Source organism: Inquilinus sp. YAF38, assembly GCF_052113205.1.
Classification (GTDB): Bacteria; Pseudomonadota; Alphaproteobacteria; order DSM-16000; family Inquilinaceae; genus Inquilinus.
The window spans coordinates 1-41868 of the sequence record NZ_JBFRCU010000070.1 but is presented as its reverse complement, the minus strand read 5'-3'; the positions used below and the strand labels follow the sequence as shown (position 1 = coordinate 41868).

The following is a 41868-nucleotide window of genomic DNA, read 5'->3' as shown; positions in this document are numbered from 1 at the left end:
TCCCCAAACCGACCCAAGACCGTTTCCATGCCGCACTCCCGTCGTCGAGCGTGCGAATATAGGAATCATGAGCGCCAGTCCCGGCGCCACCCCGTCCGTGCGCCTGAGTCAACGCGACGCACCGCAAACAGACATGGCACTTATGTACATCCCCTAGCGCGAAAGCGGGGATCTCGTCACGTCATGACCGGAAAGGGATTCCCGCTTTCGCGGGAATGACGTTTGAAGAAAAAGGGACGGTTCCGAAAGCCGTCGCTTGCGGAATGGCCGATCAGATCTTGGACGAGGGCCATCCCATCGAGCAGATTTCCTCGATCGACAGCCTTGGCGTCCCGGGCTCGGCGAGGCAGCCGAAGAAATCCCCGATGGTGCCGGTCGGCTTCGTCGGCCGTGCCTCCGCGTTGCCGTCAGCCGATCGGCCGGCCTTGGTCTCGTCATTGTCGAATTCCGGCCAGACGAGGGCATCGTCGCCGGCTTCGGCGAGCCGCCGGGCGTCATCTGCCCAGCCGGCTCGTGGATTCTCCCGGCTCGGCGCGATGATCAGGCGGCCCGTCTCGACGACCATGTCCACGTCGTCGCCGGCCCTCGCCCCGATCTCCGCCAGCAGGGGCTCGGGAATGATCACCCCTGCAGCGTTTCCCATTTTCCGGACGGTGCCGCGCATTGCTGTCGACTTCATTGGCCACCTAGGGCCGCCACGATAGCATCGGCGCTCGTTTGCCACGACGGGTTCCGGCCAGAGGTGCCGGCCGGGACCGAAACGCGGATCCTCTATATTGGGCCACAATGGCAGGGTTGTCTGATGAAGATCTGCGTCTCCGGTTCGCCCTCGCGAACCGGACCAGGGGCTCGTCGGGGGAGGGGCTGTCATGGTGATGAGGGGCTGTGTCGCTGTTGCTCTCTTGAGCTTTGCGCTCAATGCCTGCACGGCAAAACCCGTCGTGCAGGGTCCTGGGCAGGAGATCCGGGCAGTTTCGTCAGGACCCGCTGTGCAGTGGCAGGGCCATGAGCTGCGGGAGGTCACGTCGCTTGCGGCGCTTCCGACCTCGATTCGTCAGGCGCTAGGAGCAGATAACCCAGGATTGGGCGGTATCGCCGAGAAGGGCAAGCCGTTCAATGCCGGAGATGCCGTGGTCGAACCGCTGCCGATGCGGAGATTCATCACCGCCGGTCATGATGGCGACACGTGGCTCGTGGCCTTCGAAGAAGGCGGGATCGCCCTCACCGTCACAGCCGTCGAGATCTCCGGCGGCGATGCGCGACGAGGATGGTGGCTGAGTTGCTGCATGACCACCCTGGCGGAGGTGGTGCAGCAGGTTTCGACGGCGCCTTCCGACGCCACTTTCGTACCCAAGCCGTAGAATCGGGCACTGCGAGGATTCGATCGGTCGGCCATCATGCCGCCGCGCTGGGACCTCACGCCCTCATCTTGACGCGCCCGGCCGAAAGGCGGAAAACCGCGGCATGAACTGGCTGACCAACTACATCCGCCCGAAGATCCGGGCCCTCGTCTCCTCGTCCCGGCCGGAGACGCCGGACAATCTGTGGACGAAGTGCCCGAACTGCGAGGCGATGCTGTTCCATCGCGATCTGGAGGCGAATCTCTACGTCTGCCAGCATTGCGGCCATCATATGCGGCTCGATCCGGTCAAACGGCTCGGCATGTTGTTCGATGACGGCAGGTACGAGACGATCGAGCTGCCGAAGCCGGCGGTCGATCCGCTCAAGTTCCGCGACACCAAGCGCTACACCGACCGTCTGAAGGAAGCCCAGGCCAAGTCCGGCCGAAGCGACGCCATCGTCGTTGCTCATGGCAAGATGGGCGGCCGCGACACCGTGATCGCCGTTTTCGACTTCAGCTTCATGGCCGGCTCGATGGGCACCGCGGTCGGCGAAGGCCTGGTCGCCGCCGCCAAGCTGGCGGTGATGCAGCATGCGCCGCTGGTGGTGGTGCCGGCTTCCGGCGGCGCCCGGATGCAGGAAGGCATCCTGTCGCTGATGCAGATGCCGCGCTCGGTCATCGCGGTCGAGCAGGTCAAGGATGCCGGCCTGCCCTATATCGTGGTGCTGACCGACCCGACCACGGGCGGCGTCACCGCCTCCTTCGCCATGCTCGGCGACATCCACATCGCCGAGCGCGGCGCGCAGATCGGCTTCGCCGGCGCCCGGGTGATCGAGGAGACCATCCGCGAGACCCTGCCGGAGGGCTTCCAGCGCGCCGAATACCTGCTCGACCACGGCATGGTCGACGTGGTGGTGGTGCGCAAGGAGCTGCGCGAGACGCTGATCCGCACCCTCGGCCATCTGACCGGCGGGCTTCATCCGGCCACGGCCGACATCGTGGTCGACCCGGCCGACATTGCCGCCGCGGCCGCGATCGAGGGCGAGCCGGCCTATCGTGCCTGACGCGGGTGCGGCCGAGGTCGAGGCCGCGCTCGACCGGTTGACCCATCTGCATCCGAAGCGGATCGACCTTTCGCTCGGCCGCACCGAAAGGCTGCTGGCGGCGCTCGGCAGCCCGCATCTGCGCCTGCCGCCGGTCGTGCATGTCGGCGGCACCAACGGCAAGGGGTCGACCACCGCCTTCCTGCGCGCCTTCCTGGAGCAGGCGGGCTATCGCGTCCATGTCTACACCTCGCCGCATCTGGTGCGGTTCCATGAGCGCATCCGCCTCGCCGGGTCGCTGATCGGCAGCGCCGCGCTGGTCGAGCTGCTGGAGCGGGTTGAGACCGCCAATGCCGGCCAGCCGGTGACCTTCTTCGAGGCGACGACCGCCGCCGCCTTCCTGGCCTTCGCCGAGGTGCCGGCCGATGCCGTGCTGCTCGAGGTCGGCCTGGGCGGCCGCTACGACAGCACCAATGTCGTGCCGCGCCCGGCCGCGACCGCGGTCACCCGCATCTCCATGGACCACATGCAGTTCCTGGGCGACACGATCGAGGCGATCGCGGCGGAGAAGGCGGCCATCGCYAAGCCCGGCGTGCCGATGGTGGTGGCGCCGCAGCAGAGCGCCGCCGCCGTGTCCGTGCTGACCCGCGACATCGAATCGGCCGGGGCGCGGCTGCACCTCGCCGGCCGCGACTGGTCGGTGGCTCCCACCGCGGACGGTTTCGTCCTGCGCACGGCCGAAGGCGAGCGGCACTATCCCCGCCCGGCGCTGCCCGGCGACCACCAGTTCGCCAACGCCGCCACCGCGATCCGGCTGCGCGACCTGCTCACCGGCTTCGACATCCCGGAGAAGGCGGTGCGAAGCGGGCTGGCCACGGTCGAATGGCCGGCGCGGCTGCAGCGCCTGACCCGCGGCCCGCTGGCGGCCCTGCTGCCGCCGGATTGGGAACTGTGGCTCGACGGCGGCCACAACGACAGCGCCGGCGAGGTGCTGGGGCACTGGCTCGGCGGGCTCGACCCGCGGCCGCTGCACCTGGTCTGCGGCATGCTGGAGAGCAAGCAGCCGCAGGAGTTCCTGCGGCCGCTGGCGCCCTTCGTCCGCTCCATCCGCACCGTGCGGATCCCGGGCGAGGACGCCAGCCTGCCGGCCGAGGCTGTGGCCGACCACGCCCGCGCCGTCGGCCTGACCGATGTCGCCGCGGCCGGCGGCTTCGAAGCCGCGGTCGCCGCTGCGGCGCGGCCCGGCGACCCGCCCGGCCGGGTGCTGATCTGCGGCTCGCTCTACCTCGCCGGCCGGGTGCTGGCCGGCAACGGCTGAGCCCCCGTTGCCTCTTGCCGCGACCGCGCTTATTGTCGCCGCCCGAATATGAACGGACAGCCCATGGCCGATCGACCCATCCCTGCCGACATCGCGGGCCTGAGCTTCGAGGATGCCCTCGCCGAGCTGGAGACCATCGTGCGCCAGCTCGAGGCGGGGCAGGGCAAGCTCGACGACAACATATCGGCCTATGAACGCGGTGCCTTGCTTCGCGCCCATTGCGAGGCGAAGCTGCGCGAGGCGCAGGCGCGGGTCGAGATGATCTCGCGCGCCGCCGACGGCACCGTCACCGCCAAATCCGCGACCTTTGATTGAGGCCCAGTCTTGCCGATTGATCTGAGCAAAGCCATGGCCGAGACGGGCGCGCAGGTCGAGCGCGTCCTGGACCGTGTCCTGCCCAAGCCCCAGCGCGGCGAGCCGCCGCTGGCCGAGGCCATCCGCTACGCCTCGCTGGGCGGCGGCAAGCGGCTGCGGCCGTTCCTGGCGGTGTCGTCCGCGCGGCTGTTCGGCGTCGCCGAAAGCTGCGCGCTGCGCGTCGGCGCGGCGGTCGAGATGATCCATTGCTATTCGCTGGTCCATGACGACCTGCCGGCGATGGACAATGACGACCTGCGCCGCGGCAAGCCGACCACGCACAAGGCCTATGACGAAGCCACCGCGATCCTGGCCGGCGACGCGCTGCTGACCCAGGCCTTCGAGGTGCTGGCCGACAGCGAGACCCATGCCGACCCGAAGGTCCGCATCGCGCTCGTCGCCGCCCTGGCCCGCGCCGCCGGCGCCGCCGGCATGGTCGGCGGCCAGGCGCTCGACATGCAGGCCGAGCAGACGCCGCTGACCGAGATCGGCGCCATCACCCGGCTGCAGCGGCTGAAGACCGGCGCCCTGTTCGAGTTCTCCTGCGAGGCCGGGGCGATCCTCGGCAAGGTCGAGGATTCGCGGCGCGGCGCGCTGCAGGCCTATGCCCATGACATGGGCCTGGCCTTCCAGATCGCCGACGACCTGCTCGACGTCCGCGGCCGGGCCGAGGAGATCGGCAAGACCCCGGGCAAGGACCAGGCGGCCGGCAAGGCGACCTTCGTCTCGATCCTCGGCCTCGAACGGGCGGAGTCCCAGGCGCGCATGCTGGTCGACCAGGCCTGCCGCCACCTCGACGTGTTCGGCGACCGGGCCGAGGCGCTGCGCGCCGTCGCCCATTTCGTGGTCGAGCGCAGGGCCTGACGTCGGGTTAGGACCGCTTTTCCCAAGTCCCCCCTCCCCTTGCGGGAGGGGGGTGGGGAGGGGTCTGCGCGCGTCCGCGCGCGAATGGGCAGTCGATCCGGCTCTGCCGTTCAGGTTGTCGCAAGTCTGGTCCAAGCCGCGAGACCCCTCCGCCTAACCCCCTCCCGCGAGGGGAGGGGGGACTCATTTTGTATTCGGCTGCCGCTTCGTGGCAGGACCGCACGCCCTTGCATGCCCGGCCCGTGGCCTTTCCGCTTCTGTCCGACAAATTCCTCGGGCAGAGAAGGGGGAACGGAACGGGGGAAGCGTGGGAATGGCGGCGATCGGCGCCCAAAAGGTCAGTGGGGCGGAGGGCGGGCATGGCACCGGCATCCTGCTGTTCTTCCTCGGCATGTCGCTGTTCACCTTCAACGACGCGCTGGGCAAGTGGCTGGTTGCCGACTACACCGTCGGCCAGGTGCTGCTGATCCGCAGCATCGGTGCCTTCATCCTGCTGCTGCCCTGGGTGATCCGCGGCTTCCGCGGCCTGCTGACGCCGGACCAGCCCTGGATGAACCTGCTGCGCGTCGCCCTGATGGCGGGCGAGGTCGCGATCTTCTATTTCGCCGTGCGCGGCCTGCCGCTGGCCGACGTCATGACCTTCTACATGGCGGCGCCGCTGATCGTGACCGCGCTGTCGGTGCCGCTGCTGGGCGAGAAGGTCGGGCCGCGGCGCTGGGCGGCGGTGCTGATCGGCTTCGTCGGCGTTCTGATCGTGCTGCGCCCGACCGGCGCCGCGCTCTCGTCCTCGGCCCTGATCGCGCTGGCCGGCGCCACCCTGTTCAGCCTGATCCTGATCGTCACCCGCCGCGTCCGCCACACCGGCGGGCTGGGCCTGATCACCTATCAGATCCTCGGCACCGGCCTGGCCGGCGCCGCCACCGTGCCCTTCGCCTGGGTGCCGCCGACCCCGTTCGACTGGGCGCTGCTGCTGGGCCTCGGCGTGGTGGCGATGGGCGCGCATCTGTGCATGAACAAGGCGCTGTCGCTGGCCCCGGCCGCGGTGGTGGCGCCCTACCAGTACTCCACCATCGTCATCGCCGCGGCGCTCGGCTGGGCAGTCTGGGGCGACGTGCCGACATCGCAGATCATCATCGGCAACCTGGTGATCATCGCGTCCGGCCTGTTCATCTACTACCGCGAGCGGCAGCTGAAGGGGGAATAGGGCGGGTCGCCGAGCAGGCGCGGCCATACCCTCACCGTCATCGCGAGCCCCGCAGGGGCGTGGCGATCCAGGCTGGCACCGGTTCGCACCGGCCCCTGGATTGCTTCGTCGGCTTCGCCTCCTCGCAATGACGGCGAGGAGTGGCCAGTCTCACAGGTTCCCCGGATTTCCCGGCTTAAGCTCCCCGACCGCGACCAGCGACCCGTCATCGGCGAACAGCTGCACCTTGGTGCCGTCCAGCTGGACCTTGTCGCATTCCTTGGTCTCGCCCAGGTCGAAGCACATGTGGTCGTTCTCGATCGACCACTGCCCGGCATAGGGGCCGTCGTCGCCCAGCCCATGGATGGTGCCGTCGGCGGCGTAGAACTCGGTGTATTCGACGTCGCCGGCCGTCCCGTCGACCGTGTTGCCGACGATCTGGGCCTGGATCTGCGCGCCGGTCAGCGCATCGGCAGCCAGGGCGGCGGCGGCCATGGCGGGGGACAGCAGCAGCGGCAGGACGATCGCCAGGGGTCGAATCATGGGCAGGCTCTCCGCGAAGGACGCGGGGATCATAGTCGCGTCGCCCCGGCAGGGGGAGGGCCGTTCCGCCGTCGCAGCTGCGTCATGGTTTCGACGCGATCTCGCGTATAGTTTGTCGCAGGGGCCCCGGCGATCCGGGGTGCCGTGATTGGGGGGATCCATGGCCTTGAAGCTGCGTTTTGCCACTTTTGCCGCGGCGGCGGCGCTCCTGACCGCGACCTTGGCCTTTTCCCCGACCGCGTCCGCCTACCAGGCGCCGGGCCTCGCGGCCGGCGCGGCCGTCTACGCCAAGAAGCTGGAGCAGAAGGCCAGTGCCGCCCCCGCCGACCAGCGTGACCTCAAGGCGCTGCGCTCCCGCGCCGCCGACGCCGCCCAGGGCGAGCGCTGGGACGACGCGGTCTCGGCCTGGCAGCTGATTCTCGGCCAGCGCCCCACCGACGCCGGGGCCTGGTTCGGGCTGGCCCAGGCGCTGCAGCAGTCCTCCCCCTATTCGCAGGACGGCCTGAACGCCGCCTTCGCCGCCTACAGCAACGCCGGCACCGACAAGCTGCGCGGCGCCGCCCTGATTCTGCTGGCCCGCGGGCTGGAGCAGCAGGACAAGGGCCGCGAGGCGATCAAGGTCGCGGCCGAGGGCGCCCAGCTGGCGCCGAGCGACGACAACACCGAATACGCCAACACCCTGCGTGACCAGTACGGCTTCCGCGTCACCTCGACCTACGCCCAGAACGACCGCGACGCGCCGCAGCTCTGCGCCGACTTCTCCGATTCGATCGTCGACGGCCGCACCGTCCGCTATTCCGATTACGTCAAGATCGAGCCGGCGGTGCCGGTCGAGGTGATCCCGTCGGACAAGCAGATCTGCCTCGAGGGCGTGTCCTTCGGCCAGACCTACACCGTCACCCTGCTGGCCGGCATCAAGTCGGTCGACGGCGACACGCTGACCGCCGATGACAGCTTCGACCTGACGGTCGACGACCGCCCGGCCAGCGTGGTGTTCCGCGGCAGCGCCTATGTTTTGCCCAAGGGCGGCGAGGGCACGGTGCCGGTGACCACGGTCAACGTCTCCGAGGTCAAGCTGCGCCTGCTGCGCATCAACGACCGCAACCTGATCGATCAGGTGGCCCAGGGCCGCATCGGCCAGATGCTGGAAAGCTACGACGTCGACAGCCTGGCCCAGGATGCGGGCGAGGAGGTGTGGTCCGGCACCATGCCGGTCGAGAGCGAGACCAACAAGGCGGTGGTCACCGGTGTGCCGATGGACACGCTGCTGCCGCAGCCGAAGCCCGGCGTCTACCTGCTCTCGGCGGTCGACGCCAAGGCCGATGAGGACAGTTACCCGACCCCGGGCACGCAGTGGATCGTGGTCACCGATCTCGGCCTCGCCTCGTTCTCGGGCCAGCAGGGGCTGACCGTGGCGGCACGCGCGCTGTCGTCGGCCAAGGCCCAGCCGGGCGTGAAGCTGGCGCTGCTCGCCCGCAACAATTCGGTGCTGGGCGAGGCCCAGACCGATGCCGGCGGCCTCGCCACCTTCCCGGCCGGGGTGATGGCCGGGCAGGGCGGCAACCGGCCGGCCGCAGTCTATGCCTACGGCTCCGGCGACTTCACCTTCCTCGAGCTGACCGGCCCGGCCTTCGACCTGTCCGACCGCGGCGTCAGCGGCCGGGCCGAGCCCGGCCCGCTCGACGCCTTCCTCTACCCCGAGCGCGGCGTCTACCGCCCGGGCGAGACGGTGCATTTGACCACGCTGCTGCGCAACGAGCGTGCCGCGGCGATCGACGGCGTGCCGCTGACGGTCAAGATCAGCCGGCCGGACGGGGTCGAGGCCCAGGTCCAGCAGGCAACGGACCAGGGCGGCGGCTCCTACAGCATCGACGTGCCGCTGGCCGACAGCGCCTATACCGGCACCTGGACCGCCGAGGCCTATGTCGACCCGAAGGGCCAGGCCATCGGCAGCACCCCCTTCCAGGTCGAGGATTTCGTGCCGGCGCGGATCCGCGTCGACCTGAAGACCGACGCCAAGGACCTGCGCGTCGCCAAGCCGTCGGTCGTCGCCATCGACGCCCAGTTCCTGTACGGCGCCCCGGCAGCCGAACTGGCCACCGAGGCCAGCCTGACCCTGCAGCAGGCGGCCCGGCCCTTCCCGGACTACTCCGACTACAAGTTCGGCCTGGTGCAGGACGCGTTCTCGCCGCGCACCCGCCCGATCACCACCCCGGCCACCGACGCCGCGGGCCAGAGCCGGGTCGACATCCTCCTGGATGGCCTGCCCGACACCACCGTGCCGCTCGAGGCCGAGATCCGCACCGCGGTGTTCGATTCCAGCGGCCGCACCGCCAACGAGACCATGACCCTGCCGGTGCGGCAGGAGCATCCCTGGATCGGCCTGAAGCCGCTGTTCTCCGGCTCGTTGGCCGAAGGCGCCGATGCCCGTTTCGAGGTCATCGGCCTCGACGCCGGCGGCCGCCCCGCCGCGATCAAGGGGCTGCGCTGGGACCTGGTGGAGGAGATCCACGACTACCAGTGGTTCTCGACCGACGGGCATTGGGACTACAAGGTCGTCACCCGCGACCGCAAGGTGGCGGACGGCACGGTCGACGTCGCCCCGAACGCGCCGGCGGCGATCCGCCAGGCGGTCGGCTGGGGCAATTTCCGGCTCGACGTCTATGACCCCAAGGGCGGCGGCGCCACCTCGGCCCGCTTCTATGCCGGCTGGTGGGTGTCGGACGACCCGAACCCGACCCCGGACAAGCTGACCGTCGCCCTCGACCGCACCAGCTACAAGGCCGGCGACACCGCCCGGGTGCGGATCGAGCCGCCCTTCGCCGGCGACGTGCTGCTGTTCATCGCCAATGACCGGGTGCTGGAGACGCGCGACGTCGCCGTCCCGGCCGACGGCGCCACGGTCGAGATCCCGGTCTCGTCCGACTGGGGCGCCGGCGCCTATGTCCTGGCCACCGCCTTCCGCCCCTCGGGCGAGGGTGGGGAACGCCGCCACGGCCCCGGCCGTGCGGTCGGCGTCGCCTGGTTCGGCATCGACGTCACCGAGCGGGTGCTGGGCGTCTCGATCGACGCGCCGGCCGAGATCAAGCCGAACCAGCATCTCGATCTGCCGCTCACCGTCACCGGCGTGCCGCAGGGGCAGAGCGCCTGGGTCACCCTGGCCGCGGTCGATGAGGGCATCCTGCTGCTCACCGACTTCCAGTCGCCGGACCCGACCGACCATTACTTCGGCCGCCGTGCCCTGGGCGTGGAGATGCGCGATGCCTATGGCCGGCTGATCATCAGCGACGGCCGCCGCGGCCAGGTCCGCACCGGCGGCGACGCCGCGGCCCAGCAGATGTCCGGCCTGCCGAAGCGCTCCACTCGCACCGTCGCGCTGTACAGCGGCATCTTGCCGGTCGGCGCCGACGGCCGCGTCACCGTGCCGCTCGACCTGCCGGATTTCGACGGCGAGCTGCGGCTGATGGCCGTGGCCTGGACGCCGACAGCGCTCGGCGCCGCCTCCACGTCGATGAAAGTGCGCGACCCGGTGATCGCCGAGATCGGCGTGCCGCGCTTCCTGGCGCCGGGCGACAAGGCGGACCTCGCCTTCTCGCTGCGCAACCTGTCCGGCCCGGCCGGCGACTACGGCGTCCGCGTCGCGGTCGAAGGCCCGCTCTCGGTCGCGGCCGCATCGGCCCAGTTCACCCAGACCGTGACGGCGGGGGCTGAGGCCCGTCGCGCGATCCCGCTGACCGCGACCGCCACCGGTGTCGGCAAGATCCGGATCAGCGTCACCGGCCCCGACGGCTTTCAGCGCGACCGCGACTGGGACCTGTCGGTCCGCCCGGCCCAGGCGCTGACCACCGACCGCATCGCCACTCTGGTCCAGCCCAACCAGTCGGTGGTGCTGAACGCCGACCTGGTGAAGGGCTTCCTGCCCGACACGGTCCAGGTCTTCGCCAGCTTCTCCACCCGCCCGACCTTCGACATCCCGGGCCTGCTGAAGGCGCTGGACGACTACCCCTATGGCTGTGTCGAGCAGACCACCAGCCGGGCGCTGCCGCTGCTCTATGTCGCCAAGGTGGCGGAGAAGGTCGACAGCGGCTTCAAGCCGGACGACGTGCACCGCAAGGTGCAGGGCGCGATCGACCGGATCATGACGGCGCAGCAGCCGGGCGGCGGCTTCGGCATGTGGTCGCCCTTCGGCGACGCCGACCCCTGGCTCTCCGCCTATGCGCTCGACTTCCTGACCCGGGCGCGGGCCGAGGGCGGCTACCGCATCCCGGAACGCGCCTATCAGCGCGGCATCAAGTTCCTGGCGAACTACCTCGACTGGTACGAGGCGCGCTCGGACTGCACCCCGGCCAGCGCCTATGCGCTGTATGTGGTGTCGCGGGCCGGCGGCGGCGATGTCGGCACCATGCGCTATTACGTCGACAACTGCCTGCCGAAGTACCAGACGCCGGTGTCCCAGGCGCAGATCGCCGCGGCCGCCGCCCAATTCGGCGACACGGCACGCACCGGCAAGGCCTTCGCCGCGGCGACCTCGACCGAACGGCCGGAGAACTTCACCGGCGATTACGGCTCCCCGCTGCGTGACCACGCCGCCACCGCGGCCCTGCTGCACGAGGCCAAGCAGCCGCAGGGCGAGGTGCTGCAGCAGGTCGACATCGCCGCCGACCTGTTCGCCAAGGACCGGTATTGGAGCACCCAGGAGATGACCTGGCTGCTGATCGCGGCCGACGCCGCGCTCGACGGCGCCACGCCACTGTCGCTCGAGGTTGCCGGCAAGGCGGTGGCCGATCCGGGCACGATCTACCGGCTCGACCCGGAGGCCGCGGCCCTGGCCGCCGGCATTATGGTGAAGAACACCGGCAGCGGGCCGATGCGCCAGGTGCTGACGGTGCGCGGCGTGCCGGCGGCGCCGCTGCCGGCGGGCGGCGACGGCTTCGAGATCACCCGCACCTATCTCGACCGCGACGGCCGGCCCATCGACCCGGCCAAGACGGCGGTGAAGCAGGGCGACCTCGTCACCGTGCTGCTGCGCGGCCGCGCCACCGACGACCTCGACCACCAGGCGCTGGTGGTCGACCTGCTGCCGGCGGGGCTGGAGATCGAGAACCCGTCGGTCGGCAACGGCGCGAAGCTGGGCGACATCGCCGACACGCTGTCGGAGACGCAGCATGTCGAGATGCGCGACGACCGCTATATCGCGGCGATCGACCTGGTGGGCGACACCCGCTACTTCACCGTCGCCTATCTCGCCCGGGCCGTGACCCCGGGCCGCTTCGCCCTGCCGGGGGCCTATGTCGAGGACATGTACCGCCCGCAATACAACGCCCGCGGCGGCTTCGGCGCGCTGACGGTCGAGGCGCGGAAGTAGGGGGGGCGGCCACCCTCCTCCTTCGGCGAGACCTTATCTCCTTCGGCGAGATCCTTTCAAACTCGCCGAAGCCCGCTCCTTCCTTCTCCCCCTCCCCTTGCGGGAGGGGGGCAGGGGGAGGGGCCTGCGCGCGTCCGCGCGCGAATGGCCCGGGACGTATTCGTCGTCCGCGCCGGCGGCCTGTGACGGTCGGGCCGAGAGAGCCGAGAGAACCCTCTTTCCCTACTCCCCGATGGGCCGCTCTGTCCCCATTGCGGAAATCCGGAGCCCCAGAGGCTGCTCCCAACCGGACATCCCGATCGCCTGGGACGAGTTCCCGAGAAAAGGGCCGGCACGATGTCGAGCCGCTTGGCGACATCCTTTCCGATCCGATGCCGCGGCCGGAGCAGCACGGGCAGACCGGATGCTCTAGGTCGACCACGGTCTCGATCCGCGGTATGCGCGGATCGTCAGGAAGGGCCGCGGCGGACATCACAAGACCGATGAAATCACGCTTTGTGCCTGGTTTGAATTGGCGGCGTGACGGGCTCGTTCAGCTCGCCGCCAACGCGCCGCGGTCCGCCGTGGTTCGTGAACTCGCCGCCAGTCCAAACCCTCAAGAAGCGCTTGCAGTGGGGCCGCGCTGAGCCCCACTGCTAGAGCGCCGAGCTCCTCGGTATTGGCCAGGTGATAGGCTGTGATATCGGTGGAACAGCTTCGAAAACGCGGCTGCTGTCTCGTAACCGACGCGGCTGGCAATCCGGGCAATGGGCTCATCGCTGGTTTCTAGAAGGAACGCCGCTTCCGCCATCCGGCGTTCGATCACATAGCGGTGCACAGACTGGCCGACAAGCTTAGAAAAGCGCGCCGAAAACACCGAACGGCCGAGCCCCACGCGGTGGCCAAGGTCGCTCAGGGTCCAGGCCCGCTCCGGGTTTTCATGAATAAGTTTGAGCGCCGGTCCGATATGCGGGTCAGATATGGCCCCGAGCCAGCCGCCTTGCCCGGGACTGAGAGACGCGATCCAGTTTCGGAGCACCTCGACAAAGAGCACCTCCGTCAGTCGTGAAAGCGCGACGCGTTGCCCAGGACGCTCAAGCGCGGACTCGCTGACCATGCGGCGCAGGATAGCTTCAAACCAGCCACCATCCGCCGTCGGCTTCAATAAGAGCACGGGCGGAATCAGCTCCAGCAGACTGCCGAACATTGGCCGCGACACCGTGAAATTGCCACAAATCATGGTCGAGAGCGGCTTTGCTTGCCCGCCGTGACGGATGACGCGCAGACGCGGCGACGATCGATCGATATCCAAAATCCGCAAAGGCTCGGCTTGGCGATCCGAATAAAACACGTGGGGTTCTCCGCGTGTGATGACGACAAAATCGCCTTCGGTCATCTGGATTTCCTGACCTTGTCCGAGCGCGAGGGTCGCTGAGCCCTGATCGAGATAATGAAACAGAGCGTAGGGGCGCGACGGCAACTCAAGATGCCAGGGATGGCCGAGCTCGAAGTGAAAGAGCAGCGTCCCGCCGAGACGGACGCGGTCGAGCAAATGGGCGAGTATATCCATGCCGCCGAGATTAAACCGGCGGACGATCGGACACAACTTTCGGATGATTGATCCCTATCGTCCGCGAAAACCGCGGAGTAGGTCATGTCGCAGCGGGCCGACGTCATGTGCGGCGACCATTGCGCCAACGGCAGATGGAAAAACCGCGACCTTGCTGGAAACGCCTATCCAATCCCCCGGACCGGGTTCGTCCGACATGCCTGCAGGAACAAGCAATGCGAAATACCCTCCTTTCAGCGGCGACCGTACTCCTGACTGGAACGACATTGGTCGGATCCGTCCGTTCCGCCGAACTGCCCAAGGGAGCAGCCCACAACATCGTGCTCGTGCACGGGGCTTTCGTGGACCAGACGAGCTGGCAACCCGTTGCCGATATTCTCGCAAAAGACGGCTACAACGTCACTCTCGTCGAAAATCCGCTCACCTCCCTTGTTGCTGACGTCAATGCCACTAAGCAGGCGCTGGCGAAGCAGGAGGGCAAAACCGTTCTTGTCGGCCATTCCTGGGGGGGTGTGGTCATCACGCAAGCCGGTAACGATCCCAAGGTGTCTGCACTCGTCTACGTCTCCGCTTTCGCGCCTGACGTGGGACAATCTCTGGCGACCCTCGCCAAGAGCGGTCCGGCAACCGAAGGTTCCGCGGCGATTCGTCCTGACGACAAGGGCAATCTTTACATCGATCCCAAGGTGTTTCCTTCGGCTGTCGCGGCTGATCTTCCCCCGAAGATCGCCGAATCCCTGGCAAACCGTCAGCTTCCGTTGAACCACACGGCGTTCGAGGCACCGGTCGATACGGCCGCCTGGCGAAACAAGCCGACGTTCTATGTAATCAGCACCAAGGACAAGGTGATCGCACCCGAGGCCCAGAAGCTTTTCGCCGCTGAGATGAAGGCGCAGACGACGGAAGTCATAGGAAGCCATGCTTCTCTCGTCGTTCATGCCAAAGAAGTCGCCGCGGTGATCGAAAAGGCCGCACTTGCGAAGTGACGATACCGCTCCCGACGCGAAAGCGCCGGGAGCGCGCACTCTCGGCCAGGGAATGCAGAATGCATCGGACCGCGATGGCGAAACCTTCAAAGCCGTGGAGACGGTGGCGACATCCTGGAGAAAGATCTCGGTCGCTGCGCCACACCAGTCTTCCGGCGGCCCTGGCGCCGCATGCGCCGCCCGGTGGCAATGCCGCGCTGCCGGCGCCGGACGCGCATGACCAGATTGCCCACGCCTGTGGCCCGAACGGGGCGTGGCTCTGTGAAATCAAGCAACGGCTCGACTGGATGACGTCTTCTCGTCGGCGATCCCCCCTGCCGCCCTGAGCGGCGACAGCGCAGCCGAAGGATGGGCTCCCAAATAACCAGCGCCATCGGGAAACAGCGGATAGCCACTGACTTGCCTTCCTTGGCCCGCCTCGTCGGCTGCATCCACATCGTCGCGATGCTGCCTCCGCTGCCGCCCCGGGCACAAGAGTCGGGCGGCCGACGCGAGACGGTCCCGGCCAAGCGCGGCACGGTCGCAAATCGCGATCAGCGCCGGGCCGCTTCCCGCTGGAGCTTTCCCCAGCGAAATGGCTTGCCGGAAAGCAATCGCAACGTTCGGAGTTTCTGATTTGCGCAGCGACCACCGGAACGATGAGAGGGCGTGATGTCATCCAGGAGGGTGAAGTTATCCGGAAGAGCGACGATTCAGCTATTTGCAATCAGTGTAGGGCTCGTCGTCTTCATTATCGATACTCTTAGCCCGTACGAATTCGCCGTCGCCGTGATGTATGTGTTCGTCCTGCTTATCGCCGCCGCTTATCTTGACCGGCGTAGCGTTCTGTTTTCCGCCGCCGGGTGCAGTGTGCTCATAATTTTGAGCTTCATACTGGTCCATTTTCCAACCCTCCAGTACACGGCGATCCTTCGCGCTGCCGTAGGCTTGGCAGCGATCGGCATCACGACGGTTCTTGCCTTGCAGAACATGTCAGCCAACGAAAGACTGGGAATTATTCAGCGGCAGCGCGCCAACCTGGCGAGATATTTTTCCCCCCAACTGGTCGACGAGCTTGCCGAAATGGACACGCCGCTCTCCCTGACCCGGTATCAACCGGCGGCGATACTGTTCGTCGACATGGTCGGGTTCACTGCCTATTGTGCCGATCTGGAGCCGGATCAAGTCATCGTCTTCTTGCGCAGTCTCCAGGAACTGTTGAGCAGATGCGTGTTCTCATATAACGGCGTCGTCGACAAGTTCCTGGGGGACGGTCTCATGGCCGTCTTCGGGCCGCCTCTGCCAAGTTCGTTCGACGCCACGAATGCGGCGCGGTGCGCATTCGAGATCCTTCAATCCGTTGCGACCTGGAACCGGCAGCGGGCGCGCTTTGGTGAAGCAGCGATCCGCCTCGCAATCGGCATCCACCACGGGCCTATAGTTCAAGGAAACATAGGCAGCGAAAGCAGGCTTGAGCTCACAGTCGTCGGCGGTGTGGTCAATACCGCCAGCCGTGTAGAAGCCTATTCCAGAATAGTGGGGTACGATCTGCTCGTGACCGGCCCGTTCATCGACAGACTCCGCGCCGAGGGAAGCGATGGACTGGCGTCGAAGTTCACTGATTTGGATCAGCATTCCATTCGCGGCCATGACAAGCAAACTCATCTATACGGCTTCAAATGGCTGTCGCCTCAATCGAATGAATGCGCTTTGTCAAAACAACCAACCGCAACGCAGAATCGCGTGCCTCGTGGGGGGGCGCCGGCGGGTGATGACCGGCCATAGCGACGGCTTCTGAAAGCCGACGTGACCCCAGGCGATCCGATGCCGAAGTCCGAGCTTAGACATTGGGACGACTGCTGCGTACCCAGATCGACCGTTCCCCCCGGGCCACCTCCGCTCGGATCGGGATTTCGCATGGCTCTTCGAACTTACGCGGCAGGCCCTGCTTGACTCCCAACCGTGCCGGACGGCTACGGCCGTAACAAGATTCCCGCCCTTTAAAGCCGATCGGACAAGCGGCCTTGCCAGAGTGCCGGCGAGCTTGACGCGTCATCAGAAGGAGCCCCGATGGTCAGCGCGACAAAAGGTGTCGGGACATGGCTTGGGGACCGCCTCAAAGGCCCGGGCGGTCTCTACAATCTCGGCAATGCCGTCGGCCTGGTCAGCGGCATCGCTGCATCTGCTCAGGCGGCCCGACACAGGGCCGGGGTGTCGCATGTGGTGGCGGCAACTTGGGACTATGTCGCCGGAAGCCCGGCCGCCGCCGCGGTCACCGTCGCGACTGTCTTTTTCTTCTGGAGCGGGGAGGAGTACCGAAGGGCGTGGCGGCCTCGTCAGGCGTCTGACCGCAACCGGAACCGGCGTGGCGATCTCCTGTCCAGCTTGGGCGCTGTCCTGCTCGGCCTCGGACTGGCCCTTCTCGGCAACCCCCTGCTCGCAGCGACTTCAGGCTTCATGCACGCGGCCGGTAAGCTCGGAAGCGCAATCGGCCTAGAGTCTCGGCTACGGCTGTTCGGATGGTCGATGCCGGCCTCCGACATCTTCCGCCTCTCAGTCGTGCTGAGCCGGATACCGGCAATACTGCTCACACTCGGCGCGATTGCGAGCGATTTCGAAACACTGGCGCCTTCCGCGGCGCTGGAACGTTCCGTTCTGCCGTGGGCAACGATGATCTGCCTTTGCATCTGGGCGGGCGCTGACCTGATGTTGGCGCGCGGGTCGCGAAGCACCGCGAACTCGGCCTGACGAACGGACGGCGGAGAAGCGATTCATACCCTCGGATAGACCAAGCGCCCCCGGGCGGACCGTCTGCAATGGCCGGTCCTGGGCGCCCCGAATTCAGCCCGAACGATCGAAAGCGCCGAGATCCCGAGGGTTTTGCTGGGTGTCCGCTATTGGGACGCCTGGTAAATGACCGCATATGGCGCACACCAGCCCGCAAATCGACAGCGGGCCAACCGTATTCCACCCTTTGCCGCGCTCACGCGCGGCGGGCGCGCAGGTGCAGGAACAGCGGCAGGCGCTGCCATCGGCGGCCGGCCTCCGACGCGATCGCATGGTCCGGAACGCCCGGCTCGCGCAGCGCCTCGACCAGGAACCCGGCCTCCTCCAGCGCCGAGAAATAGGCTTCGAGCGGCCGGTGCCGGCTGTGGAACGTCATGGCCAGGCCGTCCCGCTCGACCGCGTCGGCTTAACCGAAGGGGCGCAGATACTCCTCCGCGATGACGAAGGGCGCATCGGCGGCATGGCGTTCAAAACGCCCGGCCGAGTTGATCGGGTGGACGGTCGCCAGGCACAGCCGGCCGCCGGGCTCCAGGACCCGCGCGATCTCCCGGACCGCGGCCGGCATCGGATCGATGTCGTGCAGCGACAAGAAGGCGACCGCGAGGTCGGCGGCGGCGTCCTCCAAGGGCAGCGTGGCCGCATCGGCCAAGCGGACATCCATCGCCGGATCGGCCTCGCGGGCCGCGGCCACCAGGGACGGCGAGGCGTCGATGCCGGTGACCCGATGCCCGAGTCCCTTCAGGTGCCGCGTCAGCCGTCCCTCGCCGCAGCCGATATCCATCGTCCGCCGGCCGGGCGGCGGCACCAGCCGCAGGAACTGGTCGCGGTGATGGCGCCAATAGCTGTCATGTCCCGGCCGCCGCGCCCACCGGATCCACTGGCGGGCCTGGGCTTCCCAGCTGTCGCCGAGATCCATGAGATCCATCCTCCCGTGCCTGGCGCCGACTCTCCATCGCCCGGCCCGGGATGTCGAGACGATCGCCCGGGCCCGCCGGCGGCCGCCGCCATGGCCGCCGTCGCCGGGTGGGATGGGCGGCTCAGCCGCTCTTCGTCTTCTTCCGGGAGCGGGCGGCCCGTGCAGAGGCGTTCAGGGCCGCTGCGGCGCGGATCAGCGCCTGCAGCGCCGCTTCATCGATCGCCTCGCCCTCGCGGATGTCGATGGCGCGCCGGGTGTTGCCGTCGAGGCTGGAGTTGAACAGGCCGGCCGGGTCCGCCAGCGCGGCACCCTTGGCGAAGGTCAGCTTCACCACGGCCTTGTACGTCTCGCCGGTGCAGATGATGCCGTCATGCGACCACACCGGGACGCCGCGCCACTTCCACTCCTCGATCACCTCGGGGTCGGCCTGCTTGATCAGCGCCCGGACCCGGGCCAGCGTCGCGCCGCGCCAGCCGCCCAGCTCCTCGATCCTCGCATCGATCAGCCGGGAGGGAGAGTCGCCTCCGTTCTTCGGGCCGCGTTCCGTCATCGTCGTTGTCTTCATGATGGCTGCCTCCCGCCTGCGACACCTTATTCAGAATTCTCCAACCCCGTCATCCCCGCGGAAGCGGGGATCTCGTAACGCTTTGATTGGAAAGAGATTCCCGCGTTCGCGGGAATGACGGCAAAGGGGAAAGGCTGCTGCTCTGACAAGCTCTCGCCAGCCGCTCACATCTTCTCGCCGGGCAATTCGCTGGCCTGCTTCACCCAGGCGGCGAACTGGGCTTCGTCGAGCGGCTCGTCCTCGCGGATGTCGAGGTAGCGCACATCCTTCTGCTTCGATCCACCGGGCGGCAGAGGCTGCAGCGCCGCGCCGCGGAAGAAGGCCACCTTGACGTATTCGGTGAAGCAATGAATGCCGAGGAACCAGGTTTTCTCCTCGACCCCGTACATCGGCGAGTTCCATTTGACCGCCTTGCGCACGCTGGGGACGGTGCGCGTGATCAGCGCGTCGAGGCGGCGCCCGAGATCGCTTTTCCAGCCCGGCATGGCCGCGATATAGGCCTGCACCGGGCCCTCGCCATCGCCCTTTGCGATCTGGGGATTGCCGCCGGAGAGGAGGGCCGGCGCCGCGGCCGGGTCCTTGCTCTTTGCTGCGACGGTCTTTGCGGGCTTGCGGGCCGGTCGCTTGGCGGCCGGCTTGGTGGTCCTGGTCGACGTGGCGGATATCCTGTCGGCCATGGCGTCCCCTCCACTGATAGATGGACACATCGCCAACGGTACTTTGATTCTTGATGACAGCGTCATCGTTATAGCAGCCGGGCTCTGGTCAGATCGGACCGATTTCGACCCTTCGCGGCGTGTCGCCCCGCGGCCGCTGTCGTGACCAGCAGTTGTTGTTAACACATTGTGCAATTGTATTAATTGGCGACCTCGTTCATGCTATGTTCCATGAACAAGGCGCAGACCGATTCGGCCACCGAGGCCTCGGCCGCTCCGCAGGAGGAGCGGGCGGCGGATCTGTGCGTGGTGGCGGAGCTGGTCGAGATCCAGATGTCGATCGCCCGGGCGACGCAGCAGGAGGCGCTGCAGGCGCCGCAGCCTGGGGTCGACTACTGCCAGCGGATCGCCACCGTCTCGCGCGCGGTGCGGCTGACCCTGCTGCTCAAGGACAAGCTGTCGCGGCAGGCCGCCGAGCGGCGCAAGGCCGCGGCGCAGCGCGAGGCGGCGCAGGAGGACTGGCACGCGCTGCGGGTCCGGCTGGCGATGATGGCGGCCGCCTCTGAGGTGTCCAAGGACGAGGAGGAGGCCGACCGCCGCGCCGACGAGGTGTGCGAGCGGCTGGAGCGGCCGGAGGTGGCGGAGCTGGTGGAAGCCAGCCGGGCCGAAGTCGCGGTGGCGGCCTTGTGCCGGCGCTGGGGCTATCCGGTGCAGGTGAAGCAGTGGCTGGAGATGGCCGACGAGGCCCTGGAGGAGCTGGGCTTCATTCCGCCGGAGGACGGCGAGGACGATGAGGATCAGCCTGAGCCCCGCTCCGCTGCCAACAACCGCAGGCCCAAGCCGCCGGACACGGGCTGACCGCGTAGGTTGGGTTCGCGTCTTCGCGAACCCAACATGTCGCCGCCATCGCGGCCCCCCATTCTGTTGGGTTCGCTGCCGCGAACCCAACCTACGAGACCCGGATCGTTTTGCCTCTCCCGCCCTGCGGGAGGGGCCGGAGGTGCTTGTGCCTCCGGATAAGGGCCCTGTGTCGAGGTCCAGACCCGCCCCTCACTTTGCTTCCACCCATGCAGGCTGGCATCCGGTCCGGCCCTTTGTAGGATGTGGGCAGGCGCGCCGGAGCGGCCCGCCGAGTCGCGACGGGAGGACATATGGCCGACATCGCCTATCTCGGCCTCGGCCTGATGGGCCGGGGCATGGTGCGCAACCTGCTGCAGGCGGGCCATCGCGTGCATGCCTGGAACCGCAGCGCCGTGGAGCTGCCGGACGAGATCGCCGCCCATCCAGCCTATGTCCGCGCCGCTTCGGTGGCGCAGGCGGTGGCGGGCCGCGACCGGGTCATGCTCTGCGTCACCGGGCCGGACGCCCAGCGCGGCGTGCTGCTCGGCCCCGACGGCGCCTTCGCCCATGCCGCCAGGAGCGCGGTGGTGGTCGACAGCACCACCACCGACCCCGCGGTGTCGCGCAGCCTGGCGGAAGCCGCCGTCCAGGCCGGCCATGCCTATCTCGACGCCCCGGTCTATGGCAGCAAGGACCAGGCCTGGGACGGCAGCATCGGCTTCATCGTCGGCGGCGACGCCGCGGTGCTGCAGGCGGTGCGCCCGATCCTGGAGGCGATATCGGGCGGGGTGCACCATCTCGGTCCCAGCGGCGCCGGCGCGGTGATGAAGCTGATCGGCAACCTGCTGTCCGCGGCGCAGATGGCGGCGCTCGGCGAGGGCCTGGCCCTGGCCCGCAAGAACGGGCTGGCGGCCGAAGGCGTGATCGAGGTGCTGGACCGGTTCGGCGGCTCCTCCGGCGTCATCCGCGGCGCCGCGCGCAAGACCCTGGCCAACGACTTCGCGCCGGCCTTCCACCTCAAGAACATGGCCAAGGACATCGGGCTGATGCTCGATCTCGGCCGCGCCAGCGGCGTGCCGATGCCGGGCACCGCCCTGACCGCGGAGCTGTACCGCGCCGCGCTCGTGGCCGGCTATGGCGAGCTGCAGGCCAACGCCGTGCACAAGATCCAGTTCCGCCTCGCCGGCATCGAGGAATGAACCTCTCGGATTTCCCCCATCCGGCGACGGCCGGCGGCGCCTACGCCCAGTCGGCGACGCTGGCCGATGGCCGGGTCCTCCGCTATCGCCGCATGGGCGTGGGCGGCGGGACTCCGGCCGTCCCCACCCCGATCGTCATGGTGCACGGCTTCGCCGGCGAGTTGCTGACCTGGGCCGGCTGCCAGGTGCAGCTCTCGGCCCGGCACCCGACCTATGCGCTGGACCTGCCCGGCCATGGCGGCTCGTCCAGGGATCTCGGTTCGGGCGGCGTGCCCGGCCTGGCCGAGGCCCTGCTGGCCTTCCTCGACGCGGTCGGCATCGGCCGCGCCCATCTGGTCGGCCATTCGCTGGGCGGGGCGGTGGTGCTGCAGGCCGCCCTGTCCCGCCCTCACCGCGCCGCCTCGCTGACCCTGGTCGCGTCCAGCGGCCTGGGCGAGGAGGTCGACACCGGCTTCATCGACCGGCTGCTCGGCGCCGACGACCCGGAGACGCTGGCGGCGACGCTGCGGCCGCTCTACGCCGATCCCGGGCTGATCACGGCCGAGCTCGGCGAGCTGGTGCTGGCGGCCCTGTCCGGCCCGGGCGTTCGCGCGACGCTGCGCCGCCTGGCCGACCAATGCTTCGCCCCCGGCCGCCAGCGCCTGGTGCTGCGCGACCGGCTGGCCGAGCTGACGGTGCCGGTCCAGCTGCTGTGGGGTACGGACGACGCCGTCCTGCCGGTGCATCAGGCCCAGGGGCTGCCGCCGGCGGTGGCGGTGCACCTGTTTCCCGGCCAGGGCCACATGCTGCCGATCGAGGCGGCGGCCGGGGTCAGCCGGCTGATCGAAGGGATCGTCGCAGCCGGCTGACGGCAGGAAGGTCATCATACCACCTTGCCGGCGCGCGCGATCTGCGCTTCGCTGATTTTCCTCGTCCTTGCCGGAGCCCGGAATGGGGGAACTCGATCGGCTGAGCGACCTGATCGGCCGGATCTACGACGCCGGGAGCGATCCCGACGCCTGGCGGCCCGTGCTCACCGACATCTGCGGCTGGACCGGCGGCGAGGTGGCGCAGATCCTGGTGCTGGAAGCCGCGGCCGCCGACCCTTTCTTCTCCGTGGCCGTGGGCTATGACGCGGCCGTCCATGCCCGCTATCTGCGCGACTACGCGCTGCAGGATCCGCGCCTGCCGGCCTGGCGGCGCCTGCCGCCGACCGTCCAGCTGTGCCATGAGGTGGTTGATCCCGACTGGCTCGACCGCCAGGATTTCGGCGCGTTCCTGGACGAGAACGGCTGCCGCTGGACCATGGCTGCCATCGACCCGGGCTTCGACGGCGTCGCCGGGATGAGTGTGCGCCGGCCGCGCCGCGCCGGGCCGTTCACGCCGGCGGAGGCGCGGCGCTTCGACCTGCTGGTGCCGCATATCCGCCGCGCGCTGGCGCTGGCCCAGCGGCTCGACGGGCTGGCCGGCCGGGCCCGGCTCGCCGAGGATGTGCTCGACCGCCTCGACCGGGCGGTGGTCCTGCTCGCCGCCAATGGCCGGGTGGTGCATGTCAACGCCATGGCCGACCGGCTGTTCGAGAGCGGCCGGCTGCAGCTGCGCGGCAACCGGCTCGACTCCGCCGATCCGGCCGAGGCGGCGGCGCTGCGCGGGCTGATCGCGGCGGTGCTGGAGCCGAGGCCCAGCGTCGTCGCGATCAAGCTGCTGCCCGGCACCGCCGAAGCGCCGCTGATCGCCAGCGGCTGCCGCCTGCCGGACCGGCGCCCGACCGCCGTCGCCGCACCGCAAGCCGTGGCGGCACTGTTCCTGAGCCCGATCGGGGCCAGCCCGGACGATCTGGGCCAGGTGCTGCCGGGCCTGTTCGGCCTCAGCCGGGCCGAGGCGCGGCTGGCCGTGGCCCTGCATGACGGCTTCTCCCTGTCCGAGATCGCCGGGCAACTGCAGCTCAGCCGCGAGACGCTGCGCAGCCAGCTCCGCTCGGTCTTCGACAAGACCGGCACGCGGCGGCAGGGCACCTTGATCCGCCTGTTGGCCGATCTGACCCGCGAAAGCCGGCTGGCGCGGCCGGGGGTGTCGCGGGCCGAGCTGTGATGGCGGACACGGCGCGGCCACAATGGTTTGGTTAACCTGCTGCCATAGAGACAGCACAGCGAACCGTTTCATGTCCTCCACCATGGCCGTAGACAACACCGAGCGGAATTCAGGGCTCGACCTCATCCAGCTTGCGGGTCGGCTCTGCCTGGCGCTGGTGTTCTTCGCCGCCGGCATCTCCAAGATTCCCGAATGGGAGTCGATGGTGGCGATGGTGCAGAGCCGCGGCCTGCCCGAGCCCGAGCTGCTGCTCGCCGCCGCCGCGGCGCTGCAGATTGTCGCCGGCGCCTTCCTGCTGCTCGGCTGGCACACCCGGCTGGCGGCCCTGGCCCTGGCCGGCTTCACCATCGTCGCCACCGTGGTCTTCCACCCGTTCTGGGACTCGGCCCCGGGCCGGTTCGAGCTCGATTTCGCGATGTTCATGAGCAACCTCGCCGTGCTCGGCGGGCTGCTGTTCATCGCCGGCACCGGCGGCGGCCGCCACTCGCTCGACAGCGGCCCGGGCGAGGACTGATCCGCGCGCTTACCAGCCGGCGATCACCGCGCCCTTGAACCTGTCGGCCAGGAACTGCTTCACCGTGTCGGTGTGGTAGCTCTCGACCAGGGTCTTGACCCAGGGTTCGTCCTTGCGCGCGGTCTGCACCGCGATGATGTTGGCATAGGGGCTGTCGGCCGCCTCGCGCAGGATCGCGTCGCGGGACGGGTCCAGCCCGGCCTCGACGGCGTAGTTGGTGTTGATCGCCGAGATGTCGGTGTCGTCCAGCGATCGCGGCAGTTGCGCCGCGTCCAGCTCGATGATCTCGAGCTTCTTCGGGTTGCCGGTGATGTCGGCCACGCTCGGCTTCAGCCCGACGCCGTCGGCCAGCGTGATCAGCCCGGCGGATTGCAGCAGCAGCAGGACGCGGCCGCCATTGGTCGGGTCGTTCGGGATGCCGACCGTGGCGCCGTCGCGCAACTCGCCGATCGCCTTGATCTTCTTCGAGTAGATGCCGATCGGGAAGGTGACGGTGTTGGCGACCTTGCTGATCTTGTAGCCGCGCTTATCGATCTCGTTCACCAGATAGGGCTCGTGCTGGAACGAGTTGGCGTCGAGCTCGCCGGAATCGAGCGCCGCATTGGGCACGACATAATCCGAGAACTCGACGATCTCGATGTCCAGGCCCTTGGCGTGGGCGATCGGCTTCACCTGCTCCAGGATCTCGGCATGCGGCCCCGGCGTGACGCCGATCTTGATGGTCTCGGCCCAGGCCGGGGCCACAGCCAGGGCGAACGCCGCCGCGGCCAGAATCGTCTTCAGGCTCATCACAACCCCCTCGAATGGAAAGACCTCAGGCCGCGTGTTGCCGCTTGTTGACGCGGCGGGCGAGCCGGTCGCCGGCCATCTGCACCGCCTGCACGAACAGGATCAGCACGATCACCACCGCGGCCATCATGTCCGGCATGAAGCGCTGATAGCCGTATCGGATGCCGAGATCGCCCAGGCCACCGCCGCCGACCGCGCCGACCATGGCGGAATAGCCGATCAGGCTGACCACGGTCAGGGTCAGGCCCAGCACGATGCCGGGCATCGCCTCGGGCACCAGAACCTTGCGCACGATCTGCAGCGGCGTCGCCCCCATCGCCTTGGCGGCCTCGACCAGGCTCTGGTCGACCTCGCGCACCGCAGCCTCGATGATCCGGGCGATGAACGGCACGCAGGCGATGGTCAGCGGCACGATCGCCGCCGTGGTGCCGATCGAGGTGCCGGCGACCAGCCGGGTGAAGGGGATGATCGCCACCACCAGGATGATGAAGGGGGTCGAGCGGGTGGCATTCACCACCAGCCCGGCGATGCGGTTGGCCGCCGGCGCCGCGAACAGCTCGCCCTTGCCGCTGGTCGCCAGCCAGATGCCGATCGGGCCGCCCAGCAGCGTGCCGATCGCGGCCGAGACCGCGACCATGTACAGCGTCGCCCAGGCGGCGTCAGCCAGCAGCGCGAAGAGTTGCGGGGACATGACCCAGGACCTCGACGGAAAGCTTGAGGGAGGAGAGGAAATCGATCGCCGGCCGCGCCGTCTCCGGCCCGCCCGGGATGGCGACGATCAGGGTGCCGAAGGGCGCGCCCTGCACGCTGTCGACCCGGCCATGCAGCAGCGCCGCGTCGATGCCGAGCCGGCGGGCCAGCTGGCCCAGCGCGGTGGTGCCGGCCTGCGATCCGGCGAAGACCAGCCGCAGCACGGTCTCGCCGCCGGCCAAAGGCCGCTCGGACAGCCTGGCCGCCAGGGCCTCCGGCAGCTCGGCGCCGGTGACGCTGGCGACGAAGGCGCGGGCGGTCGCGGTCTGCGGCCGGGTGAACAGGTCGAACACCCGGGCCTCTTCGATCACGCGGCCCTGCTCCAGCACTGCGACGCGGTGGCAGATCGCCTTGATCACCGCCATCTCATGGGTGATCAGCACGATGGTCAGGCCCAGCTCGCGGTTGATCTTCGCCAAGAGCTGCAGGATCGAGGCCGTGGTCTCGGGGTCGAGGGCGGAGGTCGCCTCGTCGCACAGCAGCACGGCCGGCTCGCTGGCGAGTGCCCGGGCGATGCCGACGCGCTGCTTCTGCCCGCCCGACAGCTCGGCCGGGTAGCGGTCGCGCTTGTCGGTCAGCCCGACCAGCTCCAGGAGGCGATCGACCCGCGCGGCGATGCTGCGGCGGTCGAGGCCGGCCAGTTCCAGCGGCAGCGCGACATTGGCGAAGACGGTGCGGGAGGAGAGCAGGGCGAAATGCTGGAAGATCATGCCGATCTTCCGCCGCTCGGCCCGCAACGCCGTCTCGGGGAGGGCGGTCAGATCGGTGCCGTCAACCGTGACGGTGCCGCTGGTCGGCCGCTCCAGCAGGTTGATCAGGCGGATCAGAGTGGACTTGCCGGCGCCGCTGGGCCCGATCACGCCGAAGATCTCGCCGCGCTCGATGGTCAGCGACACGTCGGCCAGCGCCGTGACCTGGGCCTGGCCCGCGCGGGTGAAGGTCTTTGAGATGGCGTCGAGGCGGATCATGGACGGTGCCGGATCAGTGGATCGGTGCAAGGCGAGACAGGGCGGCCGCGGCCGGATCAGGCGCGGCGACAGTGCATCGGCGCTGCGGCCATCGGCGGTCCGCGAAAGGGCTGTAAAGGGCTGTCCTGATCATCGTCGCGTCCTCACCTCGTCAATCGAGGGAACCACGACCTGCATCGTGGCGCTTTAGCGGTTGGTGACGCGGGCGCAAGCTGCTTCCCATCAAATCGCCGCGGGCCCGTTGCGGTGGGCCGATCCGTCGCCCTTTAGTTATAGCGCCGCACCAGGCAGGTCAATGAACTGCGCCATGCGGTCTGTGGATTTCTGAGTTTCACTCTGTGATTCTGTATTGGCGGAGGGCGTTGGAAAACAGCTCCGGGCCGATCATGGCAAGGCCATGGCATGCATGCTTACCATTGCTGCGCTGCAAAAAAGCCGATCCTGGCTCGGCTCGAACGTCATACATTAGGAGGGCACAAGGAAAAAATGAGGGCCGGTCTCGCCGGCAGATGAGGTAAGCATGCATATCGACGTTCTGGACTTCGCTCCCGCCACCGCCCGCCGCACCGGCGTCTTCGCCCGCCTCCGCGGCGCCGTCGCGCATCGCATCGCCGAGCGCCGGGCATACAACCGGGTTTTCGACGAGCTGCTGAAGCTCGACCGGCGCGAGATGGACGAGCTGGGCATCGGCCCGGCCGATTTCGACGCCATCGCCCGCGGCACCTACCGCCGCTGAGCGGTCTCGGATCTGGGCGCGGCCGCCTGTCGCAGGGCCGGCCGCCGCCGAAATGGAACAGGGCGCCCGCCCGCCGCAGCCGCAGAAACCGGCCCGCGGCGGGCCGGGCGCCCTGTTTGCATTCGCGCCTGACGCGACTGTCATTTGGCGGATCGGCCGGACGGCGCTATATGAGCACCCCATGAGCAAGAGACCACGGGCGGCCATCGGGCCGCGGATTGGCCAAATGACGGACTGGCAGATCGCGAGGCGGATGCTGCGCGAGCACATGAAGGGCCATTTCTGGCGCTTCGTGATGGCCTTCCTGTGCCTGGCGGCGACCGCGGTCGCGACCTCGGCGATCCCCTACGCCCTGCAGCACACCCTCGACGGCATCTTCACCGCGAAGAATGCCGAGTTGCTGATGCCGATCTCGATCATCGTGGTCGTCATCTTCTTCGTGCGCGGGGCGTCGACCTACGGCTTCACCGTGGTGATGAACAGCATCGGCCGGCGCATCGTCGCCGAGCTGCAGATGCGCATGTTCAGCCGGAAGATCTGGGATGACCTGGCCAGCTTCCACGCCACCGCCTCCGGCCATCTGGTCAGCCAGTTCATCTACAACGTCCAGGCGGTGATGGGCGCGGTCTCGACCAGCGCCGCATCCGTCGGGCGCGACGCCACCACCCTTCTCGGCCTCCTGGTGGCGATGTTCTACATGGATTGGCGGCTGGCGGCGGTCGCCTCGATCACCTTCCCGCTCTCGGCCCTGCCGGTGATCAAGGTCGGCCGCGACCTGCGCAGAGTGACCCGCAAGTCCCAGTTCGGCATGGGCGAGCTGACCAGCTATCTGACCCAGGTGTTCCAGGGCATCCGCCACGTCAAGGCCTACAACGCCGAGCAGCGGACCATCAAGGCGACCGAGACCTTCGTCCAGGCCGTGTCGAGGCTGTCGCAGCGGATGACGCGGATCAAATCCTACAACACCCCGTTCATGGAGGTGCTGTCGGGCATCGCCATCGCCGGCGTCATCTTCTACGGCGGGTCGCAGGTGATCAGCGGCAACCGCACCACCGGCGAGTTCACGGCCTTCATCTTCGCGCTGATCTCGACCTACGACCCGCTGAAGCGGATCGTGAACACCTGGGGCTCGATCCAGCAGGGGATGACCGCGGCGGAGGGCATCTTCGCCATGATCGACAAGCAGCCGACGATCACCGACCGGCCCGGCGCCGCGGTGCTGGACCGGGTGACCGGCGCGATCCGGCTCGAAAACGTCCACTTCTCCTACGGCCCGGCCATTCCGGCGCTGCGCGGCATCTCGATCGATATCCCCGCCGGCCGGACGGTGGCCCTGGTCGGCCCGTCCGGTGCCGGCAAGTCGACGCTGTTGAACCTGATCCCGCGCTTCTACGATCCGACCGAGGGCGCGGTCCGGATCGAGGGGCACGACATCCGCGAGGTCACCCAGCATTCGCTGCGCGAGCAGATCGGCCTGGTCAGCCAGGAGACCACGCTGTTCGATGCCACGGTGCGCGACAACATCGCGTATGCCCGGCCGGGGGCGAGCCAGGAGGAGATCGAGACGGCGGCCCGCGGGGCAGCGGCGCACGACTTCATCTCGGCCCTGCCGCAGGGCTACGACACCCAGATCGGCGAGCATGGCGTGCGTCTCTCAGGTGGCCAGCGGCAGCGCCTGTCGATCGCCCGCGCCATGCTGAAGAACGCGCCGATCCTGCTGCTCGACGAAGCGACCTCGGCGCTGGATACCGAGAGTGAGCGCCAGGTGCAGGACGCGCTGACCCGGCTGATGATCGGCCGCACCACGCTGATGATCGCTCATCGCCTCTCCACCGTGCGCGGCGCCGACCTGATCTACGTCATGGACCAGGGCCAGGTGGTCGAGACCGGCAGCCATGCCGAGCTGCTGAAGCGCGGCGGCCTCTATGCCCGGCTGTGGACGATGCAGACGGCCGAGGACGAACAGGCCGAGGCGGAAGCGCGGCCCGCCGTGGCGGTGGCCGGGTGACGCCGTTGTCCGCGGCGGATCGGGCTGAATAGCCGACCGGGGAGTGGCCTTGTCCCGCATCTTCTGCGACATGACGACGATCCTGGCGCATGCGCGCAAGCATGCGACGGTGACCGGCATCCAGCGGGTCGTGCTGCGCGTCGTCGGCCATCTGGTGGCGATACACGGGCCGGGCGCGGTGCGCGGCATCGCCTGGCATCCGAAGCTGCGCCGGGTGGTCGAGATCGACCTCTCCTTCATTGGGCCGGACTACCGCTTCGAGACGCACCGCAACGACTTCCTGCGCGACATGGCGCTTCCCGACGATGCCGACGGGCAGAGCCGCGCGCCGCTGCGCCGGCTGGGCGCCAGGATCGAACGGCTGCGCCTGCGGACTTCCGCGACCGGYGAAGGCCTGTCTACACCATCGCTGCAGCCGGATGACCGTATCCTGGTGATGGCACCGAACTTCCGGAACGAACCCTACATCGCCTATCTGGCGGCTCGGAAGACGGCAGGCAATCGCGTCTTCCAGATGATCCACGACGTGATCCCGCTGCTCAAGCCGTGGCTGGCCAAGCCGGGGCACGATATCGAGTTCCGCAAATTCCTCGATCGCACGCCCGATTACGTCTCGGACTTCCTCTGCGTGTCGAATCAGACCGAGGCGGATCTGCGGCTGGTGATGCCCGCCGCAGGCCGGGATATCCCGACTCACGTGGTGCCCGAGGCGCATGAATTCATGGGTGATGCCGAGGATGAGGCGCCGATCGCCCACGCAATCCGAGTGCTGGCCGAGCATCCCTTCGTCCTCTGCGTCGGCACCATCGAAGTGCGCAAGAACACGCTTGCCCTGTGCAAGGTGTGGGCCCAACTGCGCCAGGACATCGGTATCGGCCTGCCGCGGCTGGTGCTGGCGGGTCAGCGCGGCTGGTTAACCGAGGACGTGTTCGACCTGCTGCGCGCTACCGGCAATCTCGGCGGCTATGTCGCGGTGGCGGAGCGGCCGTCGGATGCGGAACTCGCCTTCCTGTACCGGAACTGCCGCTTCACGGTGTTCCCCAGCCTGTACGAGGGCTGGGGCCTGCCGATCGGCGAAAGCCTGTGGTTCGGCAAGTTGTGTATCGCGTCGAAGACATCGTCGATGCCAGAGGTGGGCGGCGATCTGGCCGACTATGTCGATCCGTACGATCTCGAGGACATGCGGCGGGTGATCGGGCGGGCGGTCGGTGACCGAGATCACATCCAAGATCGGGAACTGGCCATATCGGCGGCAAGCTTGCGGACGTGGACCGATGCTGCCGAAGACATATACCAGGTGCTCTCGTGAGTCGGGCGATCCATCCGGCGCCAGAGGTTCGATCGGCAGTTCGGATATCGAAAATCCTGCTTGAGCGATTGCCTCGCTACGGCTCTTAAGAAGGCTGGCTCCGCTCTTACCGGGAATTCCTGAGGCATGGTAGAGGATGATGACGCCCGGCTGCGGCTGTTCTCTCGGGGAATCGCTTTGGAAGATCTGACTCGTGTCACGCTGTGGACTATCGCATGCGATCTGCCGACAATTGACGACACGGACTATCGCGCCTGGATCGCGGCTCACTCGGTGCTATCCCAGGCTGACCAGCATCAGATCGTCGGGCGGCTCAGGACGTTGTTCCACAAGCCGCTTATATCCCTCATCCTCACTGATGCAGGGCACGACGGTGTGCACGCCACGCTCGCTTCCATAGCCGATCAGATCTACCAGAACATCGAGGTCATCATTGTGGCGCGGTCCTCGCGGATTGACGCCATGAGGTCTCTTTCCTCCAAGACGGCGCGACCGAATCAGCGATGTATCTTTGCGATAGTTCCGGACGATGCACCGGCTGTAGACGCCGAAAATACGGGGCTGGCTGCAGCGACCGGAGTCTTCGTCGCCTTCCTCTCCTCCGGCGATCGTCTGGCCACGGAAGCGCTGGCGTCGATGATCTTTGCGATAAATCGGCAGCCTAAGACCGTGGCTGTCTACTCGGACGAGGATTGGATCGATGCCGATGGATCCCGTCTCAAGCCGCGCTTCAAAACGGCATGGGATCCGGATGCACATCTGATGTTCGACCTTATGGGCCGGCTTTGCCTGATGCGGCGCGATCTCGTAAACTATGTTGGTGGCCTGCGGCCGGACCGGGTGCCGGCCGACCATTACGATCTCCACGGTCGCCTGGCTGCCGTGGCAGGGCAGTCCCGGATTCTTCACGTTCCAGAAGTGCTCTATCATCGATGCATCCCGCCGGCGGGGGACCCAGACGTGGAAGCGGAGGCTCTGGCCGCCTATGCGAAGGCCGCGCGGCGGATTGCCGCCGACCATGCGCGCCGCATGGATGGTGAGATCGTCGAAGTGCAACCGTCACCGCTGGCTCCCTATCTTAACCGTATCGTGCGGTCATTGCCCGATCCAGCCCCCCTTGTCAGCGTGTTGGTTCCCACGCGCGATAAGGCGGAACTGCTTCATAACTGCGCACGCGGGTTGCTTGAAAAGACAGATTATCCGTCAGTGGAGTTGCTGATTCTCGACAATGGAAGCGTCGAAGCCGAGACGCACTCCCTTTTCAAGACACTGCAACGCGATCCGCGGGTCCGTATCCTGCCGATGGCCGGACCGTTCAACTACTCGAAGATCAACAATGACGGGGTAGCCGCGGCACGTGGTGAAGTTGTCGCCTTCTTGAACAACGACATCGAAGTGATCGATCAGGAGTGGCTGCGAGAGATGGTGTCGTTGGCCATGCAGCCGGAAATTGGCGGCGTGGGCGCCAAGCTACTCTATAGCGATCTTCGCATTCAGCACGCCGGGATCGTCCTGGCGCCGGGGCCTCTAGCCGCCCATGCATACCGACGTCGGTACGCCTCCGACCCCGGCTACGAGGGGCAAATAGCGGGGGTGCGCGGCTATCTGGCAGTTACAGCCGCCTGCCTCGTCACCCGCAAGGCGGTCTTCGAAGAAGTCGGTGGATTTGATGAAACTAGCCTCCGGATTGCTTTTAATGACGTGGATCTATGTCTGAGAATGAACGATTTTGGTTACAAGGTCGTCTGCACGCCCTTCGCCAAGTTGCTGCACCTCGAAAGCGCGTCGCGCGGCTATAATCGAACGTCCGAGCAGATTGACCGCGAGCGTAGCGAGTTGGCGACCATGGCGGCTCGATGGTCCGACCGCTTCCGCTCCGACCCTTTTCATAACCCGAATACTCTGCATCGGTGGGATGAAGGGCTCGGCATTGTGGCTCCGCGCCAAGGCAGATCCTGGTTGCCTAGGTTGGCTTGATGTGCGTTATCGCGCCGTATGAGATCAGAATCGCCTGGCAAGGAACAGAGCAGCGACCATGAATGAACGCCATGTGTCGATCGAGGACCACGTCGACCTCGACACCTTTCTCTCGCGGGGGCTTGATCCTCTGTTCTGGATTCCGGAGCGGCTAGGGTTGTCGAGCGCTTGGTGGGCGCATGTCCCTTTCGCGTTCTGGATAGTAGCGGCATGCAAGCCTGGGCTGCTGGTCGAGCTCGGCACCCATAATGGGATATCCTACGCCGCCTTTTGCGAGGCTGTGGCGAGGGTGAATCTCGGGACGCGGTGCTATGCCATCGACACCTGGGTTGGCGATGAGCATGCTGGTCACTATAGCGATGAAGTCTATAATGATCTTCGGAGGTTTAACGACCAACGCTATGCTGCGTTCTCCGAGATGATCCGCTCCACTTTTGACGATGCGCTTTCATATTTCGAGGACGGTTCGATCGATCTTCTTCATATTGATGGATTCCATACATATGAGGCGGTAAAGCACGATTTTGAATCATGGCGGCCGAAGTTGTCGGAGCGAGCCGTAGTCCTCTTCCATGATACCAATGTCCGGCAATCCGATTTCGGCGTTTACCGCTTTTTCGGCGAGATTTCGAAGCAGTTTCCAAGCTTCGAGTTTCTGCACGGCCACGGCCTCGGAGTTGTCGCGGTCGGAGCCGATGCGCCTGCGGTTGTGCAGCGACTCTGCTCGTTGGCCGATCCCCAAGATATGGGCGCGCTACGTGACCGCTTCTCCCATCTAGGAGCACGCTGGCTCGTGACCACGCGCGAAAGCTTGGGGCTGGCGGAAATACAGGGCCGGCTCGTTCAGGCGGAGGCGCGCGCTGCGGAGGCGGCGGGGACCGAAGGGGCGCTTGAGCATGCCAACAACGAGGTGGAGCGTGAGCGGGCGAGCAAGGAAATGTCGGAGCGCATGCGCAGGCGTGCGGTTCAACGTATTGTGGAGTTGCGCAAGGTTGTCGAAGATCTTGGCTGGGAATTAAAGAAGGAGAATGAGGCTTCCGATGCCAAGCTGAGGGAAGTCAGCAAAGCGTCCGATCTCAGGTTGAGAGAAGTCCGTGAAGCGTTTGACGGTGAATTGGAGGAGACACGTAAGGCCTTTGATCGGGAGTTGGGTGAAGCTCGCAGCGAGCTGCATGAGATTCAGGGTGTGTTGGCCACGTTCTCGCGTCGCTATACAGCGATGCTCGGCTCAAAAAAAAGCGGGTCACGGAAGAAGAAGGCCCGAGTCTCGGTGCTGCAGCGATGCGTCGAGCTCTTGAATTCCAGGCTTCGCCGCAAGCGGCGCAGACAACGCAGGGAATTTGCCAAACTCTCTGAAATCACCGACGCGATAGCGTCATCCATATATTTTGACGAAGATTGGTATCGGTCGGCCTATCCGGAGGTTGCGCGCAGCGGGATGAAGCCGGCGCTGCACTACGCGAAGCATGGCGGTGCCGAGGGGCGGGACCCGGGCCCGCTGTTTTCGACGCGCCAGTACCTCAGGAACAACCCGGACATCGCTGCAAGCGGCATCAACGCGCTGTATCACTATGCCCGGTTCGGTGAGAGTGAAGGCCGCAGCTTCCGACCACCGATCTCCCGCACCGCTGCGCTTCGCAAAAGCGGGGCCTCGGCTGCAATTTCGATTCTCTTCGTATCGGGCGAACCGGATACGCCCGGCAATCAGTACCGTGTGGTGCGCTATGTCGATGCCGCCCTGGCGAATGGCGTCGATGCAGCATGGATACGACTGGACGAACTGTCCCATCACATCAATTATCTACCCGACTACGCTATTCTTGTTCTCTGGCGCGTGCCCTGGGGCGAGCACGTCAACGCGGCCGTCAACCTGGTGAGGTCATGCGGCGGCAAGGTCGTTTTCGACATCGATGATCTGATGGTCGATCCCGATCTCGCGCAAGAGAAGATCATCGACGGCATGCGCACGCAGCTTTTGCCTGAGGCCGGCGTGCGTGACCATTTCGCGCGCATCCGACAGACGATGCTTGCTGCCGATCTGTGCTTTACGACGACGGAAGAGCTTGCTTTCCACATGCGTTGGGCAGGAAAGGTCACGCATGTGTTGCGGAACAGCTTCGACCAGGCGACGCACGATGTTTCGCGTCGTGCCATGCAGCAATGGCGGCATCGGCAGGACGACGGGTTGATCCGCATCGGCTATGCTGGCGGGTCGAGAACCCATCAGCGCGATCTTGGATTGGCAATGGAGGCAATCGCGAAACTCCTGCGGGAGAATCCGGCTTGTCGCCTCGTTCTGTTCCGTACGCCGGACGGCAAGTTGTCGCTCGTCGATGTTCACGAATTTCCGGAACTTACGGGTCTTGAGGACCGCATTGAATGGCGGCCGCTGCAGCCACTGGCGGATCTGCCGCTCGAAATGGCTCGCTTCGATATCAACCTGGCACCTCTAGAATTTGGCAATCCCTTCTGCGAAGCGAAGAGCGAACTCAAATTCTTCGAAGCAGCGTTGGTCGAGGTGCCGACGGTTGCCTCGCCGACCGGTCCGTTCAGGCGCGCCATCGCACATGGGAAGACTGGTTTTCTCGCCGTGACCGCCGACGACTGGTACGTCTATCTTAAGCAACTCGTCGACGATTCAAGCCTCCGCCGACGGATCGGGCACGAGGCCTACCATGCCGCGCTGGCTGGATTCGGGCCGATGCAGTGCGTCGCCCAATTTGGTCGCGCAATCGATCAGTTTCGCGGCGGGGCGGAGGCCGCACGCGCGTTTGCACTAGGCGCACTGCTGTCGACGCGCGAGGCCAAGGCGCCGCAGGTCTTCCCGTCCGAAGTGATGTTCGAGCAGGACAGGCGTGCTGGAGCGGAAGTCACGGTCATCATACCATTGTACAATTACGAGACTTATGTGGTGGAAGCGCTGGAATCTGTTCGTGCGCAGACACTCGAAAGCCTGGATCTCGTGGTTGTCGACGATTGCTCGACCGATGGCTCCTTGGCAGTTGCCGTATCGTGGGCGGAGCGGAATGCGGCTCGCTTCAACCGGATTCTCGTCCTCAAGAACCGCGTCAACTATGGGCTTGGCTTCTCTCGCAATACCGGATTTAACGCGGCCGATACACCTTTCGTGTTGCCACTCGATGCGGACAACAGGCTGTTGCCCGTTTGCTGCGAACAGCTGCTGCAGACAATCCGCAGCAAACGGACGGCGTTTGTCTATCCGAGCATCCAGCATTTTGGAGCGTCGTCCCGGATCATCTCGAATGTGCCATATGACCCGCAACGTTTCGCCGCCGGCAACTTCGTCGACGCCATGGCTCTCATCGCGAAAGAGGCGTGGGCGATGGCCGGAGGGTATGATCATGTCCGCTATGGGTGGGAGGATTACGATTTCTGGTGCCGTTTGGCCGAACTCGGATTGCGTGGAGAATGGCAACCAAACGTATTGGCGGAATACCGTGTTCACTCGTCGTCGATGTTGACGACGCAGACCACGGTCAAGGAGAACTACCGGCGCCTACACGAAAATTTCAAGCGCCGGCATCCCTGGGTTTCTCTCGTGGATCAGGAGAGATCTCGGCGGTTGCCCAAGCCACAGCCTCATTTGACTGCCCTGGCTGAATCTTCCCGGCTTGATAAGCTTTTGCCAATACTGCGCTGTCCGCAGACGCGGCAGAGGCTCGTTCTCAGCGAGGATCGTAGCGCCTTGTTGAGTCTGGACGGCTTGCGGACTTGGCCCGTCGTCGACGGCCGGCCGGTTCTGGCATTCCAGTTGCAACCCCCCGAGGCCGAGCGCGCCGAGCTCGCGGGCAACGCTCTGCCTGATACGGCACTAGAGCTGATCAACAATACGAAGGGGTGGGTGCTATGCCTGGGCGCTGGGCGGCCAAGCCGCAAGCTCGACCACGTAGTGGAAGTCGATCTGACGGTTCCCGGTCACAAGGATATCGTTGCCGACGTACATGAACTGCCTTTTGACGACGAAGTCTTCGACTCGGTTATTGTGACGAATGCGCTGGAGCATTATCGCGAGCCGCACCGCGTCGTGAACGAGCTACATCGTGTTCTCAAACCGCAAGGAAGAATCCTCGTCCGTTCCGCCTTCATGCAGCCGCTCCACAGGCGGTCGTCACACTTCTTCAATTGCACCCGATACGGCTTGGCGGAGTGGTTCAAAGGGTTCGAGACCGACAGGATCTGCGTTCCTGAGGGGGCGGGCCCGAACCGCTCGATCGCCTGGTTGGCATCGGAATCCGAGACGGCATTGCGCCAAGACGTTTCGGCGGAGGCCGCAGAGGCCTTTTTGGCGACTCCGATTGCTGATGTCGTCGAATTGTGGCGCGATCCGTCTAAACGCGACGCTCCACTGTGGACCGAATTCGACAAGTTGAGCCAAGTGACGCGGGAGATCTCTGCATCAGAGTTCGAGTTTCTGGGCCGGAAGCCTTCGAGGGGGCCTGGCATCGGTGTCTGATCGTAGCACTACGGATCACCACTGCCGGCTGGTGTACGGCGATGCCGGAGGGTATTCGGTGTCGTGGCCGGCCTGACTCCGTCAGGCTGGCTACTACATCAGTGCCACCCCGAGACTTTCTGGCTTCGGTTGAACTTCGAAGCTGCGTGTTGTCAACTGAGTATTGTACATTGGATCGTCGGCAATGAAATCTCGCCAGCGTTTGAGAAAGAGTGCGACTTCCTCCCCTGGCCGAGACAGATCTCCGCGCGACGACCGCTCGTAATGGATCAGCTCGGCATGAGGGGTGTAGACGATCCGGTAGCCCAGGGTCTTCAGCCGCAGGCATAGGTCGATGTCGTTGAACTCCAGGCTGAAGCGCTCGTCGAAGCCGTTGACGCGCTCCAGTGCCGATTTCCGGGTGGCGAAGACGGCGCCGGTGACGGCGCACCAGTCGCGATGGACGCTGGCCCAGTTGCCGTAGGTCGGCCGGTCGGCCGGCTGGCCGAACCAGGGGTGGCCGCAGCCGCCATAGAGGCCGCCGACCATGCCGGCGTGCTGGATGCGGTGGTCGGGAAACAACAGCCGCGCTCCCACCCCTCCGACATCTTCCTTGAGGGCGAAGGTGAACAGCGCCTCCAGCCAGTCCGGCGACTGGACCGTCATATCGTCGTTCATCAGCACCAGCAGCTCGGTATCGGCGGCGCGCCACAGCGCATTCATCTTCCGGGCGTAGTTGAAGGGCTCTCCCGCCGCGCGGGTGGTGACGATGCGCCGGAGGTCGAGCCGTGTGCCGGCCTCGCGATAGATCCGGTCATCCGGCTCGTCGTCGCCGACCAGCACGCGGATCCGGTCCAGGGGCCAACTGCTGGCCTCGACGCTGCGGAGCAGGTCGAGGATGTAGGGCCGCCCACCCGGCGGGCTGCTCTGCCGCGTCGGGATCACCAGGGTGATCTCTGGATGCGAGGCGAAGACCCGGCGCAGTTCGAACGCCCCGGGCACCAGCCCCGGACGAAGCTCGAACGGGGTGGATCCCTCCTGCAGGAACCGCTGCAGGACCCGTTCCCGGTCGGCCGCGGTGGAAAGGGGCAAGCGCCGGGGTATTGCGATCGCCGTCACCGCGATCCGGTCGAAGCCGATCCCGGCGCGCCACGCCCTCAGGCACAGGTCGTACCAGGCCGCCGACCGATGCTCGGCGCGCAGGCCGCCGAGGCGCGTGAAGTCCGAGCCCCGGATCAGCAAGGGAAAGCCAATATAGTCCTGGGCCAGCAGCAGGGCCGGGTTCAACTGCGGCTTGCAGTCCAGCGCGACCAGGCTGCGCCCGCGCAACCGCCCGCTGTCGGCATAGATGATGCCGACATCCGGCCGGGCCTGCTGCGCCGCCGTTCCGAGTCGGTCCAAGGCGTCTCCGGCAAGGCGGGCTTCGGACGGCACAACGAACAGCCAGACATCGTTGCCGAGCCGATGGGTATCGAGGATCGCCGGCTGTAGAGCGCGGTCCAGTGGCACCGGAACGAGTTGCGGCCATTCGGCTAGAGAGGAGGGGAGGCGTCGGCGGGGTAGGCGCATCGGTCCGGGCGTATCAGGCAGCCGGCAGCAGGTCCAGCATGGCGGCGGTGATCGCCGCCGCCGCTGCCCGCAGATCGGTCTCCGCGGCAAGGGCCGGGATCGGCCGCACGGGGATCCCGCCATTCTGCCGGATCGCATCCGCCGCCGCAGGATCCGTCGCCAGAGCCGCATCGATGGCAGACCAGGGGCCGGCCCGATCCGGCGGGCCGCCGGTCCAGACGCCGACACAGAGCGCGGCATCGGCACAGAGGGCCGTCAGCGCCGGATCCATTCGAGCGATATCGAGCGGAATCAGCACGACGTCGGCCCTGCCGTCGAAGCTGCGGACGGTCCACTCCGGCGCCGAACCTGGGCCTGGGCCGGGCAGGGGGTGCAGGTTAATTTCGTGCTCGCTGTGGAACAGGGCCGAAATCAGGCAGCGCCCGGTCTCGCCGCTCTCTCCGGGGCTGGTCCACGACCCGATGCAGGCGAGGCGCAGCGGCGCCGGGCCCATCCTCAGCCGGTCGGCCAGAGCTCGGCGTCGGCGTTCGCGGGAAAGGCCGGCGGGCAGTGCCGGCGGGTCGGCGTCGGGGCCTGTATCGACCAGAGTGGTGTCGTAGCCATGTGCCGACAGCACGGCTTTCCATCCCTCACCGGTAACGGTCGGCGGCAGATCGCCTCTCAGCACCGCAGCCTTGAAGAAAGGAAAGCCGCGCTCGATCAGTTCGCGCCAAGCGAAGGCGGTCTGGTTGTCACCCCTCGGGTTCTCGAACAGGGCGGCGCAGGTCAGGCCGGCCGCGCGCATCCGTCCGCAGAAGGTCACCTCATACAGGTCGATGACGTCCTGCTTGTCCGGATAGTTGCGGACATCCTGCCAGAAATGGTGGAACTTGAGGCTGGAGAAGGCCCGCCGCTTCATGCGCAGGAAATAGCTCTGCAGGTGCCAGCCTTTCTCGTGGCTCTCGGTCAGCCCGATGATATCGGCGTCGGCGGCCCGAATCCGCGCCATCAGCGTGCCGAACGCCTCCGCGTTGAACGGCCCATAGAGGCTATCGTTGATCAGGTACAGCGTGTCCGACCGGAACAGCGTCAGCTCGCGCTGCAGGACATGAGCCCAGGCGGCGAAGTCGAAACCTATATTCTGCCGCACATAGAGCCCGCCGAGCGAAACAGCGAGATCTGGCGGCAGCGTCACATCCGGCGCGTCCGACGCGACGATCAGGACGACCGAGATCCCCTCGGCCTGCAGGGCCCGCACATAGTGCTCGACATGGCGGCGGATGCTGCGGCCGTCGCGCGAATGGGTGACGAAGAGGGCAACCTCGCCCGGCTCGGCCGCCGGGGCATAAGGCTTGACGACGTCGATCCAGGCGGTCGCGGCAAATGGGGTGCGCTCATCCGCCTGTCGCAGCGGTGGCGGTTGCTTGCCCGGCAGCGGCGGCAGCCCTCGCAAGCGGCGCCAGCGCTTGCCGGCCGACCGCCGCATCCGCGCCACGAAACTGCGTCGATGCTGCGTCACCGCTGCGCAAAGCCGGGCGTTCCGGCACTGGAAGCCATGAGAGCCGCTCTTTCTGGTTGCGAAGCGTCCTGCTATATCGCAGCGAACTCTTCAAGTCCACGCGCGGTCCCGGCCGCGATCAACCGGAGCATCGTCCATGAAAGGCATCATCCTCGCCGGCGGCAGCGGCACAAGGCTGCATCCGCTGACGCTCGCCACGTCCAAGCAGCTGATGCCGGTGTACGACAAGCCGATGATCTACTACCCGCTCAGCGTGCTGATGCTGGCCGGGATCCGCGAGGTGCTGGTCATCTCCACCCCGCACGACATGCCGCAGTTCCAGCGGCTGCTCGGCGACGGATCGCAATGGGGCATGACCTTCGACTATGCGGTGCAGCCGAGCCCGGACGGGCTGGCCCAGGCCTACATCATCGGCGCCGACTTCGTCGCCGGCGGGCCCTCGGCCCTGATCCTCGGCGACAACATCTATCACGGCCACGGCCTGCCGGAGCTGCTGGCCTCGGCCGCCGCCCAGCCCTCCGGCGCCTCGGTCTTCGCCTATTATGTCGACGATCCGGAGCGCTACGGCGTGGTCAATTTCGGCGCCGACGGCCGGGCCGCGGCGATCGAGGAGAAGCCGCGCCACCCAACCTCCAACTGGGCGGTCACCGGCCTCTATCTCTACGATGCCGAGGTGGTCGACATCGCCGCCAACCTGAAGCCCTCGGCCCGCGGCGAGCTCGAGATCACCGACGTCAACCGCGTCTATCTCGAACGCGGGCTGCTGCATGTCGAGCGGATGGGGCGCGGCTTCGCCTGGTTCGACATGGGCACCCATGACAGCCTGCTCGAGGCCGCCAGCTATGTGCAGACGCTGGAGCGGCGCCAGGGCCTGCGCGTCGCCTGCCCGGAGGAGATCGCCTATCTCCAGGGCTTCATCGACCGCGAGCAGCTGATCGCCCAGGGCCGCAAGCTGGAGAAGAGCGGCTACGGCAAGTATCTGATCAAGGTCGCCGAGATCGAGGAGCCCGGCTCGATGGCCCGCGGTCCACGCTGAGCGCGACGGCTACGCCTCGATCAGCGCCGCCGTGAGCCGGGCGGCGAGATAGAGGCCGAGGCCGAACACGGCGTGGGTCATCAGGCTGCGCAGCCGTGCGGTGGGCGGGTTCGGCGTCTTCGAGGCGGCGATGCCGGCCCCCAGGGCCGGCTGCATCAGCAGGAATGGCGCGGCCACGGTGACGAGGCCGAAGGCCAGAGCCGACGGCAGGGTCGGGTCGCGCGCCCAGCCCCGGCCGCAGATCGCCAGCAGCAGGGCGGCGAAGACGATGCCGGTGCCGTAATGGACGGCCCAGCCGAGGGCGCGCTCGCCCGCGACCGACGCCGCCCGATCGATGCCGCCATGCCTGAAACGGCCGCGCGGGAAAATGCCCGACCCAGCGGCCGACCGCGCCGGAACGACTCCCGGCGAGGCCACCTGACGGCGGCCTCGCAGCGTCCGTTGCTCACGGCCGCTTATCCGTCGCGCTCCGGTTCCCGAAGCCGGGGACAGGGCTGCCGTCGGCCGTGCCATTCTCGGGCAATCCCAGGCGCCTTGCCAGGGCGGGCGGCCTGAACAGAATGTGGCCGTGCTGCTTGGCATAGGCCGCCTGGCGCTGGAACTCGGCTTCGTCCGGATCGAGCTCGGCCGGTGGCGGCGGGGGATCGGGCGGCCCGGCTGCTGCGGCAGGCCCGGCGCCGCCGGGATCGGGCGCGGCCGGTC

The 41868-nt window shown here is 67.0% G+C and carries 36 protein-coding genes; 22 read left to right on the top strand and 14 right to left on the bottom strand.

The window, feature by feature from the left end; translation table 11 throughout:
- Positions 1–271: 271 nt before the first annotated feature.
- Positions 272–664, bottom strand: coding sequence for an AbrB/MazE/SpoVT family DNA-binding domain-containing protein (locus tag AB4Z01_RS25960; protein WP_441698754.1), 393 nt, complete (start codon positions 662–664; stop codon positions 272–274).
- A gap of 205 nt (positions 665–869) precedes the next feature.
- Between AB4Z01_RS25960 and AB4Z01_RS25955 the strand changes: the two genes are divergently transcribed.
- From AB4Z01_RS25955 to AB4Z01_RS25930, 6 genes are all read left to right on the top strand, one after another.
- Entirely contained in the window at positions 870–1361 is a 492-nt protein-coding gene (locus AB4Z01_RS25955; protein WP_441698753.1) for a hypothetical protein, read from the top strand.
- 103 nt (positions 1362–1464) lie between these two features.
- Complete coding sequence (gene accD, locus AB4Z01_RS25950; RefSeq protein ID WP_441698752.1) at positions 1465–2406, top strand: acetyl-CoA carboxylase, carboxyltransferase subunit beta; 942 nt, start codon at positions 1465–1467, stop codon at positions 2404–2406.
- Positions 2399–3703 carry a bifunctional folylpolyglutamate synthase/dihydrofolate synthase gene (locus tag AB4Z01_RS25945; RefSeq protein WP_441698751.1) on the top strand — a complete coding sequence of 435 codons (1305 nt, stop codon included), beginning with the start codon at positions 2399–2401 and terminating at the stop codon, positions 3701–3703. Before accD ends, AB4Z01_RS25945 begins: the two co-directional genes overlap by 8 nt.
- Before the next feature lie 63 nt (positions 3704–3766).
- On the top strand, positions 3767–4018 hold the full coding sequence (locus AB4Z01_RS25940) for an exodeoxyribonuclease VII small subunit (RefSeq protein WP_441698750.1): 252 nt from the start codon (positions 3767–3769) through the stop codon (positions 4016–4018).
- 33 nt (positions 4019–4051) lie between these two features.
- Positions 4052–4921, top strand: coding sequence for a polyprenyl synthetase family protein (locus tag AB4Z01_RS25935; protein WP_441698749.1), 870 nt, complete (start codon positions 4052–4054; stop codon positions 4919–4921).
- A 313-nt stretch (positions 4922–5234) separates the two neighbouring features.
- Entirely contained in the window at positions 5235–6125 is an 891-nt protein-coding gene (locus AB4Z01_RS25930) for a DMT family transporter (protein WP_441698748.1), read from the top strand.
- A gap of 150 nt (positions 6126–6275) precedes the next feature.
- Here AB4Z01_RS25930 and AB4Z01_RS25925 read toward each other — a convergent pair whose 3' ends face one another.
- On the bottom strand, positions 6276–6647 hold the full coding sequence (locus AB4Z01_RS25925) for a hypothetical protein (RefSeq protein WP_441698747.1): 372 nt from the start codon (positions 6645–6647) through the stop codon (positions 6276–6278).
- 166 nt (positions 6648–6813) lie between these two features.
- On the opposite strand from AB4Z01_RS25925, the gene AB4Z01_RS25920 reads away from it, so the two are divergent.
- A complete protein-coding gene (locus AB4Z01_RS25920; RefSeq protein WP_441698746.1) occupies positions 6814–12012 on the top strand; it encodes an MG2 domain-containing protein in 5199 nt (1732 codons plus the stop codon).
- A gap of 595 nt (positions 12013–12607) precedes the next feature.
- Here the strand turns inward: AB4Z01_RS25920 and AB4Z01_RS25915 are convergent.
- Entirely contained in the window at positions 12608–13543 is a 936-nt protein-coding gene (locus tag AB4Z01_RS25915) for a cupin domain-containing protein (protein ID WP_441698756.1), read from the bottom strand.
- Here AB4Z01_RS25915 and AB4Z01_RS25910 point away from each other — a divergent pair.
- From AB4Z01_RS25910 to AB4Z01_RS25895, 4 genes are all read left to right on the top strand, one after another.
- Positions 13487–13612: a hypothetical protein gene (locus AB4Z01_RS25910; protein WP_441698757.1), complete on the top strand. Its 126-nt coding sequence runs from the start codon at positions 13487–13489 to the stop codon at positions 13610–13612. The genes AB4Z01_RS25915 and AB4Z01_RS25910 overlap by 57 nt on opposite strands.
- Positions 13613–13776: 164 nt before the next feature.
- On the top strand, positions 13777–14547 hold the full coding sequence (locus tag AB4Z01_RS25905; RefSeq protein ID WP_441698745.1) for an alpha/beta hydrolase: 771 nt from the start codon (positions 13777–13779) through the stop codon (positions 14545–14547).
- Positions 14548–15198: 651 nt separating this feature from the next.
- Positions 15199–16311, top strand: a complete 1113-nt coding sequence (locus tag AB4Z01_RS25900) for an adenylate/guanylate cyclase domain-containing protein (protein WP_441698755.1) — start codon at positions 15199–15201, stop codon at positions 16309–16311.
- Between the two features lie 285 nt (positions 16312–16596).
- On the top strand, positions 16597–17274 hold the full coding sequence (locus AB4Z01_RS25895) for a hypothetical protein (protein ID WP_441698744.1): 678 nt from the start codon (positions 16597–16599) through the stop codon (positions 17272–17274).
- A 235-nt stretch (positions 17275–17509) separates the two neighbouring features.
- Here the strand turns inward: AB4Z01_RS25895 and AB4Z01_RS25890 are convergent, their stop codons facing one another.
- The 4 genes from AB4Z01_RS25890 to AB4Z01_RS25875 all read right to left on the bottom strand — a co-directional run bounded on the left by AB4Z01_RS25890 (position 17510) and on the right by AB4Z01_RS25875 (position 19537).
- On the bottom strand, positions 17510–17689 hold the full coding sequence (locus AB4Z01_RS25890) for a hypothetical protein (RefSeq protein ID WP_441698743.1): 180 nt from the start codon (positions 17687–17689) through the stop codon (positions 17510–17512).
- 30 nt (positions 17690–17719) lie between these two features.
- Positions 17720–18229, bottom strand: a complete 510-nt coding sequence (locus tag AB4Z01_RS25885; protein ID WP_441698742.1) for a class I SAM-dependent methyltransferase — start codon at positions 18227–18229, stop codon at positions 17720–17722.
- Positions 18230–18350: 121 nt separating this feature from the next.
- Positions 18351–18794 carry a DUF1801 domain-containing protein gene (locus AB4Z01_RS25880; RefSeq protein ID WP_441698741.1) on the bottom strand — a complete coding sequence of 148 codons (444 nt, stop codon included), beginning with the start codon at positions 18792–18794 and terminating at the stop codon, positions 18351–18353.
- A 164-nt stretch (positions 18795–18958) separates the two neighbouring features.
- Positions 18959–19537 (bottom strand): DUF1801 domain-containing protein, encoded by a 579-nt coding sequence (locus tag AB4Z01_RS25875; RefSeq protein ID WP_441698740.1) that lies wholly within the window; start codon positions 19535–19537, stop codon positions 18959–18961.
- 144 nt (positions 19538–19681) lie between these two features.
- On the opposite strand from AB4Z01_RS25875, the gene AB4Z01_RS25870 reads away from it, so the two are divergent.
- The 5 genes from AB4Z01_RS25870 (at position 19682) to AB4Z01_RS25850 (ending at position 24073) form a co-directional block, all read left to right on the top strand.
- The gene (locus AB4Z01_RS25870) at positions 19682–20308 is read left to right on the top strand and encodes a hypothetical protein (protein WP_441698739.1); all 627 of its coding nucleotides are present in this window, start codon (positions 19682–19684) and stop codon (positions 20306–20308) included.
- A 293-nt stretch (positions 20309–20601) separates the two neighbouring features.
- Complete coding sequence (locus AB4Z01_RS25865) at positions 20602–21489, top strand: NAD(P)-dependent oxidoreductase (RefSeq protein ID WP_441698738.1); 888 nt, start codon at positions 20602–20604, stop codon at positions 21487–21489.
- Positions 21486–22337 (top strand): alpha/beta fold hydrolase, encoded by an 852-nt coding sequence (locus tag AB4Z01_RS25860; RefSeq protein WP_441698737.1) that lies wholly within the window; start codon positions 21486–21488, stop codon positions 22335–22337. The genes AB4Z01_RS25865 and AB4Z01_RS25860 overlap by 4 nt, the downstream gene beginning before the upstream one ends.
- Positions 22338–22419: 82 nt before the next feature.
- Positions 22420–23559 (top strand): helix-turn-helix transcriptional regulator, encoded by a 1140-nt coding sequence (locus AB4Z01_RS25855; RefSeq protein WP_441698736.1) that lies wholly within the window; start codon positions 22420–22422, stop codon positions 23557–23559.
- 70 nt (positions 23560–23629) lie between these two features.
- Complete coding sequence (locus tag AB4Z01_RS25850; RefSeq protein WP_441698735.1) at positions 23630–24073, top strand: DoxX family protein; 444 nt, start codon at positions 23630–23632, stop codon at positions 24071–24073.
- Between the two features lie 9 nt (positions 24074–24082).
- Here AB4Z01_RS25850 and AB4Z01_RS25845 read toward each other — a convergent pair whose 3' ends face one another.
- From AB4Z01_RS25845 to AB4Z01_RS25835, 3 genes are read right to left on the bottom strand one after another with little or no spacing between them, the layout of a single operon-like run.
- Entirely contained in the window at positions 24083–24862 is a 780-nt protein-coding gene (locus tag AB4Z01_RS25845) for a MetQ/NlpA family ABC transporter substrate-binding protein (RefSeq protein ID WP_441698734.1), read from the bottom strand.
- A gap of 25 nt (positions 24863–24887) precedes the next feature.
- Complete coding sequence (locus AB4Z01_RS25840; RefSeq protein WP_441698733.1) at positions 24888–25553, bottom strand: methionine ABC transporter permease; 666 nt, start codon at positions 25551–25553, stop codon at positions 24888–24890.
- Complete coding sequence (locus AB4Z01_RS25835) at positions 25522–26580, bottom strand: methionine ABC transporter ATP-binding protein (RefSeq protein WP_441698732.1); 1059 nt, start codon at positions 26578–26580, stop codon at positions 25522–25524. The genes AB4Z01_RS25840 and AB4Z01_RS25835 overlap by 32 nt, the downstream gene beginning before the upstream one ends.
- A gap of 520 nt (positions 26581–27100) precedes the next feature.
- Between AB4Z01_RS25835 and AB4Z01_RS25830 the strand changes: the two genes are divergently transcribed.
- The 5 genes from AB4Z01_RS25830 (at position 27101) to AB4Z01_RS25810 (ending at position 37084) form a co-directional block, all read left to right on the top strand.
- Entirely contained in the window at positions 27101–27316 is a 216-nt protein-coding gene (locus AB4Z01_RS25830) for a hypothetical protein (RefSeq protein WP_441698731.1), read from the top strand.
- 226 nt (positions 27317–27542) lie between these two features.
- Positions 27543–29324 carry an ABC transporter ATP-binding protein gene (locus AB4Z01_RS25825; RefSeq protein WP_441698730.1) on the top strand — a complete coding sequence of 594 codons (1782 nt, stop codon included), beginning with the start codon at positions 27543–27545 and terminating at the stop codon, positions 29322–29324.
- A gap of 49 nt (positions 29325–29373) precedes the next feature.
- Positions 29374–30633: a glycosyltransferase family 4 protein gene (locus tag AB4Z01_RS25820; RefSeq protein WP_441698729.1), complete on the top strand. Its 1260-nt coding sequence runs from the start codon at positions 29374–29376 to the stop codon at positions 30631–30633.
- A 126-nt stretch (positions 30634–30759) separates the two neighbouring features.
- Positions 30760–32610, top strand: coding sequence for a glycosyltransferase family 2 protein (locus AB4Z01_RS25815; protein ID WP_441698728.1), 1851 nt, complete (start codon positions 30760–30762; stop codon positions 32608–32610).
- Between the two features lie 58 nt (positions 32611–32668).
- Positions 32669–37084 carry a glycosyltransferase gene (locus tag AB4Z01_RS25810; protein WP_441698727.1) on the top strand — a complete coding sequence of 1472 codons (4416 nt, stop codon included), beginning with the start codon at positions 32669–32671 and terminating at the stop codon, positions 37082–37084.
- A gap of 93 nt (positions 37085–37177) precedes the next feature.
- On the opposite strand, the gene AB4Z01_RS25805 is transcribed toward AB4Z01_RS25810, so the two are convergent.
- Positions 37178–38464: a glycosyltransferase family 2 protein gene (locus AB4Z01_RS25805; RefSeq protein WP_441698726.1), complete on the bottom strand. Its 1287-nt coding sequence runs from the start codon at positions 38462–38464 to the stop codon at positions 37178–37180.
- Between the two features lie 181 nt (positions 38465–38645).
- Complete coding sequence (locus AB4Z01_RS25800; RefSeq protein WP_441698725.1) at positions 38646–40130, bottom strand: rhamnan synthesis F family protein; 1485 nt, start codon at positions 40128–40130, stop codon at positions 38646–38648.
- Between the two features lie 136 nt (positions 40131–40266).
- On the opposite strand from AB4Z01_RS25800, the gene rfbA reads away from it, so the two are divergent.
- Positions 40267–41166: a glucose-1-phosphate thymidylyltransferase RfbA gene (rfbA, locus tag AB4Z01_RS25795; RefSeq protein WP_441698724.1), complete on the top strand. Its 900-nt coding sequence runs from the start codon at positions 40267–40269 to the stop codon at positions 41164–41166.
- Positions 41167–41175: 9 nt separating this feature from the next.
- Here rfbA and AB4Z01_RS25790 read toward each other — a convergent pair whose 3' ends face one another.
- Complete coding sequence (locus tag AB4Z01_RS25790) at positions 41176–41583, bottom strand: DUF2938 family protein (RefSeq protein WP_441698723.1); 408 nt, start codon at positions 41581–41583, stop codon at positions 41176–41178.
- 28 nt (positions 41584–41611) lie between these two features.
- Positions 41612–41868, bottom strand: a 257-nt coding sequence (locus tag AB4Z01_RS25785) for a hypothetical protein (RefSeq protein WP_441698722.1), incomplete at its 5' end; no start/stop codon positions are given.

Excerpts from the sequence above, each read along its gene's own strand:
- AB4Z01_RS25960 (WP_441698754.1), bottom strand. The coding sequence starts at position 664 with ATGCGCGGCACCGTCCGGAAAATGGGAAACGCTGCAGGGGTGATCATT.
- AB4Z01_RS25955 (WP_441698753.1), top strand. The coding sequence starts at position 870 with ATGGTGATGAGGGGCTGTGTCGCTGTTGCTCTCTTGAGCTTTGCGCTC.
- accD (WP_441698752.1), top strand. The coding sequence starts at position 1,465 with ATGAACTGGCTGACCAACTACATCCGCCCGAAGATCCGGGCCCTCGTC.
- AB4Z01_RS25940 (WP_441698750.1), top strand. The coding sequence starts at position 3,767 with ATGGCCGATCGACCCATCCCTGCCGACATCGCGGGCCTGAGCTTCGAG.
- AB4Z01_RS25935 (WP_441698749.1), top strand. The coding sequence starts at position 4,052 with ATGGCCGAGACGGGCGCGCAGGTCGAGCGCGTCCTGGACCGTGTCCTG.
- AB4Z01_RS25930 (WP_441698748.1), top strand. The coding sequence starts at position 5,235 with ATGGCGGCGATCGGCGCCCAAAAGGTCAGTGGGGCGGAGGGCGGGCAT.
- AB4Z01_RS25925 (WP_441698747.1), bottom strand. The coding sequence starts at position 6,647 with ATGATTCGACCCCTGGCGATCGTCCTGCCGCTGCTGCTGTCCCCCGCC.
- AB4Z01_RS25910 (WP_441698757.1), top strand. The coding sequence starts at position 13,487 with ATGGCCGAGCTCGAAGTGAAAGAGCAGCGTCCCGCCGAGACGGACGCG.
- AB4Z01_RS25905 (WP_441698745.1), top strand. The coding sequence starts at position 13,777 with ATGCGAAATACCCTCCTTTCAGCGGCGACCGTACTCCTGACTGGAACG.
- AB4Z01_RS25900 (WP_441698755.1), top strand. The coding sequence starts at position 15,199 with ATGTCATCCAGGAGGGTGAAGTTATCCGGAAGAGCGACGATTCAGCTA.
- AB4Z01_RS25895 (WP_441698744.1), top strand. The coding sequence starts at position 16,597 with ATGGTCAGCGCGACAAAAGGTGTCGGGACATGGCTTGGGGACCGCCTC.
- AB4Z01_RS25890 (WP_441698743.1), bottom strand. The coding sequence starts at position 17,689 with ATGACGTTCCACAGCCGGCACCGGCCGCTCGAAGCCTATTTCTCGGCG.
- AB4Z01_RS25885 (WP_441698742.1), bottom strand. The coding sequence starts at position 18,229 with ATGGATCTCGGCGACAGCTGGGAAGCCCAGGCCCGCCAGTGGATCCGG.
- AB4Z01_RS25880 (WP_441698741.1), bottom strand. The coding sequence starts at position 18,794 with ATGAAGACAACGACGATGACGGAACGCGGCCCGAAGAACGGAGGCGAC.
- AB4Z01_RS25875 (WP_441698740.1), bottom strand. The coding sequence starts at position 19,537 with ATGACGCTGTCATCAAGAATCAAAGTACCGTTGGCGATGTGTCCATCT.
- AB4Z01_RS25870 (WP_441698739.1), top strand. The coding sequence starts at position 19,682 with ATGAACAAGGCGCAGACCGATTCGGCCACCGAGGCCTCGGCCGCTCCG.
- AB4Z01_RS25865 (WP_441698738.1), top strand. The coding sequence starts at position 20,602 with ATGGCCGACATCGCCTATCTCGGCCTCGGCCTGATGGGCCGGGGCATG.
- AB4Z01_RS25860 (WP_441698737.1), top strand. The coding sequence starts at position 21,486 with ATGAACCTCTCGGATTTCCCCCATCCGGCGACGGCCGGCGGCGCCTAC.
- AB4Z01_RS25855 (WP_441698736.1), top strand. The coding sequence starts at position 22,420 with ATGGGGGAACTCGATCGGCTGAGCGACCTGATCGGCCGGATCTACGAC.
- AB4Z01_RS25850 (WP_441698735.1), top strand. The coding sequence starts at position 23,630 with ATGTCCTCCACCATGGCCGTAGACAACACCGAGCGGAATTCAGGGCTC.
- AB4Z01_RS25845 (WP_441698734.1), bottom strand. The coding sequence starts at position 24,862 with ATGAGCCTGAAGACGATTCTGGCCGCGGCGGCGTTCGCCCTGGCTGTG.
- AB4Z01_RS25840 (WP_441698733.1), bottom strand. The coding sequence starts at position 25,553 with ATGTCCCCGCAACTCTTCGCGCTGCTGGCTGACGCCGCCTGGGCGACG.
- AB4Z01_RS25835 (WP_441698732.1), bottom strand. The coding sequence starts at position 26,580 with ATGATCCGCCTCGACGCCATCTCAAAGACCTTCACCCGCGCGGGCCAG.
- AB4Z01_RS25830 (WP_441698731.1), top strand. The coding sequence starts at position 27,101 with ATGCATATCGACGTTCTGGACTTCGCTCCCGCCACCGCCCGCCGCACC.
- AB4Z01_RS25825 (WP_441698730.1), top strand. The coding sequence starts at position 27,543 with ATGACGGACTGGCAGATCGCGAGGCGGATGCTGCGCGAGCACATGAAG.
- AB4Z01_RS25815 (WP_441698728.1), top strand. The coding sequence starts at position 30,760 with ATGGTAGAGGATGATGACGCCCGGCTGCGGCTGTTCTCTCGGGGAATC.
- AB4Z01_RS25810 (WP_441698727.1), top strand. The coding sequence starts at position 32,669 with ATGAATGAACGCCATGTGTCGATCGAGGACCACGTCGACCTCGACACC.
- rfbA (WP_441698724.1), top strand. The coding sequence starts at position 40,267 with ATGAAAGGCATCATCCTCGCCGGCGGCAGCGGCACAAGGCTGCATCCG.